The sequence below is a fragment of the Agrobacterium sp. CG160-95 genome, from assembly GCF_053521725.1.
Map to the genome: position 1 here is coordinate 1 of NZ_JBNWDU010000007.1, position 56,249 is coordinate 56,249.

Sequence of the window (56,249 nt, forward strand, 5' to 3'; positions counted from 1 at the left end):
TTCTCCAGGGCAAATGCCCAATAAAGCTAGGTACCGCTAGAACCCGTGCGCGATTACGCCTGAAGAGGCCGTCTAGGCGCATCGAAAATCGCGCTTACTTATCAAGGATCTGATTTACGAAAAATATCAGGTCCCTCGGTCTCATTAATGTCCGTTCAACAAGATAGTCAAATCCGGGAGACGAACGAATCCTTTCTGGAAAAACGTCATAAAATCTGACGTTGGTTTTACCACTGTACTGTCTTTTGAACATGTAGGAGAGACGCTTATCTAGCATGTTCCGAAGAGATTCACGTTCCCACTTTATGGTAGTTATAATACCTTCGTATTTTTCGGGCTGAACGCCCTCATACTCGATTGACCCGATAGATTTTTCGTAGACGTCTAATCGCAGCGCGACTAATATTTTAACATTCCTAAGTTTTCTAAAATTTTTAACTGTCTCTATTAAAGATTGAATCAGTTTGTACTGCAGAGATGGGTCTACCCAGTCCAGATCTAGGTCGTCTACGAGTAAATAAAAATGTCGCTGCTTGTTGCTCATCAACTCGTTTAAAGCATCTATCGCTCTGTTCATGTCGCGCATTTGCAACTGTGATACAGCATGCTTGACCCGACTTTGAATCTCCCGCTTCTCGGAACCAGATATGCTTTGGCCGGCCGAAAGAGAAGATTTGATCTGCGCTACTTTATCGACACCAAGAGCGAGCTCAAGACCCTCTGAGACTTTTTCTTCGAAGCTGCTGGATATCTCTTTGATAACCACATCCTGCTCTATCCAAAATGTTTTTTGATACCTCTCAAAATACAAACGAGCCGGGTTGTTCCTATCAAACAGGTTATCGATAGCGGTTTCAAAGCTGTTTCTGTCTTTGAAGTACTTCTTGATGCTGCTGCTAAGGAAAACATGTTTCCATAGTAGCTGGAATAATAGATTAACGTCGCATCCTAATTCTATAATAAATCTAAGTATATTTGAGTTTGAGATGTAATCAAATGCCACATCTTTAGGGTCGACACGTATCGTGTCGTCTCTTGTGCGTTCAATTTGCTTTAGAACAGCGGTTTTTTCCTGATCCTGTGCGTCCAAGAATTATAGATTTTGAAGAGTCCATGTCTAGGAGCTGCGAATAGAAATCTTGCGCGACGAAGCACTCCGTTAAGAAGACTTCATCGTCCTCCGCAGATATTTCTCCAATATGCACGCCTTGCCGGTAAATAATCCCGTTGATCATTATGCATCCGATGCTGCCTACAAATTTAAGTAGAAGCTAAAATGATTCTCAATCAGCGTCCATTAATCACAATCGGCAATCAGCTAAATATTTTCACCGGCAAAAGTGCGGACAACTCGATAAACTTGAATTCTGGAGTGACGAAGCTCGAGAGCTATTGCGGTAAGAGGTGGCAATACGCCCGAAACTGTTCAAACAAACCGAGCCACCTCTTTCATTTTGAGGCAGGTCGACGGCGGCGTGCCGGTGCCGGCGATTTGCCGGAAGGCGGGGATAGGCGACTTCACAAGTTGGTCGGTTATGCCCTTAGCTCGCTTATCTTTCCGGGAAGTTGAGAGGCTACTTGATCCGTTGCGGGCGCGCCCTCTCTGGGGTCCGATCCCTTGGGTGGCTCGTCACGGCAGGATTCCACTCGAGCTCCGAGATTTGAGGTGTAGGGACCTGTGAGAAAGCTGCCTGCAGCACGGACCGGATCCCGAGGAGTGTTAACGTATCCTTGGCCTCCACATGAAGGTGAAGGCCACCAACTGCATGAGTGATGATAGCGCATCCGGAGTCAAAGGCAAGAAGTCGTTCGGAACGATTGTTGGTGATTGAAAAACACCAGCCGCGCAAGGTGGCGCACAGCAGATCGAGCGTCCGATCCGAATCCGCGATCGACACGAACGTTTCGGAAATGTGTTTGACCATAACAAATTCTCGGCGACCGGTCACGCAAACAGCAAGGCCGGAGCAGGCGCAGCGCGTGACGCAAACACGGGTGGGCGATAATGTGGTTCACGCACCCGCGGTTTTCCTCCAACGATAGCCAGGATGCTGCATGAAGTCTCGTACGCGACGCAACAGACGGTCAAAGTCCCGTAAACTACAGTTTGACGGTCATCATTCCTTCCCGGATTCTTCATTCGGAACTCCACCAATGGGCGGCTAATGAACGACAGTGCAGCTAGCCGCCAAGGTCCACCACCAAGTTAAAGTTAATTTGGGAAAGCGCTTTAGCCCGCTATTCTTCAGCCACGCCTTCCTCGGCAATCTCACGACCGGCGTCTGCCTCAAGCCTCGATATGTGGTCGCGGCACACCTCATCCGCCAGACCAAGTAGTACCGTTGCTCGCTCGCCAATCCAGTCAAGCGCTTCACGACTGATTTTGTACTGGCTTGAGTAGCGTGCCTTTACATATGCTTCGTTGATCGTATTGAACCACGCTCTCTCCCGATGGTGATCGCGAGGGAAGGCCTCGATCAGTCGACGATCCCGTTCTTCTGCGAAGGATCGCAGGACCTTCAGGTTGTGAGACGCCGGCGTGTAGTTCGTCAGCGTTAAAAGAACGCTGGCATAGGCCTGCTCGATCGCCTGATGGAGGAGGAATGCAGCTTCACTGATCATGTCTTTTTGTAAAGCGGCTTCAGAAAGCGCCGCAAAGTTTCTTCCCGCGCCAAAACGCTTCTCAAAATGTTCTGTTGCCACTCGCAATTGCTCTTCCGGTGTCAACATCTTGGGTTCGGCGAGAGGCTTGTCGTCCAGCTCGTAGAGAACGATGCCTTCCTTGCGGATGTCGGAAAAGAAATGCTGGCTCGCCTGCAAGGATGTGTTCACTTCTCGCAGCGAGTGGACGATGATCTGCACGGGTCTCTTTATCATCTTGTCACGGATCAACCTGTCGGCAGCCTTGTACCAATATTCCGCAAAATCCGTCAGCTTGCGGTTGTTGACGATCACAAGAAGATCGAAATCAGATCTATACCCCTTGGATGTGAACGGTTCGTCCACCTGCGTACCCCTGGCATAGGATCCGAAGAGGATGATCTTGAGGATGCGGCCACGCTTTTTGAATTTCGCCGTGCCGCCCTCCAGGGCATCCTCGAATTCTTCGTGAATAATCTCCAGCGCGCGCTGGAGCTCCGTTTGTATTTGCGGGGGAATATGATCGAGCGATGTTTTCATGGTCGGCAAATGTCTTCTCTTCTCCGCAACAGGCTGGATTCGTCCGCCTCAATCTGTAGTTTACATCACACTTTGCTGGCAACAAATGTTGCTATCCGCAAAACCCGCCGCTCATTCTCTTCGCAAGACCGGCCTTCTGAGCGACTACAGCCTGATGCGGACTTACGATATTGCCTGGTCATCCATGATCTCTGACAGAGCTGCGCAAAGTCCCGTGATTTCCTCAGGTGTATGGTCCGAGGTGACACAAACGCGAATGCCGGCCTTCCCCTTCGCAACTGTCGGGAAGAATATCGCCGAGCCGTAAATTCCTCGATCAAGCAGCGCCCGGGTCCCATTGACGGCACGCTCTTCGGTGCCAAGGTTCACCGTCCGAATTGGCAAGGGAGCTCCGCTTTGCTCTGTCACCAACATCGAGTCCAGAAGTTCGATATTGGAACTGAGAGCCAGCTGTCTTCGCAAAAGCTCGTCGCTGCGGTGTATTGTCAACGAACCTGAAACTGCACCAATTGCCGCAACATTCAATGACGCAGAAAAAGCGTGCGCGACAGCAAAACGACGGAATAGTTCTTCCTGACGCGCCGTACCAAGCATCAACATTCCGCCCGAGGCGCCAAAACCCTTTCCGAGCGACGCGGCTATGATAGTTCGCTCGCCGAGTTCGTTTCCGTATTGTGACCTCACAAATCCTTCACCGTCCTTCCCGCAGATTGATACGCCGTGAGCGTCATCGATGTAGAGAAACAGACCGTATCGATCCTGCAAGAAGCGCAGATCCCGAATGGGCGCGTTTCCACCCATCGAGTAGACGCCGTCGCAAACGTAAGCCACGGCCCTGTTGGACCGGCACAACTCCTCCAATGCATCTAGATCATTGTGGGCCAACGTACGGACCTGCGTTTCCAGAGCAATTGTGCCCTTGTGAAAGGCGAGTGTTGCGTGCGCGTGGCGGTCAAAAGCCATCATCGGCCTGATGCCGCCGGTGAGGTGTCCGGAGGCGACGATAGGTAATGCTCCCATGTTCGCCGCCAGCACCGTTGTGTAGGTGATGACCCTCGCCTGGAAGAGATCTGAAAGCGAATTTTCCAAGTCGCGGAGGATTGCAAAATTCAGTCGGGTCCTTGCACATGACCAGTGCAGTGCCCGGTATTCCTCAATCGCCTTGATCGCGCCGTCTATGACGAGCGGGTGATTGTCGAGGCCCAGATATGAACAACGCACGAAATCAGTGATGCGCTGTGATGGAAAGCCGTCAAAAACGATGTCTACCTGCCTCGCAGCCCTTGGCCGCGCATATAGGGCCATCAAGCCCTGCTGGTGAGCCGCGTTGAAGTAGTCTTCGGCATGATCTATCAATCCCCCGGTGTTTCGGCTTGCGTGCTGCAGCGTTTTGTCGGTCAACATTTCTCAGGTCCCCTAACCAAAAAGATGCATGCAGGATCGGCAAATTATCGCAACGATCAACAAACGCTCTCGGAAGATTTTGAGAAATCTCTGTAAACCTTTGGCGTCATAAACCGGAACGGCGCTTACGCCGGCTGCGCGGCTACATCGATGGCGTAGCCGCTTGATCTCGCAGTTCTGATGATGTCGAAGCCTGCCGCTTTCTTCAGGTGCCGCCTGATACGGCCAATGTGAACGTCAACCGTCCGTGGTTGCACGTAAACCTCATTCGGCCACGCCGCTGTTATCAACTCGTCTCGACTGAACACTCTCCCGGGAGCCGTAAGAAGGTGTTCGAGCAATTTGAACTCGATCGGTCCCAAAGTGAGCTCGACGCCGCTAACCAAAACGCGTTTGCGTTCTGGCCAAAGCTCGATTTCGCCCAGTTTAAGGGATGCGTTTTGTGACGTTGTCGCGACTGGTTGTTGCCGTACAGGGTTTATGCCTTCGAGAAAGCCCAGCAGATGTGGCGGCCAGAATGGGCGGATCAGGCACTGATCCGCGCCTGCACGCATGAGTTCCATATAGACTTCGGTGTCGCCGTTGGGAATGATGGCAAGTACTGGCAGTTTTTCCGTCTTGTCACACGATTTGATGCGTTGGCAGATGATGGCTGCCCCATGGTGATCGCGATCCACATCGAGGATCAGTCCGACGATGTCCGGCTGGGCAACTTTATCGCCGATTTCGTTTCTATCGCAGAGAACCGCCCGCGTCCCCTCCGTAGAGAGAATGTGCTTGAGCATCGCAAAATAGTCCGCGTTCTCCGTAAGAATTGCGACTGCGGCTTTGGTTTCTATCCCGTGCTGCATCTCAGATCCTCAATACATAACGTCTGTTCGTAGCCGTCATATGATGTCACAAAAAATAATGCAATCACCGGTAGCCATCTATGTAAAATAGAATAATCAACAAATTATCCTCGATATTCCGGCAAGTCGCTTGAATTCGGAGCGTATTATGTGACATCATAAAGATGCTTTCTTGAGGCCCATTGCGCTTCATGGGCGGGAAAGCCGTGACCTGATCGAATAGCCATGGGCGAACATGCAGGCGCTGCGCTCTGCATCTCTGAAACGAGCCTGAACGCCCGGCATATTCGTTGTTCCGCGCCGGGTGGCTCGGAGGTTACATGCGTAGTTGGAAAAGTACAGGCATTGCCGATAGCGCCGGCGATGACATTTTCACGTCTTGCGATGAAGCCGACGCCACGGCAATTGCCAGAGTGATTTTCGGTACAGATGCCGCGCTCGCCGTCGCCTTCAGTGCTATTGATGCACGCCTCGACGGGAGGGATCGCGATTTTCTTTTTTGGGCCAGAGTTTTTCGGTCGCTTACTGACGTATGAATTGTGCGCCGGATTATAATTTTGTGGCCGAATATCCTGCGGAGCGCACGGTTCTGATGACGTTATGGCCGTGTCGGTTCAAAGACCGTCTTATTTTGCCGATGTGAATGTCCACCGTACGCGGTTCGACATCGGCATCCTCGGGCCAGCAATTCCGGATGAGTTCGTCACGGCTGACGACCCTGTCTGTGTTTCTTGCAAGATACAACAGGATCCTGAAATGCAGGGGCGATAGACTGATGTGCGTCTCACCCCGCCGGACCCGGACGGATGCAACATTGATTTCCACGTCATCGAGAAAAACGCTGACATCAGTTGGTGCGGTTGTGTTGCAACGCAGGCCAAACTTGAGAAACTCAAGCAGGTTGCCGGGGTCAAAAGGGCGCCTCACCAGATAGTCAAATACGGATGATTGAACGCCGTCTATCTTTTTATTGTCAAGTGGGAAGCCGACAACTCGAATGTCCGGCTGTTCTTTCTTTATAAGAACCGCTGAGCGGAGCAGATCGTCCATTGCAAGGCAGATCAGTACCGTGCGGCGTTGTGGCTGACTATTCGCATCATCCGGTAAAAACATGTCGAGGCTCGGCAGCAGGTCGACGTCGTGGCCGGCCTGCTCGAGAATGTAACGCAAAATCAGGTAGAGCTCCGGGTCAGTCGTGTGGATTAAGATCGAGTGACGCACGAGCATCTCCCTTCGCTTTGTTTTCTGCGTCTGACAATTTGTGGGTTAGGCGGGCGTGTACTCGCCGCCGTTGATGTCTATGATCGCTCCATTGATGAAGGCGGCTTCATCGGAGACTAAAAAGCCGACCAGCCGTGCCACTTCTTCAGCCTCTCCTAGTCGCCCGGTGGGTATTCGTTTTGCTGCGTCGAGATTGACTGGCGTCGCCGCGGTTCCCGCCATTGGCGTCAAGATGCGACCCGGAGCGGCGACATTGATTGTGATACCGTCGGCTGAAAATTCGCTGACGAGCGCACGGGCCAGGCCAGCGAGCCCGGCTTTTGATGCTGCATATGCCGCGCCGGCGATCATAGGCCGTGTTCGACCTGCAAGCGAGCCGATGAGGACAATCCGGCCAAATCCCTTGTCGACCATACTTGGTAAGGCTGCTTGACAGCAGAGCATGGCGCCCGTCAAATTCACGTCCAGCACATCATTCCACTCGTCCAGGTCAACCGAGGTAAATCGCTTGGCCACACCGTCCGTTGCTTTCGGCGAAATGCCCGCGCAATAAACCAGTAGCGCAGTGGACGACCACAAGGTTTCGACATCGCGAAAGAAATCGGCAACCTCGCCTGGATTTCTGACGTCGCAACAACCGACCAATAGCTGGTTAGATATTATCTCAGCCTCGAAGGACGAGCGCGCGGCCTTCGCCGCGCTTTCTGTCTGCCCAAAAACCGCGACCTTGTGGCCAATACCGAGTAAATGTTGTGCAACCGACAGTCCGATACCTGACGTGCCTCCGGCGACCACTGCGACTCGGCTCTGGCGATCTCTCGTCATGCCGCACTGTCCATCTGAGCAAAGAGAGAAAGTGCCGGGTGAGCTTCGGGATCGGTCATAACCTCTATCAGCAACGGCAACTTTCTTTTCTTGACCTTTTGCATATGAGCCTTGAGGTCCTGCGGTTGCGTGACCCGGACCGCATCGCATCCGCACGCGTGTGCAATCTTGACGTGATCGACCTCTGCAAAATGGCAGGCGGTTGTGTACTTTCCGAATTTTACAGTTTCGGCATCACGCTGGAAGCCAAGAATTCCGTTGTTCAGCACGATGATCGTGATCGGAATTTGCATGCGGACCAGTGTTTCAAGCTCGGCCCAGCTGTGCGCAAATCCCCCATCTCCCACCAGCGCTACAACATCGCTCTCAGGTGCGGCGACCTTGGCTCCGATTGCAAGGGGAACTCCCCACCCAAGTCCTGCAAGACCCCGGGGGGTGAGCACACGTGTCCTTTCGGAAGAAATTCTGAGTTGTCCGAGGACCCACATCGATGAATAACTTGCGTCCGCCACCACTGTGGTGTTTTCATCGATAACTCCCTGAAGTTCGGCCATAATCCGTTCGGGACGAAGCGGTGAGGCCTCAGAGCTGTAATAGACTCGGCGATCATCATTGAATTTCCTCCAGCTTTCCCGAAGACGGTTGCAGACGGCCTCTCGGGAAACGGTTCTGAGGTGCAAGTCACAAAGCCTGATCGTTTCGCGTAGGCCGGCCAAGGTCTCCCGTGCGTCACCAACAAGACGAATTGCCTCAAAATTCCGGCCGACCTCCTGTGGATCGGTATCTATGTGAATAATCTGGGCATCGGGACTATACTGGCGCCAGTTGTCTGTTCCATTCTGGTTCGTCCTCGTGCCGATTAAGACGACAAGATCCGCTTCGCGAACGATCTCGACCGTGTGTTGACCCAGTGACTTCGGACCGACAAGAGATGCCAGTACGCCTCCTGAAAGAGGGTGCCACTCATCAACTGCGCCCTTGCCCATATTCGTTGTGAACACAGGTATCGAGCATTCGTCCTGCAGCAGTCGCAACTGCTGGGCAGCCCCGGAGGCGTGGATGCCGCCGCCTGCTATCACGACAGGTGCGCGTGCGTTCGCAATCGCTTTCGCAGCGATATCAAGATCTTTGTCGGCGGGACGTGATCTGTCGAGCGGCCAATGGCCGAGATTGTTCGTTCTTCTCCTTGAAGGGGTAGTAGATACGGATCGCAAAAGATCCGCAGGAAGAAGCAGGACTGCGGGACCTGCTCTGCCAGACGAGGCGGCGGTGAACGCGGCATCGATGTAATCGTCTACCCGCTCTTCCACGGAAACACGACGAACCCATTTTGTGCATGACTGAAAGAGGCTGATGTGATCGAGGTCCTGAAACGCGTTCCGATCAGTCTGATCACGCTCCACATCCTGGACAAGTGCAACGACCGGGACGCTAGCCTTGAGTGCTTCAGCAAGCGGAGCAACCAGCAGCGCCGCCGCGGGCCCGTTCTGGGCTGCCACGATCCCTATTTTGCCCGAACGCCTGGCGTAACCATCGGCCATGGCGCCACCCATGTTTTCCTGACGATAGGCAATCTGCGTTATACCGATCTTTTCGGCCGCCAAAATGACCGCCGACGGAAGGCTTTGTCCAAAGATCACCTCCACATCATGGCGCCTCAACGCTTGGGCAATACGCTCAGCGACGGTTGTTTCATGAACTGCAGTATCCATTATGCGGCCTCCCAGGCATGTCGATCGAGATTCACGAGGAAATCGTCAAAGACGGAAACAATGTCACCCATGTCATTGTCCGTCATGGGCGTTGATAGCGACGCAGCGGCGCCGTAGGGCATCAAGACCCCATTGTTTGCAAAGTGCCTGCGCAGCAGTTTCAGAACGACGTCTTCCGAAGCTGTCGGAATGCTGTCCTGGTAAGAAACCGGTGCCACTTTCTTGGCGTGTATTCGAAAAAGCGAAGCCGCTCCCGTCACGCTCAGATTTGCGCCGTGACGTTCGATGCGTGACCTCAACCCCTCGCGAACTAGGTTGCCCATATGTTCGAGACGTTGGAAAGCATCTTGCGTCAGGGCTTCCATCGCAAGACGGCCAGCGACCATCGACACGGGATTTGCAGAAAAGGTTCCGCCTTGCGTCAATGGTGCCTTGCTTCCTTGCTTGCCAAAGGCCGACATGATCTCCTGACGTCCACCGACTGCCCCTACTGGAAAGCCACCGCCGATGATCTTCCCCATTGTGACGAGATCCGGCTCCAGACCGTAGCGCGCTGACGCTCCAGCGAAGCCCTGGCGGAGGTTCAGTACTTCATCCGCGATAATGACGATCCCATGTTGCTTCGCCACCTTGTTGATTGTTGCGATGAACTCCTGTGTCGGCTCTATGAGACCTGCCCGGCTGGGCATCGGATCGATCAGAATAGCCGCAAGGCGCCCGGCATTCATCGCGATCTGTTGCTCCAACTGCGCGGGGCAGTTAAATTGGAGGAGCACGACGTCATCTATTACGCTTGCTGGCATGCCTGGATAGGCGGCGCAGGGCGTATTCGACGATGCGTGCTGGCCCGCCTCCGCCCAGTCATATGCGCCGTGGTACGCACCCTCCACCCTAGCGATTGCGACCCGGCCGGTCGTTGCTCTAGCGGCTTTGATGGCAAACATGACGGCTTCCGTTCCACTCGCGACGAAGCGGACCTGCTCAACAGCCGGAATCCTGCCTACTAGCAATTCGGCCAGATCGATTTCATGGTTCATCGGATTAGCAAAGCAACTGCCTGTTCTTAGTAGTCCGGCGATCGCTTCAGTTATGGGGGGATAGGCATGTCCGTGGATCAGGGTTGTGAAGTTATTGTTTAGATCCAGCATACGGTGCCCGTCGACGTCGGTCACAAACGCGCCTTCCCCGTAGGCAACAAAGATCGGGTGGGGATCCAGCTCAATTGTCGCGCGTGTGACACCGCCTGGAAAAACGGTGGAGGCGCGTTCAAAGAACGCGATGGACGTTTGCCGGTCGGTGGGACCTGTTAGCGGGGTATTCGACGATGACAGCATTGAACCATAAAACCCTTGTCCTGGAGGAAGACAGGCACACCGCGCCGGTCATTCGCAATTTTGTTGCAACAAAAATTTGATGAGTCAATATGTGACGTCAATTTTAAGTTCAGGTTATAATTCGTCTGTCACCGATACGGCGTTGCGAAGTTTGCGGTAACCCTCCCTGATATCGTTCTCTATCGCCGCCCGCACGCCGGCCGGGTCTTTGTCAATAAGAGCCTCAATCGCGACCATGTGATTGTGGACACCCTGGCGGTTTTGCGCGTACTCGGGGTAGAGGTTGAGAAGTGTAGGGCCAATGCGCGCCCACAGGGTTTCAATCATGCTGAGCAGGCCGGTCAGTCCTGATAAATTATAGATGGCAAAGTGGAATTCCTTGTTGTGCCACAGAGCATCGTGATACCGGCCCGCTGCTAAATTCTCGTTTATAACTCTTTGTATATCAATGAGTTTTCTATTTGTCGCTTCGTCGGGATTCCTTGCTCCGTATTCCGCGGCGGTTCCTTCCAGGGCGATCCTCGTAACGGTGATATCGCGTAATTCCGCCTTTGTGAGCGTCGGAACGATGAGCGTCTTGGGGCCGGAAAAAACAAGTACCGATTCCGTTGTCAGGCGGTTCAACGCGTCGCGCGCAGGCGTCGTGCTCACGTCGAGTTCACTGGCTATCCCCCGGACAGTAAACTTGTGCCCGGGAGGGTAGCTGCCGCGGATCATTCTCTCCCGTAGCACGTCATAAACCATGCTTCCCATTCGCTGGCCTTGAGCGCCGGTATCGCTCTCATCACGTAAAATGTCGATCATTTTCCCCTCTTGTTCCGTTGACTCACCGCATTTTTGATGTCACAAAAATGGAATACAAAGTTTTTGCGAACGCTATGTGACATCATAAACGCTATTAGCATCTAATCTGTTACGCGTCGCTGGCTTGGCAAGATAATCTTGAAAGCTGCTCCGAGCACTCGTTTTCACGTTCGTCGCGGCATTAAAAAACGGAGGGGTGAGGTATTGATAGGTGAGACTCTAAATCTTGACGGGCTCGCGAAGAGCTATGGCAACGTCGTTGCAGTCGCTGGTGTTGACGTCCGCGTGGAGCCAGGCGAGTTCGTGTCAGTGCTGGGCCCATCTGGGTCAGGCAAGACCAGCGTCCTGACGATGATTGCCGGTTTTGAGCGTCCCACGGCAGGCAGGATCGTGATCGGCGACCGAGACGTGACCGACCTTGCGCCGAATAAGCGAAATATCGGGATGGTCTTTCAGAAATACGCGCTTTTCCCCCATCTCACTGTCCGTCAGAACATTGCTTTCCCGCTAAAGCTCAGATCGCGGTGGCGCTCCGGATGGAAGCAGCGGGCAGACGACATGCTTGACCTCGTTCACCTGGCCGGTTTTGCTGACAGGTTTCCTTCTGAACTGTCGGGTGGCCAGCAGCAGCGTGTGGCGGTCGCACGAGCGCTTGCGTTTGAGCCGCCCGTTATGCTGATGGACGAGCCCCTCGGCGCGCTTGACAAGAAATTGCGTGAAGCCATGCAGTTCGAAATCAAGCGCATCCAGAGACAGGTGGGAGCAACCGTCCTTTATGTAACGCATGATCAGGAAGAAGCGCTGACGATGTCCGATCGCGTTGCGATAATGCAGGACGGAAATATCGTCCAGATAGGGGCTCCTTCCAGTCTTTACCATGCGCCCGCAACCCGTTTTGTTGCTGATTTTGTCGGAAAAATGAGCTTCGTCGGAGGAGAGATTGTTTCTTTTGAAGACGACGGGATGCTCGTGCGATTGGCCGACGACGTATTTGTCCGGACCGCTTCTGTCGATGCGGCACGGGCGGCACTCCGGCTTGGTGACGAGGTAATTCTTGCCATGCGTCCCGAGAGGATCGCCGTGAAAAAACGAGGTCCTCGAGGTTTTGGGGCAATACCAGCTCAGATCGAGAGTCTTGCATTCGTTGGATCATTCCATGCGTTCATGGTCCGTCTGGACCTGCCTGGATCACCGCTGGTGGAGGTTCAGGTCGTGACCGGAAGTGAGGTAAATTTCCGCGCCGGCGATACGGTCGATCTCGTACCCGACCCGCAGGCTGTAAGCTTTTTTGCAAAAGAGGAGACGTCTGCGGCATGAGCGCTTCTTCACCCGCTTCCAGAGCACTCGCCAATTTACAAAGTGTGATGTTTTCTACGCCCTCTGCAAAAACATATTCCCATGCAGGCGCATTGCTTTTGCTTCTGCCAGCTGCACTCATGCTTTTGACAGGGTTCGTTTATCCTCTGGCAAGGCTCGTCGCACTCAGTATGCCGGACATGAGCCTCGAGCTGTACATCCGCATCTTTCGCGACCCGCTTTATCTAAACGTCCTGTTCTCCACGACGGTCGTGGCACTTGCGGTTATGTGCTGCTGCCTGCTCCTAGGCTTTCCTGTAGCCTACGCGATGGTCCGGCTCAAACACCCCTGGGCCCTCATATTGACGGGATGCGTGCTCATTCCGCTCTGGACATCGGTCCTGGTCCGATCATATGCCTGGATTGTGCTGCTTCAGAGAACCGGCATTATCAACCAGGCACTTCTCTCGAGTAAGCTCATCGACGAGCCCCTGCGCATGATCTACACACAGGGTGCGGTCATCGTCGCAATGACCCATGTCCTTCTTCCCTTCATGATCATGCCTATTTTTGCGGCACTGCGGGCTATCCCTCCGGAGTACGTTCAGGCGGCAATGAATCTTGGCTCAACTCGGTTGCACGCCTTTCGCGCAATCATTGTTCCTCTGAGCCTTCCTGGGATATTTGCGGGCTGCGTTATCAGTTTCGTTCTTGCACTCGGTTTCTACGTCACCCCGGCGTTGGTAGGGGGAGCAGGATCGCTCATGATGGCAACGCTCATCGGTCAACAGACGACTGTCCTGCTCGATTGGCCTTTTGCGGCTGCGCTCTCAACCTCACTGTTGGTCGTCACACTTGCCGTCGTAATCATATTTCGAAGAACACTTTCGCTAAGCAAGGGGCTGAACAGTGGCATCTGATAGTTCAACATTTCCGGTCCGGCCTTCTTTGGCGCGGCCACTGCGCAATGCCGTCGGACGGTATCGCAATATCGTACGGATCTATACCGCAGGCTTCTTCGTCTTCCTGATAACGGTATTCTTGATCCTGCCGACATTTCTCGTCATCCCGATGAGCCTGAATGACGGCAGCTACCTTGCGTTTCCACCGCAAGGCCTCACTTTAAAATGGTATAGGGCGTATTTCTCTGATCCTGACTGGATGTCGGCAACATTGTTCAGCCTGCAGGTCGCATTCGCGACAGCTATCGTGGCAACAACCATTGGCACGACAGCAGCGCTAGCGCTCGCAAAGAGCAGATTGCCTTTTAAAGGGCTTCTGCAGAGCCTTGCGCTTGGGCCAATGATCGTCCCGCACGTGGTTCTGGGTGTATCGCTTTACCTGGTGTTCTCACCGTGGAGAGTCACGGGGACGTTTGCAGGCTTTGTTCTCGCGCACACAGTTTTAGCCATCCCCTATGTCATGATCGTGGTGGGTGCTGCGGTGCAGAAGTTTGACCCTTCGCTCGAACTCGCGGCTCTCAACTGCGGCGCAAATCGATTCCAGAGCTTTTTCCTCGTGATTCTGCCTAATATTGGCCCGAGCGTCGCAGCGGCTTCGGTGTTTGCATTTCTGGCGTCGTTCGATGACGCGACGGTTTCGTTCTTCATCTCTGACATTGGCGGGAAGTCGATTGGGCGCAAGATGTTCGAAGATATCGATTTCAATCTCACGCCAGTGATCGCCGCCGCGTCAACCGTGCTCGTCGCGATCTCGCTCGTGCTCATGACGGCGGCGCAACTGCTGACTACTCGAAGCAGACACTAACTCCATATTAACTGAAGAGGATTTGAAATGATCAGATCGGATCAGACGCCGAAGGCTTGCCTGAAATCCGCGTTTTACGTGTTCGTCGCCTTTGCTCTCATGTTCGCTCTTGGGCTTGAAAAGGCGAGTGCCGAGCAACGTGTGGTCATTGCTACTACGGGAGGTACCTACGAAAAGGCCCTGCGTGAAGCGTGGTTCGAGCCCTTCACGAAAGCGACAGGAATAAAAGTCGTCACTGTTTCTGGAACAGATGCGGAGAAGCGGGCGAAGGTCACTGCTATGGTTCAAACAGGCAACGTCACCTGGGACCTTTATCTGGATGGCGAAATCCAAGCTGGATCCGACGCACACTTCGCCATAACGGAAGACCTGTCAGACTTTTGCAAGCAGTTCATTAACAGCACGGACCTGCTGGCCGACTCTTGTACGCGCGGCGGGGCGAAATTGCAGTCAACCTCCACCCTTTTGGCTTACAAATTTAATGAGAACGGCAGCAACCCTCAAACTTGGGCTGACATGTGGGATCTGGCGAAGTTTCCGGGTGCTCGAAGTTTTCCTAATTTTGACGATCCATGGCGAGTGTTGGCCGCAGCATTGCTCGCGGACGGAGTGCCGAGAGAAAAACTTTTCCCACTTGATGTAGATCGAGCATTTCGCAAGCTTGACGAAGTCAGGGACAGTGTACAGGTTTGGTGGAGGACGGGAGATCAAAGCGTTCAGGCGTTTCGCAATGACGAGTATCGCGTTGGACAGATCTGGTTGACGCGCGCGAAGGCCTTGAAAGCAGAAGGCTACAAGATAGGCTGGAGTTACGATGGCGCATTTCTTGTGGGCGATCGCATAGCGCTCGTGCGTGGCGCACCGAATCGGGAAAATGCGCTGAAGCTCATTGAGTTCTGGCTAAGGAATCCTGCGGCGCAGGCCAAAGCCTGCGAAACGCTTTCTTGCACTCCTCCAAGTCAGAAAGCGATTTCGCAGATGTCATCTGAGGCTCGCGCCACCCTCCCATCTGCGGCAGATGTTGAAAACCGGATCATCGTCCCTGATGCACAATGGATCAACGCGAACATGGGCATGCTGGTGCAGCGCTGGAACTCATGGATACGCTGAAAAAACCGAGGGCGCCAAGGCACCTTCCTTGACGCTGCGAGCGGATGCGCAGGCGGCTCTCTTTGGGCGCCTGCGCAGACCGCGTCACCGCGTTCGCAAGACCACAGCAGAGCAAGAGCGGGTTCAGACGTCGCGTCTCTCTTTTATGCAGAAGAGATTTTCGCACGATGAACCCGTCATTGTGTAGTCCGCTGTCCGGATGGTGCCGGCTCAGAAATGATCTAAGGTGCCGCGACATACACCGTCACGTTGATCATGTAGTTCGTCGGTCAATCCGGCCCCCTAGAGCCGCCATGACTGTCGGAAGGCTACGGCGAGTTTTTTTGTGTCGGGTGCCATCTCACGCTCGGAACGGGAGGGGGTAGACGCCAGAGGGGAGGGCGACTTTACAGCCAGAAACGGTGCGGTCGTTTAGGCTGCGCGTGGAATATCGGTATCTAAACCGGTTGAGATCCGCCAGCATATCGGTCCATATAGGACGAAGCAGAGATCGAAGAGCCATGGTCCTTTCACTTTCCGGTATCAAGAAATCCTACCAGACAGCCGAAGGCATTATCCCGGTCCTGAACGGCGTCGACCTTTCACTTGAAGCCGGCGAAAGTCTTGCCCTGACGGGGGAATCCGGCAGCGGAAAGAGTACGCTTTTGCATCTGGCCGGCGGCCTTGATTTGCCCGACAGTGGCATCATCACGGTGGGGGGTCGGAAAATAACCGATCTCGACGAGGCCGGTCGAGCGAGCTTCCGACGCCGGGAGGTGGGATTGATCTTCCAGCAGTTCAATCTCATTCCGAGCCTCGATGTCGGATCCAATATCTCGTTTCACGCCCGGCTGGCGGGCCGATTCGACCCGGTCTGGGAAAAAAGCCTGGTCGAGGCGCTGGGGATCGGAGAGCTGCTTGCACGCTATCCCGAACAGCTCTCCGGCGGTCAGCAACAAAGGGTGGCGATCGGACGCACGCTTGCGGCAAGACCGCCCCTCATTCTTGCCGATGAGCCGACAGGTAATCTCGACGAGGCGACGGCTGATATCGTCATCGATATTATGTTGAGACTGACAAAGTCCGCGCAGATCACACTCCTCCTGGTGACCCATTCCAGCCGGTTGGCGGTAAAACTCGATCGGCGTATCGCGCTGAGTGGTGGAAAGGTTTCGCAATGAACTGGACCGCTTTCCGGGCGCTGCTCTCACACTGGCGCTACCGACCGCTTCAACTTTTCACCCTCATTGTCGGCGTCACGCTTGCAACCGGCCTCTGGTGCGCGGTCCAGGCAATCAATGCCGAAGCCAGAGCAAGTTATGACCGGGCGGCCTCGGTCATGGCGCAAAACCAGCTGGATCAACTGGTGGCAAAGGACGGCGGCAGAATTTCCTCGCAAACATATGCCCGGCTTCGAAGGGCGGGTGTGCACGTCTCTCCGATCATTGAAGGCGATTACAGGTTTGGTACGACGCGTATCAGGCTTATCGGCATCGACCCCCTGACCATGCCATCCGATGGAATGGTGCCTGCACCATCTGATCCGTCCGGGCTGGCCGAATTCATCCAGACGCCCGGACAGATGACCGTTTCGCCTGCAACGGCTGCCACATTGAAAGATACCTCTGGCCTTTCCCTTAAGGCACGAGCGGATCTCCCCGACGGCGCAGCATTTGTCGATATTTCCACGGCTGACCGCCTGTTGAAACGCAATGGTGAACTGAGCCGGCTTATCGTTTCGCCATCGCAAGACCCCGATCTTCCGACGATCGGAAACATAGCCCCTGAACTTTCCCTCGAACACGCAAGAAGCAGGCCCGACGTTGCAAGGCTCACGGACAGTTTTCATCTCAACCTGACGGCTTTTGGTTTTCTTGCCTTCGTTGTCGGTCTCTTCATCGTTTATTCCGCAACGGGCCTGTCGTTCGAGCAACGGCGTGGCACGTTCAGGACCATACGGTCGCTCGGGGTCTCGCTTCGCTCCCTGACCGCGATGCTGGTTATCGAAACCGCGCTCTTTGCGCTGGTATCGGGAGCGCTGGGCATTGTCGTTGGATACGTGGTCGCATCGGCCCTGTTGCCGGGCGTGGCCGCGACCCTGCGTGGCCTTTACGGGGCCAGTGTTGCCGGTTCACTCTCGCTGCGGCCTGAATGGTGGATCGCCGGCCTTGCAATGGCGCTGGTGGGGACCGGGCTCTCCTCGCTTCAACATCTCCTCCGCGTCTGGCGGATGCCGATACTGTCCACGGCACAGGGCAGGGCGTGGGCGATGGTGTCCACGAAAAGCCTCCTCCATCAGGCGGCCGCCGGGTTGGTTCTGCTTTTTGTATCCGGCGCGCTTGTCCTGCGGGGTAGCGGGCTCATTTCAGGTTTCGCAGTGCTTGCAGCGCTTCTTCTGGGCGCTGCACTCATTCTTCCAACCTTGCTGGCACTGGGCATGAGAGTGGCCGAACACATCTCCGGACACGGACTGACCCGCTGGTTTTTCGCCGATACGCGCCAGCAACTGCCGGGTCTTTCCCTGGCGCTGATGGCATTGCTGCTCGCTTTGTCGGCCAATATCGGGGTCGGCACCATGGTCTCAAGCTTCAGGCAAACCTTTGTGGGATGGCTCGATCAGCGCCTGGCCGCAGAGGTCTATGTGACGGCCCGTGACGAGGATGAAGCTGCGCGTCTGCGGCAGTGGTTTCCACACCAGGCAAGGGCGGTTCTACCCATCTGGAGTACGGAAGGGGAAATTTCGGGGCAGAAGGTCCGCATCTTCGGGGTCGCTGACGATGCGACATACAGAGATCATTGGCCGTTGATTTCGGGTTCGCCCGCAACATGGGACGAGATTGCGAGCGGGAAGGGTGCACTGGTCAACGAACAGTTCTGGAGGACAGGCAAGGCGTCGCCCGGCGCAGAGATAGAACTGCCAGGTGGCTGGAAAGCCCGCGTCGTCGGGGTGTTTTCCGACTATGGCAATCCGAGGGGCGAGATCATCATTGGTCTTGATGCCCTCGTCCAGCACTACCCGGACATTGAAAAGCTGAGATACGGCCTTCGCATGGAGCTACAGGAGGTTGCGGGCTTCAGACAACTCCTCATGACTGAGTTCGGCCTGCCCGAAGCCAATATTGTCGACCAGGCCTCGCTGAAACGGCAGTCTGCTGCAATCTTCGAACAGACGTTTGCGGTCACCGGCGCGCTGAATGTGCTCACGCTCGCGGTGGCGGGTTTTGCCATGTTTTCGAGCCAGCTTACGCTCGCTTCGCTTCGATTGCCGCAGCTTGCTCCTGTCTGGGCACTTGGACTTCGTCGCCGCGACCTTGCGATGCTGGAGGTGCTGCGAACTCTTGCACTATGGCTTGTGACATTCATCGCTGCCATTCCTGTCGGGCTGGGACTGGCCTGGGTTTTGCTGGCAATCATCAATGTGGAGGCTTTTGGATGGCGACTGCCGCTGATCCTGTTTCCGCTGGACTGGCTGAGGCTGGGTCTTGTTGCCCTGCTCGCCGCCATCATTTCGGTCCTGATCCCTGTTCGACGGCTTGCTAAAACCGCGCCGGCCGATCTTTTGAGGATATTCGCCAGTGAACGCTAAAGCTGTCCTCCTGCTCCTTTGCGCTTCATGCACTTCCTTGCCCACGCCGGTCATAGGGCAGGGCTTTGCGGGCCTCGGGTCAAATGCCGAAGGCTTCAGCATTCCCACACGAGGCGTTGAACTCGTCTTTCCAAAAGACCACAAGCCGCATCCGGATTTCAGGATCGAGTGGTGGTACGTTACTGCAAATCTGCAAACGGTCGATGGACAGCGCGTGGGCGTCCAATGGACACTCTTTCGTTCTGCGCTTGAACCTGTCGAGCGCCCCGGATGGTCCGACCCTCAAATCTGGATTGGCCACGCAGCCGTGACGACTGCCAGCCGTCACCATGTTGCCGAACGGCTGGCGCGGGGAGGCGTGGGGCAGGCGGGGGTCAAAGGCGAACCCTTCGACGCCTGGATTGACAATTGGCAAATGAAGGCAGGGACTGACGATGCACGGGACGACCTCGATCAGATCGATTTGAACGCCAATGGCGAGAGCTTCCGATATCGTCTGAAACTTCAGGCCCACGGGCCTTTGGTGCGTCAGGGGGACAAGGGCTACTCGGTTAAATCGGCAGAGGGCCAGGCAAGCTATTATTACTCTCAGCCATTCTACAGTGTCAGCGGCAGCGTCTTTCTTGATGGTGAAACTCATGAGGTAACTGGCGAGGCGTGGCTCGATCGGGAATGGTCGTCGCAACCGCTAGCCTCGAGCCAGACGGGATGGGACTGGTTTTCCCTTCACCTTGCATCCGGCGAAAAACTCATGGCCTTCCGTCTGCGTGACGACAAAAGCGGCTACATCTCCGCCAACTGGATTTCCGCCGATGGCAGTTCGTCTCCCGTCGATCCGGACGACGTTTTGCTCAGTCCGTTGCGAACCGCGGATATCAACGGCAAGAGCGTTCCGGTCGAATGGAGCGTGAAGATACCCAGCCGTGGCCTCGACATAAAAACGAAGCCCCTGAACGAGAAAGCCTGGATGGCGACGTCAACCCCCTACTGGGAAGGGCCAATAGAGTTTGATGGAAGCACCTCAGGACAAGGTTATCTGGAGATGACCGGATATTAGCCAGTTCAACTGCGTTTGCCGAAATATCGGCTGGAGCAAGGCCTGAGCTTACAGACGCCGCCTTATCCGGGCCGGCGCGACATCCCGGACAAGCTCCGAAGTAGTCGTCTTGTGATGACAACCCATTGTTCGGCTTCGTCCCAGCCAGGAATAAGGCAACGCGGTGGATCGTGCATCTGCGGACCGAAGTCTTTTCCCTTGGTGCTCAATACATCGATGATGTCTTTTATGTTCTCGACCGGAACTGCGCTCGGCGCAGCCGTACTCGGGACAGGGGCTACCTAGGGTATCGGTGCACTGGCCCCTACAGCAAAGCTGGGCTGGTCGGCATCGACCATACCGCTACGGGTTACGACTAGTCTTTCTGCGATCGGTACCCAAGCTTTTCAGAAAGCGCGTTGGCGGTGGTGCGAAGCTCCTCACCAAGGCACGCGATTTTTTCGTCGCTGGCTTCGCTGCGGATCAGACTGATTGCAATGCCGGCAGATGCGGCTCCCGAGTAATCGCGTATGGCAGCCCCAATGCAAAGCATACCTTCGCGGATCTGACCATCGTCGATGGAGTAGCCGCGAGCGCGCGTCAAAGCCAGTTCCTCTTCAAGCTGCGAAAGGCCAGCAACGCTCCTTGATGTCAGAGGCTGTGGAAACTGAGAGAACAGCATCCTCAATTCACCAGGCCCCAGATCGGACAGGAGGATCTTCCCGGTGGCCGTAAATGGCGCCGGCAGACGCATACCGATCCGAAACGTGTGTCCAAGCGGCTGAGCCGAGTTGCGACAGCCGATGTAAACGACTTCGCCACCCTCGCGGACGGTGAGGGTCACCGTGTAGGGGTCGAGGTCGTGGCGCTGGGCGAGATGGTCGTTGAATGTCGATACGATATCGAGGTGCGACAGAAAGCCGTTCGCCCATCTGAGCGAGTGGGGTCCAATACGTAGGGTTCCATCGGCAGATCGCGCCAGAAGATCAAGCTCAGTCATCACCGCAAGCAAGCCATGCGCGCTGCTTTTGGGCAAATCCAGAAATCGTGTCAGCTCGGCGGCTGTAAGGTCCCGCGGGGAACCTGCGACAAGATCCAGAATACGCACGGCGCGTCTGAGTGCCGGTACAGTGTCTGATATTTGCGACGATTGTTGATCTTCAGCCATGCACCTTCCTTGACACACTTGGCCCCTTTGGCCCATAGTTCACTCTAATGATTCAAGTTCAATTAGGTGAACTCTAGTGCGGGAGAGGTCGATGATCAAGCTAAAAAATGCGGCGCTGTTACGTGATGCCTGCCTGGTGAATGGTCGCTGGCTGAAAGCTGCGGATGGCAAGACGATTGCGGTGGAAAATCCCGCCAACTCGATGATCATCGGTCACGTTCCTTCATTGTCGGCAGATGAGGTTGAAGCTGCAGTCGAGTCAGCAGGCAAGGCATTTTCCGAGTGGAGCCGCCGTGCTGCGAAGGACCGCGCTGCCATATTGCGTCGATGGTTTGATCTCATGGTGGCGAACGCTGACGATCTTGGTGCGTTGATGACTGCGGAGCAGGGAAAGCCGTTTGCGGAGGCAAGGGGCGAAGCCCTTTATGCGGCATCTTTCGTGGAATGGTTCGCGGAGGAAGCCAAACGTGTTTATGGCGATACCATTCCTTCGCCGACCACGGACAAGCGCATTACCATCCTGAAGCAGCCGATCGGTGTCTGCGCCGCGATCACGCCATGGAACTTCCCGGCCGCGATGATCACCCGCAAGGCGGCCCCGGCACTTGCCGCAGGCTGCACGATGATCGTCAAACCGGCTGAGCAGACCCCTCTCACCGCACTTGCTCTGGGTGTTCTCGCCGAAGAAGCGGGCGTTCCCGCCGGTGTCTTCCAGGTGGTGACGGGCGCCGCACGCGATATCGGCAAGGTATTTACCGAAAGCGACACGGTGCGAAAGATCTCCTTTACCGGATCGACCGAAGTCGGTCGTCTGCTGATGGCGCAATCGGCCCCGACGATCAAGAAACTGTCGCTGGAACTTGGTGGCAATGCGCCTTTCATCGTCTTTGATGATGCCGATCTGGATGCGGCCGTTGAGGGCGCGATCGTTTCGAAATACCGCAATGCCGGACAGACCTGCGTGTGCTCCAACCGGATCTATGTCCAGGATGGTGTTTACGACGCATTCGCGGAAAAGCTGGTCAAAAGGGTCGAAAGCCTGTCCGTCGGTGAGGGCACCGAACCTGGTGTTCTGATCGGTCCACTGATCGACCAGGATGCCGTGGCAAAGGTCGAGGATCACGTTGCTGATGCCCTTGGCAAGGGAGCAACGATCGTCACCGGCGGAAAGCGCCATGCTCTTGGAGGCACGTTTTACGAACCAACGGTTCTGACCGGTGCAACCCAGGCCATGAAGGTTGCCCGTGAGGAGACCTTTGGACCCGTCGCCCCGCTCTTTCGGTTCGGGACGGAAGACGAAGCGGTCGCCATGGCGAACGACACCGAATTTGGTCTGGCGGCCTATTTCTACACCGAGAATGTCCGCCGGACATGGCGTGTCGCAGAAGCGCTCGAATACGGCATGGTGGGCCACAATACAGGCCTCATCTCCAACGAAGTCGCACCATTCGGTGGCGTGAAGCAGTCCGGCTTGGGCCGCGAAGGCTCGCACTACGGCATCGATGAATATCTTGAAATCAAATACCTGTGCTCGGCCATCGGCTGAGATCACGCTGGGAGGATCAGATGACCATCAACCCTTTCGAATTCCGCACCGTTCCCTCCATGCAGGTTGCCTGGGGTGGCGCCCAGCGTCTTGGAGAGATTCTCTCCGGCAGGTTTCAGGCGCGCAAGGCGCTGCTGATTACCGATGCAGGTCTCATCAAGGCCGGCCTCATCAAGCCGATTGCTGACGCTCTTGCGGCGAGCGGCTTTAACGTCACGATCTTCGACAAGGTCGTTGCTGATCCGCCAGAGCACATCGTTGCCGACTGCGTCGAGTCCGCAAGGCAGATCGGAGTCGATATCGTCATCGGTCTTGGCGGGGGCTCATCGCTCGACATCGCCAAGCTCGTGGCTGTCCTTCTGATTTCCGACCAGACGCTTGCCGACATGTACGGTATCGGCAACGTAAAGGGATCACGCCTGCCGCTCGTGCTGGTGCCGACCACGGCCGGTACAGGTTCGGAAGTCACAAACATCTCGATCATCACCACGGGCGAAACCACCAAGATGGGGGTCGTTTCCCCGCAGCTTTACGCTGATTTCGTTCTTCTGGATGCTGAACTGACGGTGGGACTGCCGCAGGTCCATACGGCTGCCACCGGTATCGATGCCATGGTGCATGCCATCGAGGCTTACACCAGCAAACACAAGAAGAACCCACTATCAGATGCTCTGGCGCGCGAGGCACTACGTCTGCTCGGTGCAAATCTGATCGCCGCCTGCAAGGACGGCACCGACCGGAAAGCCCGTGAAGGCATGCTTTTGGGTGCGACATTGGCAGGTCAGGCTTTCGCCAACTCACCGGTGGCCGCCGTCCACGCGCTCGCTTATCCGCTGGGCGGCCATTATCACGTGCCACACGGGCTTTCCAATGCCCTGATGCTGGGGCCGGTTTTACGCTTTAACGCGAAGGCTGCAGCGTCGCTTTATGCGGAGCTTGCCGACGTGCTGGGTGTTCCGGGTGAAGGGGATGCGGCAACCCGTTCGGATGCGTTCGTTCAGCATATGGAAACGCTGATGGACCAGAGCGGCGCGCCGCGGCGTCTGCGCGATGTCGGCGTGACGGACAACACGCTCGCCATGCTTGCGTCCGACGCAATGAAACAGAGCCGTCTGTTGGTCAATAATCCGGTCGAAGTCCGCGAAGAGGATGCGCTTGCGCTCTACCGCGAGGCGTTCTGACCCATTTCTTACAGCAATATCTTCAGTCCCAAGGGAGGAAAACGAGTGACCGATATCAGACTTTACATGCTTCAGTCGGGTACGCTGAAATGCAAGGTACACAACATCAAGATGAACCAGGGGAACGGTGCGGACTATGAGATCCCCGTTCCGTTTTTCCTGATTACCCATCCGGCCGGGCACACCGTGATCGACGGCGGCAACGCGATTGAAGTTGCAACAGATCCGCGTGGCCATTGGGGCGGCATCTGCGATGTCTATTGGCCAGTACTGGACAAGGACCAGGGCTGCGTTGACCAGATCAAGGCGCTTGGTTTCGATCCGGCCGATGTCAAATATGTTGTGCAGTCGCACCTGCATCTCGATCATACCGGCGCCATCGGTCGCTTCCCCAACGCAACCCACATCGTGCAGCGCTCTGAATACGAATATGCCTTTACGCCCGACTGGTTTGCTGGCGGCGGCTATATCCGCAAGGACTTCGACAAGCCGGGTCTGAAATGGCAGTTCCTCAACGGTACGCAGGACGATTATTACGACGTTTACGGCGACGGCACGCTCACCACGATCTTCACGCCCGGTCATGCGCCAGGCCACCAGTCCTTCCTGGTGCGCCTGCCAAACAGCAAACCGCTTCTCCTGACGATCGATGCTGCCTACACACTGGACCACTGGGAAGAGAAGGCTTTGCCTGGCTTCCTTGCCTCGACCGTTGACACGGTCCGTTCTGTTCAGAAGCTCCGCACCTATGCCGAAAAGCATGATGCAACAGTCGTCACCGGCCATGACCCTGACGCCTGGGCGAACTTCAAGAAGGCTCCCGAATTTTACGCGTAAATAGAACGCGCAAGTCAACCGCCAGATACGGCGAGGTTGCATGCAGCCTCGCCGATTTTTATCATATGAGCCAAGGGCACCGAGCCGAGCGGGACCGTGTATTTCGGCGCATCGGCCTTTTCCGGATATACGCCTTCGTTCAAGTCGCTCGCGTTGTCGCTTCGAATGCCTGAAAGCTATCCTCTAGCTGCGCGAGTGTGCTCATACGGCGTTTTTCGCCCCGGCGTTACGTTGAGCCATCGGGGTTCGGGCTGACAATTTGCCAATACCGGATGGCTTAGAGTGAACTTGTCTCTTTGATCCAAACTGTCTGCAAATCGAGCAGATTATGGCGCTCACTTAGCGTTCCCCACGTGTCGGGCAAGCCATGCTCCCCAAAACAGGCTTGCAAAAAACCGAAGCGGTTCGTTGAAACCAACGCCCTCCAGCAACGAAATGACCTCGTCTTCCGATCGGGGTGGCTCCGCACCCTGCAGAATCTTGCCCATTTTGGCCTGGACCTCTTCAGGCCCGGCGCCGTTCATACGCCAGCGTGCTGCCCAGGCTGCCATGAGCAGGGGCTGAGAGGCATACGCCCGATAATTCCCCGCCACAATCAGGGGCGCGTCAGGATACAGCCGCATTGCAATCTGCGCCAGAACATCCTGCTTTGCGGCGTTCCCTGGCAAATGGTGCAGCACGCCGATCATGATTGCAGCGTCAAACGATGGAGCTCTATCCAGATCGGAGACGGTTCCGAGGACGGTCTCCACCCGGTCAGACACTTCGGCCCTGACCAGATGATCGCGTGCAAGGTTGAGCATCGGTGCTGAAGGATCGACGGCGACAAAGGACCATTGCGGTTCCAGCCGAGCGGCGGCGATGATTTCGCCCGCCGTACCGCCAGCCCCGACAACCAGCACCCGTGCCGACGTTCCTTCGCCCAGAGCTGCAGACAGCATGCAGGCGGAAAGCTCGTGGCAGGCGTCATATCCGGCCAGCGCTATCCTGCTCTGTCGTGCGTATTCCCCTGCGCGGGAGGCGTCAAATTTGGCTGCAGAATCCTGTGTCATGCTGTCTCTTGTCTGTTTAGACGTGCTGGCGTGCTTCGCTCAAGGAGGATACAAGATTTGCGATCAGGAAAGGGAGGAAATACATGACTGAAAGTTCAGATTCCGGGCGAAAACATGATCGGTTGACGGCTTTCCTGAAAGCCTTTCATCCTGGCGCATCACGTTGCGATTGTGCTGAAGCCGCTAACCTCCTGATCATCAATGTCCATGGCGCAGGTGAACCGACCCATCTGCTTTATCGCGCCAGATCCACGGCGTCGCTGCCGGATGGCGCAGCTATATGCGCTGGCGCCACAGTGGATTTTGGCGGTAGTGCCAATCCGTTGGTCGGTGCACTGCCAGACGAATTGTGCCTTTCACTGGCTAACGAACCGGAATTGCGCGGTTTGTGTCAACTGATGGTGGCCGAGGTCGAGGTCGCCCGCTGTGGTGGCGGTACTATCGAGGCGCGTCTATGCGAGATCATCGTCGTGCTCGCGATCCGCAAGGCAATAGCGATCGGCACGGTCGATGCGGGATTACTGGCGGGTCTGGCGCACCCCGCACTGCATCCCAGCCTTGTGGCCATACATGACAATCCGGCGCGAAATTGGCGGATTGCGGACCTTGCCGCCATAGCGGATATGTCGCGCGGACAATTCATTTCCACCTTCACGCAAACCGTTGCCCAGTCGCCTATCGCCTACCTCAATGGCTGGCGCCTGGCGCTTGGACGAGCAGAACTGCGCGCCGGACGAAGTGTCAAATCGGTCGCCACCGGGGTCGGCTTCGGCAGCGCCGCCGCATTTTCCCGCGCCTATTCCCGCAAGTTCGGCTCACCGCCGGCCCAGAGCAAACCACGACCATGAGGCAGAGGATATTAATTCCCGACAGTGCTCCTGCCCTCTCGGCCAATACTGAGGCCACTTTCCAGGGCACGACCGCCGATGCTCGTTTCGAGTGGCACGATCTGGGAGAGAGTTTCCCAGAGGAACGTCCGATTTGGCGACCGTCATGTTTCTCACACGAGATCTTGGGGAAGCTGCGAGCGCGGTATAAGGACGGAGCGCAAGGCAAGCTTTTGGATTAGTTGCTCGCGGCGGCTTTTGGGCGTTGGCGTTCTGGCGCCAAACGGCCAGAATGGGATCGGGTCTGGCAAGCTGGCAAAGCGGCTTCAATCGGTCGTTCGGCCCGCATTCAGTTCACGGAAGCTTCCGTTCGCTAAACCAGCCGATCCTCACAGACGCATCGGTTCACCTTTGAATGCGAGCTAACTAATGGCGTCGACTAGGCGACCCATCGGTTCCTCTTCAGGCGCGCGATCGACTTGCGCGAGAACGCGGAAATGGCAACGCTGCTCTATTGCATGCGTCGCTACCTTTACAGCTAAGGCCCCCCCGCGATGATTGCTTCCGGGAAGTCAGCCCGCATAGTGAACGGCGATAATGGGGTCGGCTCCGGCCAGTCGGCAAAGCGCCTTCGTGTCGGTCACAGAGGCCATCATGGGACGCGCCTGAAAGCAGGCAACGCTTCGCAGCGGCGTAACACGTCACCTGTGCGCCAGAAGCGGTCATTGGCGCACAAACACTCGCCAAGCCATTATAAAAACCATTCATGGCAGCGATAAAGGCGGCACGGTGGCTTCCGTGGCTTGGAAGGGATATCGTCATTCCGATCACGTCAATCTAGCCTACTCAACGCGCCCGACCTCGTGTAGCGTCGGAATGGGCAGTAAAAGGTTTACCATGTCGCTCCTCGATCCCGACGCAATCCATCCTATCACCCTGCCTGACGGCAGGGTTTATTCTGACACGGTGTATCTAAAGAACGTCGTCGACCATCCTCGTATCGAGGTCGGCGAATACAGCTACTTCACGCATTCTGGAACCCCAGAAGAGACAGCTCATATACTTGCCCCTTATCTCGGTCACACATGTCGCGAGCGGCTGCTGATCGGCAAATTTGTACAGATTGCTAAGGGTTGCTACTTCATAACCAGTTCGGCCAATCATCCGATGACTGGTTTCACAACATATCCATTTCGAATCTTCAAGCCCGAGACGTTTGGCTACAAGGAACTGCCGGTCAAAGACACGGTCGTCGGTCATGACGTTTGGATCGGCCACAACGCGGCTATCATGCCTGGTGTGCGCATTGGCGCGGGTGCTATCGTGGCCGCAGCCTCGGTCGTTGCTCGCGATATCCCGCCTTACGCCGTGGTTGGCGGCAATCCCGCTACCGTGATTAGAATGCGTTATCCCGCTGAGGTGATAGATGTCCTGCTTCATATTGCTTGGTGGGACTGGCCAATCGAGAAGATTGAAGCCAATTTAGCATCTCTGAGTAATGGTGACCTTGACGCTCTCAAAATCGCCTAGCGCCGGGCTCGCCATCTCGTAATGTTCGCAATCGGCCCAAGGCTGTCATGTCGCAGAAGCGCCATTTGGGGACCTTGACGGTAGGACATCCCGCCGTATCCTCACCCGCAGTTGCAACGGGGTGACCGCCATGGCTGAGGTAACAGAACACACCATAGATCGGGGCGATGGCGCTCGTGTTCAGCTATTCCAGGCGCGTGCTTCGGATCGACGAAACGGAGCGATACTGTTCGTTCACGGTAATCAGGGAGGACTTCTTTTAGGTGGACAGGAAGCGGTCGAAGATGGATCGCTCGTACGGTTCTCCTCGCGCCTCGGCATAACAGCGGCCGCCGTATCGCAGCCTGGTTTCGGCACATCGGACGGACCAGCGGATTTCTGCGGACCGTCGACACAGAAAGCGATTGTCGCGGCGTTGGATTTCCTCAAGCGGCAGCCATCGGTCGATCCAGAGCGTATCGTACTTTATGGCAACAGCCGTGGGGCTGTCGCCTCTGCCATGGTGGCAACCAAGGTGGCCGATCTCAAAGCGATCATACTGACGGGAGGCGTCTATGACTTGAGAGACGCCTACAAGACAAGTGCACGAGGCCTGCAAGAGGCTATCCGAAACGAAGCAGGTATCTCAGACGAGGCCTTCCTGGATAGATCCGCACTCTATCATGCTCATAGCATCCGATCAGAAACCCTACTTCTCCACGGCAAATATGATGATCGTGCATCGGTCGATCAGGCTGAACGATTTTCCGAGGCTCTTGCAAGGTCGGGGGTCCCTGTACGTTTTCACGCGCTTGATGGCGGTCATCGGCTTCCCCGCGATCAGGTCACTCCCATTCTCCGCGATTTCCTTACCCGCGTGTTCGCACCGATGGCGACTATTCATTGATGGTCGTCCGCTCAGGGCCGACTGCCGTCTTCCGCTTTGCGCCAATTGCGGCCGTCTTGCAAGCTCGTTTCAAGGTTCAGCCGAAGTAACCCGATATGCCATTCCCAGCGATCGCGGAGCAGTTTCTTTGAAGCCAAATTTTTCGTAGAGTTTGTTCGCCGGAACGTCGGCGATCAGACTGACATAGGCCGAGACGGGCAGCTTTCGCGAGACATACGACATGATTGTCTGCATGATGGTTTTCCCCAGTCCTCGTCCCTGATGGTCGGGATGAACAGCGATGTCGACAACCTGGAAAAAGCAGCCTCCATCGCCGATCAATCGCCCCATCCCGATTGCCGCGCCTCGATGCATGACAACGACCGAGTAAACCGTACCCGTTAGCCCTAACCGGGCAGCCTCTGGCGAAAACGCACTTAGCCCGGCGACAGAACGAAGATGCAGGTACTCTTCTACTGTCGGCAAACGGGACGCGGTGCTGTATTGCGATTGTTCCATCTTATCGGACGCTTTCCAAATTGAGCCCATAAAGTAGCGATTATTTGCCACTCCAAACAGGGTCAGTTGTCAATGGACGTTCAGGACCGAGCTCGACTTCCTCTCCGGGCCGAAGGTCGTCTTCCGCTTCGCGCCTTCATTCCAGTCACAGACACCGTGTTTGCCCGTACCTAAATGCAGACATGGCTTTACATCCCGGTGCTTGCTGCTTGCGCTCGCACGAGCAATCGCTCCGCTGGACGGTTGGGGGAAGACATCCCGCGGCAATTGACGGTGCGAGACGGCTGTTATTCCCCCTATCGGCACCAAAGTTACCCTCACGGGTGACGATGGCGGCAGTGAAGTTGCCAACGCAGCGTTTGTATGGCACCTCGTTTACATGCCAAATTTGCGAACGACATAAGGATGCGACCGTGGGAGACGAAGTTTGGGGGACGTTAGTCAAAGAATTCTCTGATGTTCCAGACGCGTCGGCCATAACTCGCATCACTGTGCGCCTTGTGATCGCGGCGGTACTCGGTGGGGTTCTCGGGTTCGAACGCGAGAGCAAGGGCAGAAGTGCTGGCTTGCGGACTCACATGTTGGTTGCCGTAGGTGCTGCACTTTTCGTTTTAGGTCCACTGCAGAGCGGCATGCAGATCGGCGATCTGTCACGGGTACTGCAGGGTGTCGTTCAAGGAATAGGCTTCCTCGGCGCGGGTGCTATCATAATCCGCTCGGCGCAGCGGGAGGTAGAAGGGCTCACCACAGCGGCCAGTATCTGGGCGACAGCCGCGATTGGTGTAATGGCCGGCCTGGGAATGGAGGTAACGGCCGTCTTATCGACCGCGATCGTCTTGGTCATTCTCGCAGCGGTGCCTCACATCTTGCCCACGCCATCCGAGACGGACTCAAAGTCTAGTGGGGACGATTGACCGTAGGACGACAGCGAAGATGTTTCGGCCTCAACTCAATCTGTAGCAGGTACCGCGAAAAGGCTGAAAAGCGCCAAAAACGGTCATGCGACCTGTATTATCGTCGGGATCCCGCGATTGAGGGAGTTGGCGACTGTGCACACCGACCACGCATGATCGATCAAGGCTTTCGGATCGGAGCCGTCCGATGTCTCGCACTTTACAGATAGCACGGCTTTGGTGGCGACCAGCGGTACACCCTCTAGGTCAAGTGTCACTGTTACGGCAATTTGTTCGATTTTCACGCCACGTTCATGGGCGACATAGCGTAGGTCATTACAGTAGCAGCCTCCTATTGCTAGAGCGAGCATTTGGCCGCCATTGAAACCGAGACCCAATCCCCCGGCCTTGCCTTCCGGCCGATCGATGACCACCGTATGTCCGCCAGCCCAACCCATCGCTGCCTCAGTGCCGGCGACGTTCCGCAACTCGATGACCGACCGCACCATCACATAACTCCATCCATGTCTGAGCTTTGCAAGTTCGTGGCAAACGTTGGCGTGGTCAACTGTGTTTTCGAGCCTGTTCTTTAAAAGATGAGGTTTGAGGCCGCTCGGGGCGGCGGCCAGTTTGGCGAGAGTGCACCAGAAGCGGCCGTTCCGGCAACGGAGAGTCCAACTTATGGCTGGGTGCCGTTGAGTTAAGGAATGCCCGCAATTTCGGGAAATGCTACACTTCTGATGTCCACCATGTCGAAGCTAATGAAAGGTTGGCTTGGCTCAATAACGCAGTTTTGGCGGCATCCCGTTGAGCGCCAACTACCACAACTTGTGCGAACCCCCGCCGATTTAGCTCCGATTTTGCGCGCTGCAACAATGCTGCACCCGCATCGTGCCAACGATCTTTAGCAGCAACGCAGAAGTCATCGATCAAAGCGGTCGCCCCACCCGGATCGTATACTTGCGGAGTTGGAAACTCTCGCGCGATAAGAAAACCGATGATCAGTGTGTTCTCAACGGCGACAAGAGACACGTTGTGCTCATCAGAGAACAGTTTTTCAAACCATGAAAGAGTCGAAGCAGCTGAGTTAGCGGCTTTTTTCCAAAAGCGCGGCTCGTAGTTCTCGTATTCTTTACGTCTTGCTTCGACAAGCTCCACGCACCGGAGCGCATCCTCTTTCGAGGCATTCCTAATTTGCATCTGGCTAACCTTGTGGCTGCATTCATCTGCGATGGCAGCCAGTACAGTGTGGCAAAACACCTCTGTCAACATCTGCTATGGGCCAACGGCCGACTTGGCGCGGAAGCGCCAATTGCGGACATATAGCGTGCTGGAAAGAATGATGAACTCAGCTCAGCGATAAGCCTTCTTCAAGTATGGACTGCTTCACCGCATCCCGTTCTTTTACGCGTTCATACCAGCCTCTAAGGTTGAGAAGATCGTCGAAATGGATATCTGCACCATAGTATGACTTCAGCCATGACGCTTGTCCCCAGCTTGTGAGAGCGAACAGATATGCATCGGCGACCGTGAAATTCTCGCCCATCAAAAAACGCTGCGATGCCAGCAAATTGTCGATCCATACGTAGCGCTTTTCCAGCTTCGGCGTTGCTGTTTCGAGATATGCACCCGCCTGTTTCGCATAAAGAAGTGGAATGAAGCCCTTGTGGATTTCGGTCGATAGGAAACTCAGCATCTCCTGCAGCTTGTAACGCTCGAAAGTGCCGTTGGCGGGAGCGAGGCCCGATTGAGGCTTCAGATCGGCCATGTATTGGACGATGGCTGGCCCCTCGAAAAGCATCGCGCCGTTCCCCACGTCCAGGGCCGGAATGTAGCCATTGGGATTGATGTCGTAATAATCTTGGCCCCCTTCAGTCTTATGATCTTTGAAGTTCACCCTGACAAATTCGATATCCAACTCCAGTTCGTTGGCAACGATGTGTGGTGAGAGCGAGCAAGCGGCGGGCATGTAGTAGAGTTTCATTAATCGTCTCCTGGATTTCAGTACCTCGCGGCATGTTGCACGAGGACCAAAATCCACTTAGTTGACGCGGTAGAGAAATGTAAGAACGCAAAATAATGTCATCTAGGTACATAAATTATACCGGTTTTCAGGAGGTGCGAATTTGAAAGACACCGTCACCGGTTGTTCCGTTGAGCTCGCAATGCATCTGCTGGGCGGAAGATGGCGTTTGCTAATTGCATCCTATCTCATCGATGGTCCAAAACGGTTCAACGAACTCAGGAGGCTCATACCGGGCATTTCTCAAAGGATGCTGAGCCTAGACCTCCGTGCATTGGAGGACGCCAGCTTGATTGCCAGAACCGTTTACCCAACAGTTCCCGTAAAGGTGGAGTATGCGCTCACCGAAGAAGGACGCCGTCTGGGTAAAGTTGTCGCAGTCGTTCAGGAATTCGGGCTTTGGCTGAAAGATAGGAATGCAAGCTGACCTGATGTCCGATTCGGGCGGGGTACTGCCCTAATGCAAAGCACCAAGTGCGGTCGGGAATCTATCGGACGCGGGGAACTACCGGATTTTCAAGAAAGCCACGCCGGAAGGCTCTTGCAACAACCACGCCCAGTCCAAATCCCGATATCAATCTTGCTAGCAAAAGATCAGGCAATGAATAGGACGCCAGCCAATAAAAGGTTCCAAATGCCAAGAACGATGTTGCGACAAGGCTAAGCTGGCCGTCTGTTGCTGGCCGACGAAAAGCCACAGAATGAAACCCAGCGACGCCCCCAACCAAGCATGGCAACAACTGACCGAGAGTTATCGTTGGCTTCGCCGTAAGCGTGTCCAGATGGCAAAAGATGAACGCTAACAATCCGGTGCCAAGTAACTGCAACAATACGGCTCCAACCAGGCGTGTTCTGACGGAATATTTGGGTTTTGAGTAGCGAAAATATGTGACCAAGACGCCCTCCTTTGACGTGGTCGCGTTCGATGGGCCGCGACCGCCTTAAAATTCGTACAACCTCAACTAGAGTTGAGGTCAAGGGGCAATGGCACAAGAGTCAACCTTTTGGCAGAGTGTCCGACGGGCGAGATGAGAGGTTTGCGTGCCAACTATTATGAGGACTAACCGACTGCTTCTTAGGGAAGTCGAGAAACAAGACCTAGACGCGTTGAGCAAGATTTACGCCGACCATGAATGCATGAAATTCTATCCAAGCACCAAGTCGTCATCGGAAATCCGGACTTGGTTTCAGGAGCTTTCATTCGACAGCTACCTCAAGCACGGCTTCGGCCTTTGGGCAGTAGTTGACCCTTCTTCTGGACAGGTCATCGGCGACTGTGGGATTACTCTCCAAGAGACCCCTGAAGGCACCGAACCGGAAATTGGGTATCATCTGTGGCGTGGCTTCTAGGGGAATGGCTTTGCTACTGAGGCTGCGACAGCTTGTCGGGGCCATGCGCTGAACACCCTTGGCCTGGGCAGGGTGGTCAGCATAATAAGCCCCGAAAATATACCGTCGCAGAAAGTCGCGGAAAAAGTCCATGACCGAATGGAGGTCTACCAAAAACGGCTCCAGAGCAGCGGGCGCATCGTAAATCGATACCTGTATATTACCAAGCTCAATGACCACTACGGGCCAACTGCGGTCTTCCGCTTCGCGCCAAAAGCGGTCATCGCATAAATTCAAGGAATGCCTGTTCTAAGGTATATGGCTTACGTCCTCCGAGCAGAAATGCTTAATACCAGGAATGACAGAACCTACACCCGAACAAATCGAAAAACTTGCTACCGCCTTTGAGCGCTTTACCCGTCGTTTCAAGGTCGCGGAGGCAGCGGCCGTTATGCAAAACTCGCTTAACCCCCTCGACATTCAGGCGCTCCTTTTCATTGATGAGCATCCCGAGTGTAATCTGGGGGATGTAGCTCGGCATCTTCAGGTCGCGCTGACGACAATGTCGTCTTCGGCCGACCGGCTGGTCCGTCGGGAGATGATTGAACGGCAGCGGCCAGAGGCAAACCGCAGGTCGGTGGCTTTGACGATCACGGACAAGGGGCAGCAAGTGGTCGCAGGCTATATCGATGGATATCGAGCCTCCTGCAAAGCGATGCTACGGGCGCTTGATACCGTTGACCAAACCGAATTTCTGAGGATTACCCAACAGATCGCAAAATACGAAGGTTGAATATTACGAATATCGTAGTATGTCTCTGACATCGAAATGATCAGGGACGTCATCATGACCCACACACCGCCCACTGCACTCGTCACAGGAGCAAACAAGGGTATTGGCCTCGCCATCGCACGGCAGCTTGGCGCAGCCGGACACACGGTCTGGCTGGGGTGCCGAGATATGTCACGGGGTGAGATGGCAGCTTTCGAACTGAGAGAAAACGGGGTTGACGCCCGTGCAGTGCAACTCGATGTTACGGACGAGGCGAGCGCGTCCAGTGCCGCCAAAACTATCGAGAGTGAAGTCGGGCATCTCGACGTTTTGGTCAACAACGCCGGGCTCATGTTTGGTTCGCCTCCCTCTCTTGCCAAGGAGTCAATTGACGAGATTCAGCAAATGTTCAACACCAACGTTTTCGGGGTGATGCGCGTCACTCAAGCCTTCTTGCCGTTGTTGCGCAAATCGAAGGCGGCCCGGATCGTAATGATGAGCAGCGGCCTCAGTTCGTTGACGGATGCCTTGGACATGCGGAGCGAAACATGGACGGTCGGTTTTGGCGGATACTGCGCCTCAAAGACTGCACTGAACATGTTGACCGTCAAGCTTGCGAAGGAGCTTGATCGGGAAGGGATCAAAGTGAATGCGGTAGACCCCGGCCTGACATCGACTGATATGACAGGCAACGGACCGGGGCACTCACCTGAAGATGGCGCACGCCCCGCATTCGCTCTAGCAACGACGCACGCATATGGACCGACAGCAGGGTTCTACGCTTGCGCTCCATCAGGCGAACTTGTGCAAAAGAGTTGGTGAGACGCATTCAGCGATTATGGGATGCGGGCCGACCGGTTCCGCATCTCAATGTCTCCTTCGGGCGGATTTCGTTGAAAAACTCGCTGGATTGGCGGCTCATCCGCCCTTTCAGGTCTTCAGACGGAGCAGATATGCGATAACGCCTCGCGTCACAGCGCGAGGTGTCGATTAACGCCGCCCTCAGGCGGCAATGGCGATGTGTGGTGGCCTGAGTTTGGCCAGCCTCCCGAGGTTTTGTGCGGTTGCTGCAAGCAGGAATTCATCGCGTGCGCCGCACGGTCCTCGAAGTCTCAATCGCGCCATCCACAGGATGCGCTTGAGGTGTGCAAAAAGCATCTCGACCTTTTTTCGGCGATGCCGTGACTGCACGTAGTCAGGTGTCGTAGCAATCGCTCGGGCGACATCACGGGCATCTTCGTTGAGATCGCGCGGCACTTTGCGCATCGGCATACTCGGGCAGCAGCGAGACTTCAGTTCGCAGCGATCACAATCTTTCTTGCTGGCGCGGTAAAGCCGTGTGCCCGCCGCCGTGATCCCTGATCGAGGCGTCGCATAGGTTCGATGGAACTGCTTCAACTCCTTACCTGCCGGGCAGATGTAGCGGTCATTTTCGCCTTCCCATGAGAAGTCCGAGCGGGAGAAGGTGCCATCCGTCCTCTTCGACTTATCAAAGGCCGGAATGTGCGGCGCAATTTTCTTGTCCTTGACCAGCCATGCCAAGTTGTCGGCGGAACCGTAAGCGCTGTCAGCAGCCAGATAGTCCGGCTTCAAGCCGAAGCGGTTCTCGGTCCTTTCGAGCATTGTGCGGGATGCTCCGACTTCTGCCTGGCGGATCGCACGCGTCGCCTCCACATCGACAATGACACCATGATCGTTGTCGATCAGGTAATTGGTGGCGTAGGCGAAGAAGGCATGGCCTTTGTGAGCACCGGTCCATTGGGCGGCCGGATCAGACGGGGAGATGAACTTCGGTGTAATGGGCGACGCAGCACCGAAAGCGGCATCATCGAGAACAGCCAGATACTCCTGGACCGAGCGGCCAGCGTCTTCCTTTGCTTCCACTCAGCTCCTGGGACCGAACGCTGCTTGTTGGCATCCGCAGCAATAAGGCTGGCATCGACTGCAAATCCTTCCGCGCGAACCAACCCTTGAGCGAGGCAGCGTTCCACTACCGTCTCGAACATGTGCCGCAGGATATCGCTTTGCCGGAACCGGCCGTGGCGGTTCTTCGAGAAGCTGGAATGATCCGGGACCTTTCCGTCCAGACCAAGGCGGCAGAACCAGCGATAGGCGAGATTAAGATGGACCTCCTCGCACAGTCGGCGTTCCGAGCGGATACCCATGGAATAGCCGATGATCAGCATTCGCATCATGAGCTCGGGATCAATGGAGGGGCGACCGGTGGCGCTGTAGAAAGGTTTCAATTGTGCCCGGACACTGTCGAGTTCGAGATGGTGGTCAATCCCGCGCAGCAGGTGGTCTGCCGGAACGTGATCATCAAGGCAGAAGTCGTAGAAAAGCTGCGCTGGAGCTGTCTGGCATCCCATCATGACTCAATCCTCCGCAAATCAATGCAACGATTGAATCACGGCGTCCGGGTGCCGACAACGCCTGGTCCGACAAATAGAGTGGCGGTTGAACTGGATCGTTGTGAAGGCTGGTCCGGTGCGTATGTTACACCAGTTAATCTGACATTCGGAGGCCCGCTTGAGTAGTGACCGCTTTTATAACGACCTCTTTCTGTCAGAGATATATGATGCTTGGCATCCACGCTCAACTCGCGACGATTTCGACTTCTACCTTCCCATCATCATGAACGCAGGTTCAGTGCTTGATATAGGATGTGGAACAGGCTCACTTCTACACGAGGCCAGAGAGGCTGGGCACCTCGGCGACCTGTGTGGGATCGACCCAGGCGTAGGAGTCCTATCTCGTGCTCGGGCTTTACCGAATATCGATTGGGTACTAGGCACGCTTCCCCAGCCTGAATGGAACAGCAAGTTCGAGCTGGCTGTCATGACTGGCCATGCCTTCCAAGCCATCAATGCCGATAAGGCTGTGGGTCAATTCCTCTCAGACATACGAGACAGCCTGGCTGACGGTGGACTTTTTGCTTTTGAGAGTCGAAATCCCTTAACTCGCCCGTGGCAACAATGGACACCTGAGCGTCCTGCCTTGGTCTATTTGAACGATCATAGCTTGGTGAAGATCGTCACGACCGTCACGTCAGAGTTCGACGGACGCACGATATCCTTCAGGCACGACTTCTCCGGCGACCATCCAAGCCTGCCTTTGAGCAGTGAAAGTACCTTGCGCTTCCATCACGCGGACGAGCTTGCGGCGCTCCTGGCTAAGCATGGGTTTGCCATAGAGCAGCGGTACGGCGACTTCCGGTCAGGACCTTTTACGGAGAAGAGCCCCGAGATCATTACGATTGCAAGACGACGATGAGCGGGCCCCGGATGGCGAAACTGCCGCAACATTCGCCCGGCTAGATCATCGAAAGAGTTTTTCAACAGTATCGGCCAACAGGAGACGCTCTGCTGCAAGAAGGGTTGCCGTCGGCTTTTCCGTCATCCCCGTTGCTCGGCTTCTTGCAATTTTTCGCTGAGCGTGTGTTGATCTTACATCCTGCGCTCGGTACTCTTCAGTGAGCTGGAGAGCCCGGAAACGCGACTGGCCTCACGCTGCTGCAAGACATGCCGGGTTTCGGCCAGTATCTCGCGATACCTTTGGATCTTGGTTGCTTTCATCCTGAATAAGTCGTCGACTGATACCGTTGCCTGCTGCACCGGAAAAGCCACTTCGTTTTCCAGAAGGTCGAGCAAAAGGTTTCGCATCACTGCGTTTTCTTCTCGAAGTTTCCGGAGCTCAATAGCCTTCCCACTCGACTCAAATTTCCGTGCGATAGCTTTGTCGATATCGTGTTCGACAAGCAGAATCTTGGTGGCATAATACCGGCAAGCAAAGAATGTTGTGACGAGCGCGCATAGCGCGATGACAATGTAGATCATTTCGACCTCCAGGTTATCCTGAAAGTCGATATTCGGAAGCCGGATTTCAATACGCGAGTCACTGAGCAAACCAAAATGGCTCCTCTTTGATGAGGAACCGGGGCCGTAACGTATGAAGCTCATCGTGATTGAAACGGTGACTGTCAGACGCTTCAATCTTACATATTTTGGCGTCTTGTTACCTTAACAGGTACTTCGCCTTCCTCACGGGGTATGCGAGAGGCTCACCATTTTCCAAGATGAATCCCGTACGGTACATGCAACTGCGCATCTCGGGAGAGCCATAAGCGCCTCCATAGAAACCGACGCGGTCGTATGATGGGTAAGATTCGAAACTGCATCTGTCGAGTGCTGCCCGATAGGCGATCTCAAGTACGCGATCCCCTGTCACCGGAACGGTACCATAAAGATGCAATTGAGTCCGCGCTTCCGCGACTGCTGCCGTGAAGGTAACGCCCAGAATCACGCTTAGAGCCAGCTTGAGTTTCATGCCCCGCCTCCGAAGAAATAATTATGACGAGAAACGGAAATTTCGTCAGGTTTGTTCCCTGCCTAAGACCTATTTCCGCGATTGTATTGTCGCCCCCCCAGTCGGAATGCACGCCACTTTCTTTTCCACGTAGGGCCATCTCCAGAAGTGACTTCAGCTTTGCGCCTCCGTACCGGCTATTTAGATCAGTTCCGCCATCTCCTCAAACCAGACGCAGGCAAAAGCGGTGGCGTCGTTCCTGTCAGTCACAGTTTAGCAAAAGCTGGCAACACTACATTTTTGCCGACTCTCTTCATTCCCAGCGAAAGCCAAGCAAAAACCCCGCCGGGGATGGCGGGGCCGATCACGCCGTTTATGCAGGATTTAAGCGATAGTGAGTGCTTTCTCGATATCCTGAACAGAATGGCCAGTCAGATCTTTATCGAGTTCTCCAATGAGAACGTCCGACAACGACTTGTGGTAGCCCTTGCGCATCTCACCCAGCGTGCGCGGTGCCGCGATAATCACCAGGCTTTTGATCTTGCCATCAAGCACCTGCTTGTTCAGCATATCCGTAACACCCGCGCCAAACCCGTCTTCGTCTTGCTGACTGTCGTCGGGATTAGCGGAGCTACTGGAGTGTCGACCGCCGGAAGAAATCTTCGAGCTATCGATCGCCGGATCAGGCAAAGCTGTCAGATTTACGGTCGCCGCATCGCCATCGTTCCGAAAAAGGCTAAGCTTTTCGCCATCGGCAACGGCAACGACCGTGTTCTGCGGAAGGTTCATGTTGATCTCCTTGGTAAGCAGCGCGAGCACTTATGACCCACTGCGTGTTCCTGTCCGAAAATAACCCCGCTACAGATCATCCGTTCCGTTGTCGGCCCGACAAAACTACAGCATCGGCGTATTGCCTCGATTAGTCACCCCAGCTAACGCTTGATGACCGGCCTCGCGGGATCGCTGTGGCAGAGGGTCAGATCAAGGCTGCTGTTCCAGGCGCAGACCGCCTGCATGAACTCGGCAGTATGGCATCGGCAATGGAAATCTACCGCTCCAATGCTGGTGAAAAATTGCGTCTGGAAGCCCAGAGCGAAGCCGAACGCTCGCTTGCAGACAGCGAGCGCATGGATAGGGAAAAGCAGAAACTGATGGACGCTGAAAATAGAACTTTGCAGTCGAAGCCTTGGCCAAGGGGTTGCAATGCCTGTCGGACGGCAAGGTTGGTCATCGCATTGATACACCTGTCAGTTTTCGTGCGAATTTGATCCATTTTTCCGTTTCGCCGTGATCCAGTTATGCGGGATAAAATTATTGTCGAACAAGTCACTGCATCGGATCTGGGTGGGCTAACGCGAAATGGAAATAAGGGTCAAATCCTGGTGAAACTCAGCACCGGTATCTTCCATGGCGGCCCGGCCATCGAGAGCCAACCCGCAGAGCGTCAGAATGGAGCGTTCGTCGCATATCTTCGCGATCCGGACGGAAATAAACTCTCGGTACGGTCTCAGCCGACAAAATGATGTGGCATGGTCAGCGCCTAGCGTAGAATAGCCTGCTGCCAGTTTCATGGACACCGGGTAAGGTGTTTCCAATGGCAAATCACGGAGCGCTCCCCACAGCCCGTTATTGATGTTTCGAAAATCCGAAATATAACAGTGAGGCATCTTTCGACGATGATGATGCGCGCGCTCCGCCGCGGAATACGCTAACAAACTTGGAAGATGAGATATGCCGAAACGCAAAGCTCCAGCAGTTGTCAGCACGGGCATTACGGGACTGAACGAGATTCTGCGTGGGGGCCTGCCTGCATCCAATCTCTACATGCTGCAAGGCGCACCCGGATCCGGCAAAACGACGGCAGCGCTGCAATTTCTTCGCGCCGGGGTGGAGGCGGGAGAAAGTTGTATCTACGTCACGCTTTCGCAGACTGCGGCAGAACTCGAAGCGATCGCTGTTTCACATGGTTGGACGCTGGATGGCATCCGTGTCGAGGAACTCTCCACCTCCGGCTCCGTCAGCGAAGCCGATGACCAGAGCATATTCTTGACCGCCGACCTTCGGCTCGACGAGACGCGAAAGGCGATCGAGGCGGCCATCGAAGAGCATAGGCCTCGACGACTGGTTTACGATTCACTCCTGGAAATCCGACTGATCACCGGTGACTCCCCGCGGTTTCGTCGGGAGCTGATCGGTTTTAAATCCTTCCTGGCCAAGCGAAATGTGGTCGCTCTTCTTCTCGATACCCAGACGCCCGGTTACGACCGAAGCGGAGAGGAAGTGGAGGGACTGGCCCACGGGGTCATACGTCTCGATAAGGCGCTGGAGGAATACGGGGGTGTGCGCCGCCGTGTCGAAGTCTCGAAGATGCGTGGTGTTCCCGTAGCCGATGGCTACCATGACATGGCGATCCGGGAAGGCGAGGGCGTCGTTGTCTTTCCCCGCATCATGCCCAATACAGCATCTGAGGCGACCAAACCGGAATTGATCAAATCAGGTGTTGCAGCACTTGACGATATGTTTGGTGGTGGGCAAGAGGCAGGAACCACGACGCTGGTCATCGGACAATCGGGCACCGGCAAATCAACCATGTCATCGCTTTATGCCACCGCAGCACTCGAACGCGGGGAGACAGTTGCGCTATTCCTGTTCGAAGAGCGGCTTGAGACATTCTTTCGGCGCTCCGAAGGTTTGGGAATGCAGCTCAGGCAGTTCCACAAGGATGGCAAGCTTATCCTGCGGGATTTCAACCCGAACGAAATCTCGCCCGGCGAATTTGGTCAGATTGTCCAGGGCGCCGTCACGCAAAATAACGCCCGCGTTGTTGTGATCGATAGTCTCACCGGCTATCTGAACTCGCTGCCGTATCGGGAAAAGGCGGTTCGCGATATTCAGGCGCTTCTGAAATTCCTTGCCCGCTCCGGCGTGCTGACGATGTTGATCGTCGCTCAACATGGCCTGATCGGTCAAAATGTCGGCATTGACGTCGACGTAAGCTTTCTCGGAGACACCGTGCTATTGCTGCGTATCATGGAGCACGAGGGCCGTCTGCGCCGCAACATTACCGTTGTTAAGAAGCGCCACGGGCCGCATGACCTCAATATCCAGGAACTGCTGATCGAAAGTGGCAGCGTCAGTGTCGTCTCCTACAACCCCCTTCCTGATCCGAAATGAACGAAACACCGAGCGAAAACGATGAGCTTGACTGGGTGCTCATCCTGGCACCGTTTCGCAAGGACGCCGACTACATCGCGGCGTTTTTGCAGGAGCAGAACGTGGCTGTCAGGCATGGCAAGGCGGACGATGAGCTGGCCAGTAGTTTGTCGCTTTCCCCCGGCGTCGTCATCATCACCCATGAAGCATTGAACGCGCCCGCCATCGCAACCATCGGCGATTATCTTGCATCCCAGCCGGACTGGTCGGAAGTCCCGATCCTTGTCCTGCTTGAGAAGGCCGCCCCTCTGGCGCAAATCCACAGCCAGCTTGAGCGAGCCTGGCCGAGCGCTCGCCTCATTCTCCACACGCGCCCGATCGCGCGATTGGAACTGGTCAACAGCATTCAGACAAACCTTCTCGTGCGGTTGCGCCAGAAACAGGTGCGTGATGCCATTGAGCGAGAGGTCGAGCTACGGCTGGAGCTCAACCATCGTATCAAGAACATTCTTGCAAGCGTCTCCTCGATTTTCCAGATGACCCGGCGTGGCGCATCGACTGTCGAAGAGCTGGCCGCTGACTTTTCCGGCCGCCTTCAGGCGTTGTCCAACGTCCATACGGCAGTATTTGAGGCAGGCGACGAAGAAATTTCCCTGTCATCTGTGATTGCCATGATCGTGGCACCGTATAATGGCGACGGGCTGAGCCGGATCAAGGCCAGCGGTCCCGATATCTACGTCAACCGCACCTCTGCAACGACGATTGCACTTTGCCTTCACGAGTTGACGACCAATGCGATCAAATATGGTGCGCTGTCTCAAAAGCACGGCAGTGTCGAGGTCGTCTGGTCGATGTCGGAGGAAGCCTCTCCTGTCTTTTCCCTGAACTGGATAGAGACAGGTGGACCGGCGGTCGTTGAACCGAAGCGGCAGGGATACGGCACAAGATATGTTCGTTCTGCCCTGGCTTCCGTATTCGGCGCGGCACCTGTCATCACATTCGCTCCGGCTGGCCTTTCATGCCATGCCGCTGGACCATTGAAACGGCTTCAAATCTAGTCACAAGAGAAATGCAGGAGCGGAGAGATCCGTATGAAGTTTTTGAAAACAATCAAAACGATGGATCAGTATGCCAATTGCGGCGTTATCCTCGCTCCGGCGGATCTGATGAGTCGCTTGTAAAAATGATGGAGCCTTGGCATGAGCGACAAAGGGGCAACAGTTCTTGTCGTAGAGGATGAGGTTATTTTGCGAATGGACATTGTTCAGGCGCTGGAGGACCACGGTTTTGAAGTGTTGGAAGCGTCGAACGCCGATGGTGCTATCATTCTTCTTAACGCCTATCCTGGAATCCGCTTGATGTTCACCGATATTGATATGCCCGGGAGCATGGACGGACTGAAGCTTGCAGCCGTAGTTCGGGATCGGTGGCCGCCTGTCAAGATTATCATCACCTCTGGTCATCGCGCCATAAGCGATGACACACTTCCGGTGGTTGGACGTTTTTTTAGTAAGCCGTATGATCCGTCACGTATCATTCATGCCATATACGACATGATCTGATGCGCCGACACGGCCGCATCAAGAGATCGCGTACGGCCTGAGGTTCGGTCTCCGTCTTGCCAGAACCGCACTTATGCATGGTCTTGGTCGTTCCACTCGCTATCGTGCCGCGCAACGATAATGCAGTGGACGCCGTAAATATCATAGTTGAAGTTTACCTCGCCCGCGAGCTGGCCGGTCGAAAGAGCATGGATCAAACGGGACCCGAAGCCATTGCGACGGGGTGGAACGACCAGTGGCCCGCCGGTCTCCTTCCAACAGACAGTCAACCGGGAGTCTTCGGTCGAAATATTCCATGACACCGCCACCTTGCCGGTACTGACACTCAAGGCGCCATACTTTGCAGCATTAGTGGCCAGTTCGTGCAGGATGAGTGCCATGGCCGAAACGGCCTTCGGCGAAATGTCGATCTCGGGACCGCTGATGTCGAATTGCTGGGGTGGATAGGCGGACAACGCCTCGGAAACGACTGTGCAAAGTCTTGCGGCCTCCCAACTTCCCCGTCTGAGTAGATCATGTGCTTTGGCCAGACTTTGCAGGCGGGCGTCGAACGCTGACCTTGCGGCTTCAATGTCCTTTACACCGGCAAAGGTTTGGCGGGCGATCGCGGCGACCGTCGCAAGGACGTTCTTGACACGATGGCTCAGCTCACCAATCAGGATATCCTGAACACGCTCTGCTTCCCTTCGTGCCGTTATGTCGCGTGCAATTTTCGAAGCCCCGACAATCCTGCTATTCCCATCATATATAGGCGACACCGTCAACGAGACATCCACGAGACGGCCGCTGCTATGCCGCCTGACGGTCTCATGAGTGTCTATGCGCTCTCCCGCCGTGATGCGTGCTATGATGTTCGCTTCTTCGTCGACGCGATCATCTGGAACCAGAAGGGTTACCGGCCGGCCTATAATCTCTTCGGCTGCGAAGCCATAAAGTTTCTCGGCACCAGCGTTCCAATCGGTTACCGTCATGTCGAGGTCTATGCCAAGGATCGCATCTTCAGAAGAGGAGATGATCGACGCCAGCCGTTTGAGCGTCGCCTCATAACCGACCCGTTCAGTCGTTTCGTTGACGATGCACAGCACGGCGAGCACATGACCATGCTCATCGGTGACCGGAGAGTAGGAAATGTCGAAATAGACTGTTTCCGGTGCCCCGTGCCGCTCTATGTAGAACGGCCTGTCTTTGGCGACGACCGTCTCACAGCGCTCGAAAACCGTGAGCAGCAACGGTTCGAGGTCGTCCCAAAGTTCCCCCCAGTTTTCCTTCGCCGGCCTCCCAAGCGCACGAGGATGCTTGGTACCGATAGATGGCGCGTATGCATCATTGTATATGGCGGTAAAGTCATCACCGCAGAACAACACGATTTGTGCACCGGATGGAATAGAGATATCAACTGCGCACTTCAACTGCGACGGCCACGACGACATCGGTCCGAGACTGGTGCTTGCCCAGTCGTATTGTCGGATCATGTCGGCTAATTGGCTCTGACCGGAGGCGGCAGGACTGTGACTATGCATTGGACCCTCTCGCTGCTCCAACTTCATAGTAAGGCTTCCTTCTGCAAGTTGACCTAGAACCTGGCGAAAACCATGCTATTTCCCGACATAAAGCTTATTTCGTTCATGGGGTTAGCGCAATACGCAGACTGGCTGAATTCGACGGCCCGCCAGCGGTTCGTGAAGGCTCAACTGGAGGAGGCTTGCCTGGACGGGAACTCATTTGCAGGAACGACGAGGGCTCTGCATCGCATCAGGCATGCTTGCGCCGTTCCAACACCGATAAAACCGCGCCCCAGTTGGTTAGGGGAATCGCGTAGACAAGCAGCTCAATGCTGTCGGTGATTGCCGAAAGTCGCGTTGTTTGAGCGGCACTGCTTGCGGCCCGCTCGTCATGTTCCGCGCACCGTTCCTCCCCCATACGTTGCCCGCAAATACCGTCGCGTGGGCGCAAACTTTCCAAAATGAACTCGGTAAATTGGCAAACACGCTTGGTCTTGCGTGATTCGCCCTGTGTCAACACCCAGCGCATTCCATGGGGCACGGACATGTCCCGGGAACTCGGACGAACATCGGCTTAGCATCTCCATCGAAGCGGGCAGCGCCTCAAGATCTTTATGGCCAGGCGCTACCCCTTTACTCCGCTCGCCGCGATACTTGAAATGAACAACCGCTGCAGGCAGAGATAGAATATCAGCACCGGGAGCGTGATGATGGTGAGATAAGCCATTACTTCGCCCCAAGGCGTGTTGAGCTGGAAGAAATATTGCAGGCCTACCATGACAGGTCTGTATGTCTCGGATTGGGTAACGAGCAGCGGCCATAGATACTGCTGGCTGTACATGACGAGGAACTTGAGTATCGCGGCTGTTGCGATGACAGGGCCGCTGAGCGGCATCACTACCTGCGCGTAAATCCTCAGCCAGCTGGCCCCGTCGATGCGGGCCGCCTCCAGCAATTCCTTCGGCAGATCCTTAAAATATTGCACGAACAGGAAAATCGTCAGCCCGTCCGCGATCCATGGAATGATCTGTACATGCCAGCTATTCAGCCATCCCCAGCTAAGTCCATCGTTGCCGATCCATGGCAGATGGTTGACTTCCAGCAGCAGCGGCACGGCAATCGTTTCAAAAGGAATAATCAGCGTGGCGAGGATGATCGAGAAAAGAACATTCTTTCCGCGCCAGTTCAAAAAGGTAAAAGCGAAAGCAGCTAGCGAGTTGAACAGCAAGGCCAGAAACACCGTAACTCCCGTGACCAGAACAGAGTTGAATACGAACGTCGCAACCGGTGCCCGGGCAAAAGCCGACGAATAGTTTTCGAATGAGAGATCTCCCACCGGTAGAAATGCGCGTACCGAATTGGCATCGCCCAACAACTGGTCGTTCGGTTTTAGCGATGAAAACCCCATGAACAAGAGCGGCAAAATGAAGATAGCCGCGAAGGCGACCATGAGCACATAGTTGCCGACGAGAAAAGCGAGGTTCCTATGTTGTCCGGTCCGCATCATCGCTTCTCCCTTGTCAGATATCGTTGTATCGTAGAAATGCACAGAACAAGCAGGAACAGGACGACAGAGATGGCGGACCCCGCCGCGATGTCCTGCTGCCGGTATCCTCGCTCTACCGCTTGGTAGACAATGCTCTGCGTAGAATCGCGCGGCCCACCTTTGGTCATCACGTCGATCTGCGCAAAAAGCGCAAAAGCCTGCATGGTGATAACAATGATAATTAGCACTGCCGTATTGCGCAGCAACGGCCAAGTTATCATGCTGAACTTCTGCCAGGGGCCCGCTCCCTCGACCTCCGCTGCCTCGTAAAGATCAGGGGAAATGGTTTGCAGTCCCGAAAGCCATATGACCATGTGAAAACCGACACCCTGCCAAACCGACATCACCAGGATGGCCCACAGGGCAGTATCAGTTCTGCCCAACCAGTCGATGGGATGGAACAGGCCGAAACTCATGTAACTCAAGATGCTGTTCAGCAGTCCGTTGTCGGCCGCGTAGATGAACCGCCAAAGAAGCGCCACCACCACCACCGACAGCACGACCGGCATGAAGTAGATCGCGCGGAAAATTGTGACGCCGGGGAGCTTCTGGTTCACCAGCAGGGCAAGAAAAAGCGCCAGCGCCGCCTGGACCGGTGCAACGACGACCACGAAGGAAAGCGTGTTGACTAATGCGGTTAAAAATACGACGTCGCTCGCCAGAATTACAACCTGGTTCTCGTCCCAGGTGAAGCTCTTGTATTCCCGCATTCCCTCCAGATGTGGATAGTCGGCATTGTTGCGGGTGAAATTGCGAACTCTTGGATAGGAAATGGCGCCATCGGCATCTCGGTCGATGCTTCCATCCGCCTTCTTGTCAGGCTCCAGCATCAGCACTCCGACTCCCAGCAGCCTGGTGTAGTTTTCAAAGCCGACAAACTCAGTTGAATTGGGAGAAGTCAGCCGCTGATTGGTAAAGGAAAAACCGAGCCCCAGTAGAAAGGGGATGATCAGGAACAGCCCGATCAGCATCATCGCGGGTGCCGCCATGAACCAACCCGTAACATTGTCTCGGGTTATTTTTCGCTTTGAAGAAAACAGCGCCATCGGTCACGTGCCCCTATTTGGGTTTGTAACCGGAATTGCGTTCTACGTTTTTATCGATCTCGTCGGTTGCGCTGTCTAGGGTGTCGGCAACATCCGCGCCGTTGGCAATGTCGGAAAGAGCCTTAGCAAAGACCGGCGACATGAAAGCGTAGGCCGGAGTGACGGGACGTAACGTTCCCTGGCGCTTGGACAGTTCAAAGAAAACTTCAAGCGGGCCACCCTGCTTGTAGTTCTTTGTCATCTGGGCAGCCGAAGAGGTGGCCGGGATAAGGCCGACCGCGTCCGAGAACTGCGCGAGATATTTGTCCTGAATGGCGAATTCGATGAAGGCGGACGCACCTTCCGGGTGCTTGCTGGTGGCCGATACGCCAAACTGCCAGGAGCCAGCACCGATCTTCGGACCCTGACCGAAATCAGGTGCAGGAAGGAAGAGGAGGTCGTCGCCATACTTCTCCAGCGCCTTCACCGCAACCCAGTTGCCCATCCATTGCAAGGCATGACGACCTTCCAGAAAGCCGATTTCATGATCGGCAGGAGATTGCGATGTGCCGGGCGCTAGCTTTTTTTCGAACAAAGATTGCCACCATTCTCCGAACTTGATGGCGCTGTCGCCGTTGAGAAAGTTCTCTGCAGTCTGATAACCATGCTTGTCGATCAAGCTGCCGCCGAAGCTTTCCAGAAAAGGGCTAAAAGCGTAGCTGTACCATTCGGTTTTATCGGCCATGCCTAGATCGATCGCATATTCGAACTTCCCGCTGGCAGCCAGTTTTTCGAGAGCTGCATTGAATTCCTCACCGGTCCACGGCTGCTCGAGCGTTGGAATGCGAATACCATTTTCATCGAGAACAGATTTGCGAGCGAATACCCCAACGGCGGCGTCCCACAGGCCGACCGAATAGAGCTTGTCCCCCCACTTTCCCACCGCGCCAGGAAGGAAATTCGCAAGCTTTGCCTCATCGATCTTGAGTGCCTGTAGATAACCGGACCATGCCCAATTTGGCATATTTGGCCCATCAACATCGAGAATGTCAGGCAGTTTGTTGGAGAGCGCAGCGGCGGTTACGGATTCGTTATATGCATTTTGCGGAAACTCCTGAAGCGAGACCCGCCAGTCTGCCTGGGACGAATTGAAGTCATCGATGATGCTTGTCAGAATTTTGCGTTCTTCCACATTGCCCGCGCCGTGATACCACATTGTCAAGTCGGTCTGCGCCACCGCAACACTGGAAAATAACATCGACAGGGCAGCCGCTGCCCCCATGAGAGTGCCTTTGATGATCATGGATGATCCTCCTCCTTACGAAGGGTAACTTCAACATCTCCAGATTGTTCCGTGAAAAAACCTGCATGTTGGCGCTGCATCTGTCGTCTCCACGCCGAGATCCAAGGCTTTGGCGGTTCAGGTCAGACGGTGCTGTAATCTGACCGAAAAAAATCCGATGCCCTGGCTTCGTGCAGGAAGTAGAGCAGCCTGACTTCAGCCGGATCGATGAGGTCGTAGGCGTAAAGGTCAGCCATAACAGCCGACTGAAATGCCTATTCCGACGACTCGTCCAACGCGCTTGCTGCCTACGGGGAGAGGTTCCATGCCTTCGTGGCGCGCACATCGTTGCAGTGCCGCCCCACGGATAGCTCCTTCTACGGCAGCCCGAGTCGCATGCCGCCTCCTAGATGCGGCAACAAATCTGGATAACACGGTCGTCGATCCCGAGCGACGGATGGTGGTCGTAGTTACCGTTTTCGATCATCGCTCGTCCTGTCCTCAGTTCACTTGTCGAGGCCGCGAGCCATTTCCAGGTGATGCTGGAGCGCCGGCAAAGTCTTCGCCGCCCATGCCTTGAGCTCGGCGTTATCGCCACCGTCAGCGTAGCGCTTGAAGAGATCGACTGCGTCTTCGTGGGCATCAACCTGATCGTCAACGTAGCCTTCACTGAATTGTGCGCTGTCAAGCTTAGCAAGGTCATCGACTTGTTCTTTATGATCATCTGTAAGAGCAGCGGCCGGCTTTCCGGGTATCTTTCCGCCGGAAATAAGCGCCTTCAGTTCCGCGCTGGTTTTCTCATGCTCATTGATCATTTGCTGCGCGAAGGCCTTGATGCTGGTGTCGCCTTTGGTTAGCGCAAGCCTGCTCGACTCGATTTCGAAGAGATCGCTTGCCGACGCTTCCAGAACGAAGTCCTCGGTTTTCGGTGCGACTCCGAGCGCAGAATTGACCCCGGTGGATTCTGTTGCAGATTGTGCTGCTGCGCTAACGGCTATGGATATAAACGCCAGAGAGAGAATGGTTTTCTTCATGAAACAGCCTCCTGTTGTGACGGGACCTCGAACCACGTTGCAAAGGAATTGTTCCAGCTAGGCCGCGCACTCATAAACCGGGTTTGCAAATCGGTTTGATTTTGATTCACTGAAGCCTTGATTTGGAGGCCTTTGATGACCCGTCGCCGGTTTGATCTCACCGATTTCGAGTGGACTGTTATTCAACCCTTGTTGCCGAATAAGCCGCGCGGCGTGCCGCGGGTTGACGACCGGCGGGTGATCAACGGCATCTTGTGGCGGTTCCGGACAGGCTCGCCCTGGGCCGATGTTCCGGATCGATATGGTCCATATACCACCTGCTACAATCGGTTTGTGCGATGGCGCAAGGCGGGTGTCTGGGATCATGTCCTGGGCGAGATTTCCAAGGCTTCGATGGCGATATCGTCATGATCGACAGCTCCTGTGTCCGCGTTCATCAACATGCGGCGACGGGAAAAAGGGGGATCAAGACGATGGCTGCATGGGACGTTCCCGTGGCGGCTTGACCACCAAAATCCACGCCGTTGTCGATGCCGATGGCCGCCCGATCCGTTTCGCACTCTCAGCCGGTCAAGCCCATGATGGCCGCATGGCGGAACCATTGTTACAGACAATCTCCAAGGGTGCGATCCTGCTGGCGGACAAGGCCTACGATACCAACGCGATCAGAGCATTTGCAAAGCAAAGGCAGGCATGGGCCAACATTCCTGCCAAGAGCAACCGGCAGGAAAGCTTCCTTTTCAGCCAATGGGTTTACCGGCAGCGCAACCCCGTCGAGCGTTTCTTCAGCAAACTCAAACAGTTCAGAGGAATCGCTACCCGTTACGACAAAGACCCCATGAACTTTCTCGCCGCCGTCAAATTGGCAGCGGCAAAAATCTGGATCAGATCGTTATGAGTCTACGGCCTAGGCGAAGAAGATAACATCCATGAGAGAAAACAGTCCATTATATAGAGATCAAGTTGCGGCCGACGCCCTGTCTAACAAGATCCGCCCACCTGCAACAGAACGAGACTGCGTTCCAGAACATACTCTACGGCTTTGAAAGCCCGATCAGCAGCCTCTGGATCAACGGTTGTCAGGACCCCGATCCAGATCCCTTTACGCTCGGAAGCACGAATGGGGCCCTCGCGTCGCAAGGGTTGAAGAGGATGAGGACGTAATCCAGCCGTGCTTTTCGGCGTGATCGCGAGATAGATGCAAACCCACTCTGGTAGCTTCCGCATCGGACCATTATCCTTCTGTCTGCGTGCCGCCTCCGGGATTATACGAGGTTATGACCATCCATCGCACCAATCGCCACCACGCAAGCAACAGCGTCGGGTCAACTTCGTCGCCCTTTGCGGACGCTTCACCGGAGCCTTAGGATAAGTGCATTTGCGCATTATGGCATTACCTCGCGCGCCAGGAAGTCAATGAATTCAAGCTGGCAGCGATATAGATTTCCTAGATGGGGCAGGTCCGAATCCGGACCTTTCACTATCGTCACGTCAAGGAGGAGAGACACACCCTTGCCACTATCGACGATCAGAACCTCGAGCGCGACGCAAGCGGCAAACAGCGTCCAAGCCGTCCGAGCCGAGGGAGCTGTATCGACTAAGGCAAAGGGCCGGTCGCCGACGATCATAATTCTTGTCCGATCGGCCCAAGGCCCCTTGTTGTGGACGATTTCCGTGTTTGCAAGAAGCTTTCACTCCGACACGCGCGGTAATGCGCGCGACCAGTCGCGCCTCTGGCGCCGGGAATCGTCTCTGAAATTTTGCCGTGGCATCTATTCCCACCAGTGTTGAGTGACGCACGCAACCGATACCGGCGGCACCTCGTTTATCTGGCAGGTTTTGTATTCAAACGAGGTCGAATTATGAAGCTGCTTCGCGACAATGGATTGTCGATTATGCTGCTCCTTGCCTCCGTGCTTACTATCGGGGCATGTTCGCCACGGGCTGGATCGTTCACAATGAAGAACTCGCGCAACACCACAACACGCCACTGTCATTGCTGTCATATGCGACCAGCGGCCATTTCCTCTCGGCGCTGTTCGAGAACTGGGAAAGCGAATTTCTACAGATGTCGGCCTACGTCGTTCTGACCGCTTTTCTCTTCCAGAAGGGGTCTGCCGAATCGAAAGATCCGGACGAACAAGCGCCGCAGGACGAGGACCCGAAGCAGAGGAAGCACGAGCGTAACGTTCCGTGGGCCGTCAAAACCGGCGGCGTCATCCGCGTAATTTATTCCTATTCCCTCGGCCTTGCGCTATTCGCCCTCTTTGTCGCGAGCTTTCTTCTTCATCTGAGATACAGCGCGGATGCGGCGGCGGTAACGGCGCGCATGCACGGCGATCCCGTTGCCACAGTGTTCGAACAGCTTGAAAGCGCCGAATTCTGGTTCGAGTCCTTGCAGAATTGGCAGTCAGAGTTTCTTTCGACCGCGATCCTGGTTATTCTTTCCATCTTCCTGCGCTTCAGGCGGTCGCCGCAATCCAAGCCCGTTGCCGCCCCGCACAACGAAACCGGCGGATAAGCGGGAGAGGGAGCACAAGCTCCGAAGAGGAAATGCAGCCCTTCGGTTATTGGCTCGACCTTGCTTATACCGCTCCGCCGTAGTCGTCTTCAGCGGTTGCTGTGCCAGATTGGCTTCGATTTTTTTGTTTCCCGGCGTTTCGGTGAGCGCTTTCCGCATATTCCTGCGGTAATCCTCCGGAATTCTGGGTGGCATCATTGGTTCATTAGCGTCGGCGACAGCTTCATGATAAGCCCCATTCGGTCGCGAATGCGGCCTCACCGGCGATATACTGCAGCCGCGAAATGTGGCAGCCGACGCCACCCATTGCCTTGGCGAATGGAAGCTTCCAGACGCCGATAAAACGACGGCAACGGGAGAGCGGTTGCAGATCGTGCCGCTGTGGTCGACCTGCTCCTGGAGGAAGGGTCCGCAGGCATGCGTAAAGGTTTTTCATGTCCTGAGTGCTTATGCCCGCGTAGCTCGTATAGGGAAAGTTGGGTTGGCTTGCTCGAAAGCGACATTGGCGAGGTCCGGCGCTGACCCCCCCCTGGGGCCGAACCCATGTCGTCTCGTGCGAAGCGCCGGCTCGGCGCGGTAGCGAGCCATAATCCCGAACACACCGCTGAAACGCAGACCAGATTCGACCGCCAGACTCCCCGAAACGGACGAACATCAGCTTGCTAGAAGATTATCGGAATTGTCTATAAAGGTAATTCCTGGCCGATTGACTGCGCGGGCGAAAATTATCCGCCTTGTCGAACTTCCGATCTGATTTGATGCTTCGTGGGCGACCAGAGCGGGGCACTGGACACCTCGTCATTCCGTAATGACCTATCCCAAGAGGGAACAACCTGGACCAAGCGAGGTTAGGCGCTCCATGTTCAATCGAAACGGAGGTCGTACCGTGGAGCCTGCAACTGATCACGAGACCCGCAATAGTCTTAACATCGAGGCAGCAACACCCAAGGTGATTAAAATCATCATAGGTGAGCGAACCCTGATTGAAGGCATACTAAACACGGGAAGCGTCCTAAGTGTGCAGACGCAAGAGGGCGCCGAACCGCAATCGATCGAGCTGGTCGTCGAGGACCTCTCGCGATAGAGCTTTCGTCCGCATCAGTCGCACTAGCCGCGGAAATTACCCTCATTCGTCTCCCGTTCATCGTAGTTGATGTCCCAGTCTTTTTCGGGCTTTTTGGTCCCCGGCGGCAGCTTGTTGGCGGTCGCGTCGTCGGACCCGGTTATAACCCTCGGTTTCGCGCTGGCGACGCCATTATTCGTTGACGTCTTTAGTCCCTGTGCAAATTGCGGGGCGCTGTCTTTATGGATCTGCTCGAGCTTGTCTTTCTTGTTCATGGTCTTCTCCTTCCGCATTTCTAACCGTTCCAAGCCGAGACTGTTCCCTGAAAACCTTCGGGAAGGGAACCTGCGACCGCTGCTACAGTTAGGACAGGAAACCGCGACGAACTGCGATCAAGATGACGATTTTCCGAAAAGGGGTGTTGGCATGGGCCGAACAAAAGACGGTGTGAAACCTGAGCCCGGTACGGACGACGCCCGTTCTACTGATAGCGAGGAGAGCCGGCAGGACCGGGAGCAGGCGAAAAGGAATGCGGAGCGCATGGCTCGGTACCGATACGGACTGGACCCGAACGACGATGAAGGGCGTGAGCGCAAACGGGCGAATGACGATCACGGCCGGAGAGGCGGAAGGAACACCCAATTTGTTGAACGCTGACAAGGGAGAGGCGAATGAGCGAGGACGGGGCCTGCGCCGTCAGCGCCAACTTTAAAACAACAACAACAACGACAAAAAAAGCATGCCGCTTCTGGGCGCCGGTGTACGACCATATCTACGGGCTTTTCCTGAAACGCGCTCAGGCCGAGCTGGCTCTGCGCGTTGCAGATGCAGGTTCCGACATTCTGGATATTGGCGTGGGAACAGGGCTGGTGCTACCGCTTTATCCGCCTGTTAGCAGGTGACCGATATCGACATCTCAGAAGAGATACTCGTAAAGGCGAAAGCAAAAATTGCCGAGGGCGCGCTTCTGCATGTGAAAGAATCACATGTCATGGACGCATGCGACATGGCGTTCCCGGATGCCTCCTTCGACGTGGTTTCGCTTCCCTTCGTCATTCCTCTCATTCCCGATGCTGACCGGCTCCTGTCCGAATGCGCGCGTTCTGAGATCGCGCGGCGAAATCACCATCGTCAGCAAGATAACCACCAGCGAAGGCGCCATGCGCCGTGTCGAGCAGCTGGTCTCGCCGCTGGTGCAAAATATCGGACTGAGCTCGGCTTTTCGTCTCGTTGAAAACAGGCCAATTTCTCCTGCTGGGCATTTCCGCCTGCTGCAACTTACCGCCCGTGAGCGCCTGCAGGGCGGCGCTGCATTGTACGCTTGCGTACGGCAACCAAGCTGCCGCTGGGCCATTCCTTCCTGTGAAGGACAACAACATGGACAAGGAAAATGGCCAACGATGCTCTGACTGAACAGTCCGGCAGCGCTCTCAGCGAGGCGCAACTGGAGACGTTACGCGCCGGTATCGCTGATCTTGCGCCAGCGTTGGCGGCGTTTGCTCGCCGTTTCGTAAGAAATGATGAGGATGTTGAAGATCTCGTCCAGGAAACCATGCTCAGGGGACTGCGCTCCCTGCATCGTTTCACTCCCGGCACTGCTCTCAAATCATGGTTGTTCACGATATTGCGAAATACATTCTGTACACGATACAAGGTGGCGAGACGCGAATGTATCGGCCTGCCCGTCGGTATAGAACAGACAATGTCCATCCCTGCGAGCCAAGAGTGGCGGATGGAACATGAGGAAGTCATGTCCGCCATCCGTGATCTAGACGCCGATCAGAAAACCGCTCTCATGCTTGTCGCTGGCGGAACGAGCTATGCGGATGCCGCCTCCATCTGCGGCTGCAGGGTTGGCACCATAAAAAGCCGCGTCAACCGGGCGAGGGAGTCCCTGAGACGCAACTTGTACTGATACTCACCCGGCAACCGCAAACAACGCGCTGTAGCTGCAGGTTTTTCCCGTCGTGATATCGATGCTGCCGTGCAGGTGGAAGATTTCTCCTTCCGCGGCCGGCAGTTCGATTGCTGCACCGGACAGATTGGCCCGCATTTGCAACCGCCCGGCACTGAACCTCCAGTCGGTCGCCAGCGCTTGCGGCGGACAATCCAGCGCGACGCCCTTCTCAAATGCGGAGCCGAGCAAAGGCCACACAAACTGACGGCGCTTGGAAAGCACAGCTGTCATTGCCGCGCTCCTGCGTTTTCCGTTCTTTTGGCGCGCAGAGCGCCAGTCCAATGTCGAAAGGGCCTGTGTCCGTTGGTCGTTAGGGTCTTTCACCAGTCGGGCGGCGTTAGCTGGAAGACTTCCCTGGAACATCTCAGCCTGTATCAGGCGCCGCTTTATCTCTTCGTCCCGATCCTCTTCCGGATGGTCGGAAAAAAAATAGAACGGTTGCGCAGATCCGTGATCGTCACCCATGAACATCAACGGGGTTTGCGGACAAAGCAGAAGAAGACACTCCAGCACATCGAAAAGTTCGGGCGTGATCAAGGCGCGCAGACGTTCACCACACAGCCGGTTTCCAGCCTGATCGTGGTTGTGGAGGAAATTCACGAATGTCTGCGGCGGCAGGTGGTCACTCCGCTCACCGCTCTTTTCGAAGTTC

At 55.4% G+C, this 56,249-nt stretch carries 53 protein-coding genes and 6 pseudogenes (1 of these 59 running past the window's edge); 30 read left to right on the plus strand and 29 right to left on the minus strand.

Features of this window, described 5'->3' with window-relative positions; translation table 11 throughout:
* Positions 1–94 precede the first annotated feature (94 nt).
* The 5 genes from ACQZ63_RS21385 to ACQZ63_RS21405 all read right to left on the minus strand — a co-directional run bounded on the left by ACQZ63_RS21385 (position 95) and on the right by ACQZ63_RS21405 (position 5,435).
* On the minus strand, positions 95–1,090 hold the full coding sequence (locus ACQZ63_RS21385) for a P-loop ATPase, Sll1717 family (protein ID WP_173998587.1): 996 nt from the start codon (positions 1,088–1,090) through the stop codon (positions 95–97).
* Between the two features lie 484 nt (positions 1,091–1,574).
* Complete coding sequence (rctB, locus tag ACQZ63_RS21390) at positions 1,575–1,925, minus strand: SMa0974 family conjugal transfer regulator (RefSeq protein WP_419457102.1); 351 nt, start codon at positions 1,923–1,925, stop codon at positions 1,575–1,577.
* A gap of 313 nt (positions 1,926–2,238) precedes the next feature.
* Complete coding sequence (locus tag ACQZ63_RS21395; protein WP_111800587.1) at positions 2,239–3,180, minus strand: nucleotidyltransferase and HEPN domain-containing protein; 942 nt, start codon at positions 3,178–3,180, stop codon at positions 2,239–2,241.
* A gap of 162 nt (positions 3,181–3,342) precedes the next feature.
* A complete protein-coding gene (locus ACQZ63_RS21400; protein ID WP_013637365.1) occupies positions 3,343–4,584 on the minus strand; it encodes an 8-amino-7-oxononanoate synthase family protein in 1,242 nt (413 codons plus the stop codon).
* 125 nt (positions 4,585–4,709) lie between these two features.
* Complete coding sequence (locus ACQZ63_RS21405) at positions 4,710–5,435, minus strand: winged helix-turn-helix transcriptional regulator (RefSeq protein ID WP_173998589.1); 726 nt, start codon at positions 5,433–5,435, stop codon at positions 4,710–4,712.
* Between the two features lie 320 nt (positions 5,436–5,755).
* Between ACQZ63_RS21405 and ACQZ63_RS21410 the strand changes: the two genes are divergently transcribed.
* The gene (locus ACQZ63_RS21410; protein ID WP_080850421.1) at positions 5,756–5,971 is read left to right on the plus strand and encodes a hypothetical protein; all 216 of its coding nucleotides are present in this window, start codon (positions 5,756–5,758) and stop codon (positions 5,969–5,971) included.
* A 13-nt stretch (positions 5,972–5,984) separates the two neighbouring features.
* Here ACQZ63_RS21410 and ACQZ63_RS21415 read toward each other — a convergent pair whose 3' ends face one another.
* From ACQZ63_RS21415 to ACQZ63_RS21435, 5 genes are all read right to left on the minus strand, one after another.
* On the minus strand, positions 5,985–6,662 hold the full coding sequence (locus tag ACQZ63_RS21415) for a winged helix-turn-helix transcriptional regulator (protein WP_080850419.1): 678 nt from the start codon (positions 6,660–6,662) through the stop codon (positions 5,985–5,987).
* A gap of 39 nt (positions 6,663–6,701) precedes the next feature.
* Complete coding sequence (locus ACQZ63_RS21420; RefSeq protein ID WP_080850418.1) at positions 6,702–7,481, minus strand: SDR family oxidoreductase; 780 nt, start codon at positions 7,479–7,481, stop codon at positions 6,702–6,704.
* Positions 7,478–9,193 (minus strand): acetolactate synthase catalytic subunit, encoded by a 1,716-nt coding sequence (locus ACQZ63_RS21425; protein WP_111791099.1) that lies wholly within the window; start codon positions 9,191–9,193, stop codon positions 7,478–7,480. Before ACQZ63_RS21425 ends, ACQZ63_RS21420 begins: the two co-directional genes overlap by 4 nt.
* Complete coding sequence (locus ACQZ63_RS21430) at positions 9,193–10,527, minus strand: aspartate aminotransferase family protein (protein WP_080850416.1); 1,335 nt, start codon at positions 10,525–10,527, stop codon at positions 9,193–9,195. Before ACQZ63_RS21430 ends, ACQZ63_RS21425 begins: the two co-directional genes overlap by 1 nt.
* Before the next feature lie 114 nt (positions 10,528–10,641).
* Positions 10,642–11,331, minus strand: a complete 690-nt coding sequence (locus ACQZ63_RS21435) for a GntR family transcriptional regulator (protein WP_010974389.1) — start codon at positions 11,329–11,331, stop codon at positions 10,642–10,644.
* A 204-nt stretch (positions 11,332–11,535) separates the two neighbouring features.
* Here ACQZ63_RS21435 and ACQZ63_RS21440 point away from each other — a divergent pair, with 204 nt between their 5' ends.
* From ACQZ63_RS21440 to ACQZ63_RS21470, 7 genes are all read left to right on the plus strand, one after another.
* Complete coding sequence (locus ACQZ63_RS21440; protein WP_173998602.1) at positions 11,536–12,648, plus strand: ABC transporter ATP-binding protein; 1,113 nt, start codon at positions 11,536–11,538, stop codon at positions 12,646–12,648.
* Complete coding sequence (locus ACQZ63_RS21445) at positions 12,645–13,547, plus strand: ABC transporter permease (RefSeq protein WP_173998591.1); 903 nt, start codon at positions 12,645–12,647, stop codon at positions 13,545–13,547. Before ACQZ63_RS21440 ends, ACQZ63_RS21445 begins: the two co-directional genes overlap by 4 nt.
* Complete coding sequence (locus ACQZ63_RS21450) at positions 13,537–14,394, plus strand: ABC transporter permease (protein WP_113556318.1); 858 nt, start codon at positions 13,537–13,539, stop codon at positions 14,392–14,394. The genes ACQZ63_RS21445 and ACQZ63_RS21450 overlap by 11 nt, the downstream gene beginning before the upstream one ends.
* A gap of 27 nt (positions 14,395–14,421) precedes the next feature.
* Positions 14,422–15,504 (plus strand): ABC transporter substrate-binding protein, encoded by a 1,083-nt coding sequence (locus tag ACQZ63_RS21455; protein ID WP_113556319.1) that lies wholly within the window; start codon positions 14,422–14,424, stop codon positions 15,502–15,504.
* Between the two features lie 500 nt (positions 15,505–16,004).
* Positions 16,005–16,664, plus strand: coding sequence for an ABC transporter ATP-binding protein (locus tag ACQZ63_RS21460; protein ID WP_025591426.1), 660 nt, complete (start codon positions 16,005–16,007; stop codon positions 16,662–16,664).
* Positions 16,661–19,069 (plus strand): ABC transporter permease, encoded by a 2,409-nt coding sequence (locus ACQZ63_RS21465; protein ID WP_173998593.1) that lies wholly within the window; start codon positions 16,661–16,663, stop codon positions 19,067–19,069. The genes ACQZ63_RS21460 and ACQZ63_RS21465 overlap by 4 nt, the downstream gene beginning before the upstream one ends.
* Entirely contained in the window at positions 19,059–20,126 is a 1,068-nt protein-coding gene (locus tag ACQZ63_RS21470; protein ID WP_173998595.1) for a lipocalin-like domain-containing protein, read from the plus strand. Before ACQZ63_RS21465 ends, ACQZ63_RS21470 begins: the two co-directional genes overlap by 11 nt.
* Before the next feature lie 355 nt (positions 20,127–20,481).
* Here ACQZ63_RS21470 and blcR read toward each other — a convergent pair whose 3' ends face one another.
* Entirely contained in the window at positions 20,482–21,309 is an 828-nt protein-coding gene (gene blcR / locus ACQZ63_RS21475; protein ID WP_111801335.1) for an IclR family transcriptional regulator BlcR, read from the minus strand.
* 55 nt (positions 21,310–21,364) lie between these two features.
* On the opposite strand from blcR, the gene ACQZ63_RS21480 reads away from it, so the two are divergent.
* From ACQZ63_RS21480 to attM, 3 genes are read left to right on the plus strand one after another with little or no spacing between them, the layout of a single operon-like run.
* Positions 21,365–22,819 (plus strand): NAD-dependent succinate-semialdehyde dehydrogenase, encoded by a 1,455-nt coding sequence (locus tag ACQZ63_RS21480; RefSeq protein WP_111795140.1) that lies wholly within the window; start codon positions 21,365–21,367, stop codon positions 22,817–22,819.
* A gap of 20 nt (positions 22,820–22,839) precedes the next feature.
* Complete coding sequence (locus ACQZ63_RS21485; RefSeq protein WP_173998596.1) at positions 22,840–24,000, plus strand: iron-containing alcohol dehydrogenase; 1,161 nt, start codon at positions 22,840–22,842, stop codon at positions 23,998–24,000.
* 45 nt (positions 24,001–24,045) lie between these two features.
* Positions 24,046–24,837: an AttM family quorum-quenching N-acyl homoserine lactonase gene (gene attM / locus ACQZ63_RS21490; protein WP_003517310.1), complete on the plus strand. Its 792-nt coding sequence runs from the start codon at positions 24,046–24,048 to the stop codon at positions 24,835–24,837.
* 335 nt (positions 24,838–25,172) lie between these two features.
* Here the strand turns inward: attM and ACQZ63_RS21495 are convergent, their stop codons facing one another.
* On the minus strand, positions 25,173–25,889 hold the full coding sequence (locus ACQZ63_RS21495; RefSeq protein ID WP_060642117.1) for a class I SAM-dependent methyltransferase: 717 nt from the start codon (positions 25,887–25,889) through the stop codon (positions 25,173–25,175).
* An 83-nt stretch (positions 25,890–25,972) separates the two neighbouring features.
* Between ACQZ63_RS21495 and ACQZ63_RS21500 the strand changes: the two genes are divergently transcribed.
* From ACQZ63_RS21500 to ACQZ63_RS21510, 3 genes are all read left to right on the plus strand, one after another.
* The gene (locus ACQZ63_RS21500; protein WP_173998598.1) at positions 25,973–26,737 is read left to right on the plus strand and encodes an AraC family transcriptional regulator; all 765 of its coding nucleotides are present in this window, start codon (positions 25,973–25,975) and stop codon (positions 26,735–26,737) included.
* Between the two features lie 876 nt (positions 26,738–27,613).
* Entirely contained in the window at positions 27,614–28,246 is a 633-nt protein-coding gene (locus ACQZ63_RS21505) for a CatB-related O-acetyltransferase (protein ID WP_035201498.1), read from the plus strand.
* 130 nt (positions 28,247–28,376) lie between these two features.
* Positions 28,377–29,132 (plus strand): alpha/beta hydrolase family protein, encoded by a 756-nt coding sequence (locus ACQZ63_RS21510; RefSeq protein ID WP_003517297.1) that lies wholly within the window; start codon positions 28,377–28,379, stop codon positions 29,130–29,132.
* Positions 29,133–29,201: 69 nt separating this feature from the next.
* Here the strand turns inward: ACQZ63_RS21510 and ACQZ63_RS21515 are convergent, their stop codons facing one another.
* Positions 29,202–29,630 carry a GNAT family N-acetyltransferase gene (locus ACQZ63_RS21515; RefSeq protein WP_026330850.1) on the minus strand — a complete coding sequence of 143 codons (429 nt, stop codon included), beginning with the start codon at positions 29,628–29,630 and terminating at the stop codon, positions 29,202–29,204.
* A 329-nt stretch (positions 29,631–29,959) separates the two neighbouring features.
* On the opposite strand from ACQZ63_RS21515, the gene ACQZ63_RS21520 reads away from it, so the two are divergent.
* Positions 29,960–30,544, plus strand: coding sequence for an MgtC/SapB family protein (locus tag ACQZ63_RS21520; protein WP_003517293.1), 585 nt, complete (start codon positions 29,960–29,962; stop codon positions 30,542–30,544).
* 83 nt (positions 30,545–30,627) lie between these two features.
* Here ACQZ63_RS21520 and ACQZ63_RS21525 read toward each other — a convergent pair whose 3' ends face one another.
* From ACQZ63_RS21525 to ACQZ63_RS21535, 3 genes are all read right to left on the minus strand, one after another.
* Positions 30,628–31,032: an OsmC family protein gene (locus tag ACQZ63_RS21525; protein WP_003517291.1), complete on the minus strand. Its 405-nt coding sequence runs from the start codon at positions 31,030–31,032 to the stop codon at positions 30,628–30,630.
* A gap of 220 nt (positions 31,033–31,252) precedes the next feature.
* Positions 31,253–31,681, minus strand: a complete 429-nt coding sequence (locus tag ACQZ63_RS21530) for a GNAT family N-acetyltransferase (RefSeq protein WP_336510319.1) — start codon at positions 31,679–31,681, stop codon at positions 31,253–31,255.
* Between the two features lie 190 nt (positions 31,682–31,871).
* Positions 31,872–32,507: a glutathione binding-like protein gene (locus ACQZ63_RS21535; RefSeq protein ID WP_448799399.1), complete on the minus strand. Its 636-nt coding sequence runs from the start codon at positions 32,505–32,507 to the stop codon at positions 31,872–31,874.
* Positions 32,508–32,649: 142 nt separating this feature from the next.
* On the opposite strand from ACQZ63_RS21535, the gene ACQZ63_RS21540 reads away from it, so the two are divergent.
* The 4 genes and pseudogenes from ACQZ63_RS21540 (at position 32,650) to ACQZ63_RS21555 (ending at position 35,469) form a co-directional block, all read left to right on the plus strand.
* Positions 32,650–32,973, plus strand: a complete 324-nt coding sequence (locus ACQZ63_RS21540; RefSeq protein WP_003517287.1) for a winged helix-turn-helix transcriptional regulator — start codon at positions 32,650–32,652, stop codon at positions 32,971–32,973.
* A 626-nt stretch (positions 32,974–33,599) separates the two neighbouring features.
* A pseudogene (locus ACQZ63_RS21545) lies at positions 33,600–34,166 on the plus strand (GNAT family N-acetyltransferase).
* Positions 34,167–34,233: 67 nt separating this feature from the next.
* The gene (locus tag ACQZ63_RS21550) at positions 34,234–34,668 is read left to right on the plus strand and encodes a MarR family winged helix-turn-helix transcriptional regulator (RefSeq protein WP_010974414.1); all 435 of its coding nucleotides are present in this window, start codon (positions 34,234–34,236) and stop codon (positions 34,666–34,668) included.
* Between the two features lie 54 nt (positions 34,669–34,722).
* A complete protein-coding gene (locus ACQZ63_RS21555) occupies positions 34,723–35,469 on the plus strand; it encodes an SDR family oxidoreductase (RefSeq protein ID WP_076846174.1) in 747 nt (248 codons plus the stop codon).
* A gap of 180 nt (positions 35,470–35,649) precedes the next feature.
* Here ACQZ63_RS21555 and ACQZ63_RS21560 read toward each other — a convergent pair.
* Positions 35,650–37,019 (minus strand): annotated as a pseudogene (locus tag ACQZ63_RS21560) (IS1182 family transposase).
* 157 nt (positions 37,020–37,176) lie between these two features.
* Between ACQZ63_RS21560 and ACQZ63_RS21565 the strand changes: the two are divergent.
* A complete protein-coding gene (locus ACQZ63_RS21565) occupies positions 37,177–37,920 on the plus strand; it encodes a class I SAM-dependent methyltransferase (RefSeq protein WP_173998558.1) in 744 nt (247 codons plus the stop codon).
* A 173-nt stretch (positions 37,921–38,093) separates the two neighbouring features.
* Here the strand turns inward: ACQZ63_RS21565 and ACQZ63_RS21570 are convergent, their stop codons facing one another.
* From ACQZ63_RS21570 to ACQZ63_RS21580, 3 genes are all read right to left on the minus strand, one after another.
* Positions 38,094–38,483: a hypothetical protein gene (locus ACQZ63_RS21570; protein ID WP_236776506.1), complete on the minus strand. Its 390-nt coding sequence runs from the start codon at positions 38,481–38,483 to the stop codon at positions 38,094–38,096.
* Between the two features lie 178 nt (positions 38,484–38,661).
* Positions 38,662–38,973 (minus strand): hypothetical protein, encoded by a 312-nt coding sequence (locus ACQZ63_RS21575; RefSeq protein ID WP_173998556.1) that lies wholly within the window; start codon positions 38,971–38,973, stop codon positions 38,662–38,664.
* 363 nt (positions 38,974–39,336) lie between these two features.
* Positions 39,337–39,741, minus strand: a complete 405-nt coding sequence (locus ACQZ63_RS21580; RefSeq protein WP_173998554.1) for a host attachment family protein — start codon at positions 39,739–39,741, stop codon at positions 39,337–39,339.
* A 251-nt stretch (positions 39,742–39,992) separates the two neighbouring features.
* Here ACQZ63_RS21580 and ACQZ63_RS21585 point away from each other — a divergent pair, with 251 nt between their 5' ends.
* From ACQZ63_RS21585 to ACQZ63_RS21605, 5 genes and pseudogenes are all read left to right on the plus strand, one after another.
* Positions 39,993–40,220: a hypothetical protein gene (locus ACQZ63_RS21585; RefSeq protein WP_127966679.1), complete on the plus strand. Its 228-nt coding sequence runs from the start codon at positions 39,993–39,995 to the stop codon at positions 40,218–40,220.
* A 129-nt stretch (positions 40,221–40,349) separates the two neighbouring features.
* Positions 40,350–40,475 (plus strand): annotated as a pseudogene (locus tag ACQZ63_RS21590) (VOC family protein); the annotation flags it as partial.
* A 208-nt stretch (positions 40,476–40,683) separates the two neighbouring features.
* Positions 40,684–42,126, plus strand: coding sequence for an ATPase domain-containing protein (locus ACQZ63_RS21595; RefSeq protein ID WP_127966680.1), 1,443 nt, complete (start codon positions 40,684–40,686; stop codon positions 42,124–42,126).
* Positions 42,123–43,163 carry a sensor histidine kinase gene (locus ACQZ63_RS21600; RefSeq protein WP_127966681.1) on the plus strand — a complete coding sequence of 347 codons (1,041 nt, stop codon included), beginning with the start codon at positions 42,123–42,125 and terminating at the stop codon, positions 43,161–43,163. The genes ACQZ63_RS21595 and ACQZ63_RS21600 overlap by 4 nt, the downstream gene beginning before the upstream one ends.
* Before the next feature lie 141 nt (positions 43,164–43,304).
* Entirely contained in the window at positions 43,305–43,667 is a 363-nt protein-coding gene (locus ACQZ63_RS21605; protein WP_173998548.1) for a response regulator, read from the plus strand.
* Between the two features lie 71 nt (positions 43,668–43,738).
* Here the strand turns inward: ACQZ63_RS21605 and ACQZ63_RS21610 are convergent, their stop codons facing one another.
* The 6 genes and pseudogenes from ACQZ63_RS21610 to ACQZ63_RS21635 form a co-directional block, all read right to left on the minus strand.
* Complete coding sequence (locus ACQZ63_RS21610; RefSeq protein ID WP_173998545.1) at positions 43,739–45,187, minus strand: sensor histidine kinase; 1,449 nt, start codon at positions 45,185–45,187, stop codon at positions 43,739–43,741.
* A gap of 430 nt (positions 45,188–45,617) precedes the next feature.
* Positions 45,618–45,760, minus strand: a pseudogene (locus ACQZ63_RS21615) (LysR family transcriptional regulator); the annotation flags it as partial.
* A 34-nt stretch (positions 45,761–45,794) separates the two neighbouring features.
* Entirely contained in the window at positions 45,795–46,619 is an 825-nt protein-coding gene (locus ACQZ63_RS21620; protein WP_236771500.1) for a carbohydrate ABC transporter permease, read from the minus strand.
* Positions 46,620–46,672: 53 nt separating this feature from the next.
* Positions 46,673–47,761, minus strand: coding sequence for a carbohydrate ABC transporter permease (locus tag ACQZ63_RS21625; protein ID WP_173998543.1), 1,089 nt, complete (start codon positions 47,759–47,761; stop codon positions 46,673–46,675).
* A gap of 13 nt (positions 47,762–47,774) precedes the next feature.
* Positions 47,775–49,043, minus strand: coding sequence for a sugar ABC transporter substrate-binding protein (locus tag ACQZ63_RS21630; protein ID WP_173998541.1), 1,269 nt, complete (start codon positions 49,041–49,043; stop codon positions 47,775–47,777).
* 485 nt (positions 49,044–49,528) lie between these two features.
* Positions 49,529–50,056, minus strand: a complete 528-nt coding sequence (locus ACQZ63_RS21635; protein WP_127966687.1) for a DUF4142 domain-containing protein — start codon at positions 50,054–50,056, stop codon at positions 49,529–49,531.
* A gap of 135 nt (positions 50,057–50,191) precedes the next feature.
* On the opposite strand from ACQZ63_RS21635, the pseudogene ACQZ63_RS21640 reads away from it, so the two are divergent.
* Positions 50,192–50,954 (plus strand): annotated as a pseudogene (locus ACQZ63_RS21640) (IS5 family transposase).
* Positions 50,955–51,441: 487 nt separating this feature from the next.
* Here ACQZ63_RS21640 and ACQZ63_RS21645 read toward each other — a convergent pair.
* A complete protein-coding gene (locus ACQZ63_RS21645) occupies positions 51,442–51,684 on the minus strand; it encodes a hypothetical protein (protein ID WP_127966688.1) in 243 nt (80 codons plus the stop codon).
* Between the two features lie 234 nt (positions 51,685–51,918).
* Between ACQZ63_RS21645 and ACQZ63_RS21650 the strand changes: the two are divergent.
* Positions 51,919–52,577 (plus strand): annotated as a pseudogene (locus ACQZ63_RS21650) (DUF6766 family protein).
* A gap of 1,107 nt (positions 52,578–53,684) precedes the next feature.
* Here the strand turns inward: ACQZ63_RS21650 and ACQZ63_RS21655 are convergent.
* Entirely contained in the window at positions 53,685–53,915 is a 231-nt protein-coding gene (locus ACQZ63_RS21655) for a hypothetical protein (RefSeq protein WP_127966691.1), read from the minus strand.
* Between the two features lie 396 nt (positions 53,916–54,311).
* On the opposite strand from ACQZ63_RS21655, the gene ACQZ63_RS21660 reads away from it, so the two are divergent.
* The 3 genes from ACQZ63_RS21660 (at position 54,312) to ACQZ63_RS21670 (ending at position 55,555) form a co-directional block, all read left to right on the plus strand.
* Positions 54,312–54,542: a hypothetical protein gene (locus tag ACQZ63_RS21660; RefSeq protein WP_173998562.1), complete on the plus strand. Its 231-nt coding sequence runs from the start codon at positions 54,312–54,314 to the stop codon at positions 54,540–54,542.
* Positions 54,539–54,874: a methyltransferase domain-containing protein gene (locus ACQZ63_RS21665; protein WP_173998564.1), complete on the plus strand. Its 336-nt coding sequence runs from the start codon at positions 54,539–54,541 to the stop codon at positions 54,872–54,874. Before ACQZ63_RS21660 ends, ACQZ63_RS21665 begins: the two co-directional genes overlap by 4 nt.
* A gap of 156 nt (positions 54,875–55,030) precedes the next feature.
* Positions 55,031–55,555 (plus strand): sigma-70 family RNA polymerase sigma factor, encoded by a 525-nt coding sequence (locus ACQZ63_RS21670; protein WP_173998566.1) that lies wholly within the window; start codon positions 55,031–55,033, stop codon positions 55,553–55,555.
* Between the two features lie 3 nt (positions 55,556–55,558).
* Here ACQZ63_RS21670 and treZ read toward each other — a convergent pair whose 3' ends face one another.
* Positions 55,559–56,249 carry the 3' end of a malto-oligosyltrehalose trehalohydrolase gene (gene treZ / locus ACQZ63_RS21675; protein WP_173998568.1) on the minus strand. Its footprint extends 1,097 nt past the window's final position, so only the last 691 of its 1,788 coding nucleotides appear in the window; its start codon lies off the right edge, out of view — the gene reads right to left on this strand; the stop codon is at positions 55,559–55,561.

Bases quoted from the DNA above. Each gene is read 5' to 3' on its own strand.
- ACQZ63_RS21550 (WP_010974414.1), top strand. From the start codon at position 34,234: ATGACAGAACCTACACCCGAACAAATCGAAAAACTTGCTACCGCCTTT.
- ACQZ63_RS21570 (WP_236776506.1), bottom strand. From the start codon at position 38,483: ATGATCTACATTGTCATCGCGCTATGCGCGCTCGTCACAACATTCTTT.
- ACQZ63_RS21445 (WP_173998591.1), top strand. From the start codon at position 12,645: ATGAGCGCTTCTTCACCCGCTTCCAGAGCACTCGCCAATTTACAAAGT.
- ACQZ63_RS21670 (WP_173998566.1), top strand. From the start codon at position 55,031: ATGGCCAACGATGCTCTGACTGAACAGTCCGGCAGCGCTCTCAGCGAG.
- ACQZ63_RS21535 (WP_448799399.1), bottom strand. From the start codon at position 32,507: ATGAAACTCTACTACATGCCCGCCGCTTGCTCGCTCTCACCACACATC.
- ACQZ63_RS21525 (WP_003517291.1), bottom strand. From the start codon at position 31,032: ATGGTGCGGTCGGTCATCGAGTTGCGGAACGTCGCCGGCACTGAGGCA.
- ACQZ63_RS21635 (WP_127966687.1), bottom strand. From the start codon at position 50,056: ATGAAGAAAACCATTCTCTCTCTGGCGTTTATATCCATAGCCGTTAGC.
- ACQZ63_RS21420 (WP_080850418.1), bottom strand. From the start codon at position 7,481: ATGACGAGAGATCGCCAGAGCCGAGTCGCAGTGGTCGCCGGAGGCACG.
- ACQZ63_RS21480 (WP_111795140.1), top strand. From the start codon at position 21,365: ATGATCAAGCTAAAAAATGCGGCGCTGTTACGTGATGCCTGCCTGGTG.
- ACQZ63_RS21510 (WP_003517297.1), top strand. From the start codon at position 28,377: ATGGCTGAGGTAACAGAACACACCATAGATCGGGGCGATGGCGCTCGT.
- ACQZ63_RS21410 (WP_080850421.1), top strand. From the start codon at position 5,756: ATGCGTAGTTGGAAAAGTACAGGCATTGCCGATAGCGCCGGCGATGAC.
- ACQZ63_RS21485 (WP_173998596.1), top strand. From the start codon at position 22,840: ATGACCATCAACCCTTTCGAATTCCGCACCGTTCCCTCCATGCAGGTT.
- ACQZ63_RS21625 (WP_173998543.1), bottom strand. From the start codon at position 47,761: ATGGCGCTGTTTTCTTCAAAGCGAAAAATAACCCGAGACAATGTTACG.
- ACQZ63_RS21520 (WP_003517293.1), top strand. From the start codon at position 29,960: ATGGCGGCAGTGAAGTTGCCAACGCAGCGTTTGTATGGCACCTCGTTT.
- ACQZ63_RS21405 (WP_173998589.1), bottom strand. From the start codon at position 5,435: ATGCAGCACGGGATAGAAACCAAAGCCGCAGTCGCAATTCTTACGGAG.
- ACQZ63_RS21455 (WP_113556319.1), top strand. From the start codon at position 14,422: ATGATCAGATCGGATCAGACGCCGAAGGCTTGCCTGAAATCCGCGTTT.
- ACQZ63_RS21430 (WP_080850416.1), bottom strand. From the start codon at position 10,527: ATGCTGTCATCGTCGAATACCCCGCTAACAGGTCCCACCGACCGGCAA.
- ACQZ63_RS21395 (WP_111800587.1), bottom strand. From the start codon at position 3,180: ATGAAAACATCGCTCGATCATATTCCCCCGCAAATACAAACGGAGCTC.
- ACQZ63_RS21630 (WP_173998541.1), bottom strand. From the start codon at position 49,043: ATGATCATCAAAGGCACTCTCATGGGGGCAGCGGCTGCCCTGTCGATG.
- ACQZ63_RS21610 (WP_173998545.1), bottom strand. From the start codon at position 45,187: ATGCATAGTCACAGTCCTGCCGCCTCCGGTCAGAGCCAATTAGCCGAC.
- ACQZ63_RS21595 (WP_127966680.1), top strand. From the start codon at position 40,684: ATGCCGAAACGCAAAGCTCCAGCAGTTGTCAGCACGGGCATTACGGGA.
- ACQZ63_RS21495 (WP_060642117.1), bottom strand. From the start codon at position 25,889: ATGACACAGGATTCTGCAGCCAAATTTGACGCCTCCCGCGCAGGGGAA.
- ACQZ63_RS21660 (WP_173998562.1), top strand. From the start codon at position 54,312: ATGAGCGAGGACGGGGCCTGCGCCGTCAGCGCCAACTTTAAAACAACA.
- ACQZ63_RS21645 (WP_127966688.1), bottom strand. From the start codon at position 51,684: ATGATCGTCGGCGACCGGCCCTTTGCCTTAGTCGATACAGCTCCCTCG.
- rctB (WP_419457102.1), bottom strand. From the start codon at position 1,925: ATGGTCAAACACATTTCCGAAACGTTCGTGTCGATCGCGGATTCGGAT.
- ACQZ63_RS21505 (WP_035201498.1), top strand. From the start codon at position 27,614: ATGTCGCTCCTCGATCCCGACGCAATCCATCCTATCACCCTGCCTGAC.
- ACQZ63_RS21500 (WP_173998598.1), top strand. From the start codon at position 25,973: ATGACTGAAAGTTCAGATTCCGGGCGAAAACATGATCGGTTGACGGCT.
- ACQZ63_RS21585 (WP_127966679.1), top strand. From the start codon at position 39,993: ATGGAAATCTACCGCTCCAATGCTGGTGAAAAATTGCGTCTGGAAGCC.
- ACQZ63_RS21580 (WP_173998554.1), bottom strand. From the start codon at position 39,741: ATGAACCTTCCGCAGAACACGGTCGTTGCCGTTGCCGATGGCGAAAAG.
- ACQZ63_RS21620 (WP_236771500.1), bottom strand. From the start codon at position 46,619: ATGGTCGCCTTCGCGGCTATCTTCATTTTGCCGCTCTTGTTCATGGGG.
- ACQZ63_RS21465 (WP_173998593.1), top strand. From the start codon at position 16,661: ATGAACTGGACCGCTTTCCGGGCGCTGCTCTCACACTGGCGCTACCGA.
- ACQZ63_RS21655 (WP_127966691.1), bottom strand. From the start codon at position 53,915: ATGAACAAGAAAGACAAGCTCGAGCAGATCCATAAAGACAGCGCCCCG.
- ACQZ63_RS21555 (WP_076846174.1), top strand. From the start codon at position 34,723: ATGACCCACACACCGCCCACTGCACTCGTCACAGGAGCAAACAAGGGT.
- ACQZ63_RS21575 (WP_173998556.1), bottom strand. From the start codon at position 38,973: ATGAAACTCAAGCTGGCTCTAAGCGTGATTCTGGGCGTTACCTTCACG.
- ACQZ63_RS21605 (WP_173998548.1), top strand. From the start codon at position 43,305: ATGAGCGACAAAGGGGCAACAGTTCTTGTCGTAGAGGATGAGGTTATT.
- ACQZ63_RS21435 (WP_010974389.1), bottom strand. From the start codon at position 11,331: ATGATCGACATTTTACGTGATGAGAGCGATACCGGCGCTCAAGGCCAG.
- ACQZ63_RS21425 (WP_111791099.1), bottom strand. From the start codon at position 9,193: ATGGATACTGCAGTTCATGAAACAACCGTCGCTGAGCGTATTGCCCAA.
- ACQZ63_RS21400 (WP_013637365.1), bottom strand. From the start codon at position 4,584: ATGTTGACCGACAAAACGCTGCAGCACGCAAGCCGAAACACCGGGGGA.
- blcR (WP_111801335.1), bottom strand. From the start codon at position 21,309: ATGGGCCAAAGGGGCCAAGTGTGTCAAGGAAGGTGCATGGCTGAAGAT.
- ACQZ63_RS21460 (WP_025591426.1), top strand. From the start codon at position 16,005: ATGGTCCTTTCACTTTCCGGTATCAAGAAATCCTACCAGACAGCCGAA.
- ACQZ63_RS21600 (WP_127966681.1), top strand. From the start codon at position 42,123: ATGAACGAAACACCGAGCGAAAACGATGAGCTTGACTGGGTGCTCATC.
- ACQZ63_RS21515 (WP_026330850.1), bottom strand. From the start codon at position 29,630: ATGGAACAATCGCAATACAGCACCGCGTCCCGTTTGCCGACAGTAGAA.
- ACQZ63_RS21415 (WP_080850419.1), bottom strand. From the start codon at position 6,662: ATGCTCGTGCGTCACTCGATCTTAATCCACACGACTGACCCGGAGCTC.